General features: G+C 74.4%; 48 protein-coding genes and 1 pseudogene. 25 read left to right on the forward strand and 24 right to left on the reverse strand.

The genetic code is table 11. From position 1 onward, the window contains the following. Positions 1-476 precede the first annotated feature (476 nt). From ACFVXH_RS37695 to ACFVXH_RS37705, 3 genes are all read left to right on the forward strand, one after another. Entirely contained in the window at positions 477-926 is a 450-nt protein-coding gene (locus tag ACFVXH_RS37695) for a PTS glucose transporter subunit IIA (protein WP_387830664.1), read from the forward strand. Positions 927-1,023: 97 nt separating this feature from the next. After that, positions 1,024-2,694 carry a phosphoenolpyruvate--protein phosphotransferase gene (ptsP, locus tag ACFVXH_RS37700; protein WP_049657698.1) on the forward strand — a complete coding sequence of 557 codons (1,671 nt, stop codon included), beginning with the start codon at positions 1,024-1,026 and terminating at the stop codon, positions 2,692-2,694. A 188-nt stretch (positions 2,695-2,882) separates the two neighbouring features. Beyond that, complete coding sequence (locus ACFVXH_RS37705) at positions 2,883-4,004, forward strand: IS30 family transposase (RefSeq protein WP_387830666.1); 1,122 nt, start codon at positions 2,883-2,885, stop codon at positions 4,002-4,004. An 88-nt stretch (positions 4,005-4,092) separates the two neighbouring features. Here the strand turns inward: ACFVXH_RS37705 and ACFVXH_RS37710 are convergent, their stop codons facing one another. The 3 genes from ACFVXH_RS37710 to ACFVXH_RS37720 form a co-directional block, all read right to left on the reverse strand. Next, on the reverse strand, positions 4,093-6,111 hold the full coding sequence (locus ACFVXH_RS37710; RefSeq protein WP_387830668.1) for an acetoacetate--CoA ligase: 2,019 nt from the start codon (positions 6,109-6,111) through the stop codon (positions 4,093-4,095). Positions 6,112-6,229: 118 nt separating this feature from the next. Further along, on the reverse strand, positions 6,230-6,796 hold the full coding sequence (locus ACFVXH_RS37715) for an NUDIX domain-containing protein (RefSeq protein WP_049657694.1): 567 nt from the start codon (positions 6,794-6,796) through the stop codon (positions 6,230-6,232). Positions 6,797-6,847: 51 nt separating this feature from the next. Next, positions 6,848-7,780, reverse strand: coding sequence for an NUDIX domain-containing protein (locus ACFVXH_RS37720; protein WP_387830670.1), 933 nt, complete (start codon positions 7,778-7,780; stop codon positions 6,848-6,850). Between the two features lie 215 nt (positions 7,781-7,995). On the opposite strand from ACFVXH_RS37720, the gene mmuM reads away from it, so the two are divergent. The 5 genes from mmuM (at position 7,996) to ACFVXH_RS37745 (ending at position 14,351) form a co-directional block, all read left to right on the forward strand. Further along, the gene (gene mmuM, locus ACFVXH_RS37725) at positions 7,996-8,940 is read left to right on the forward strand and encodes a homocysteine S-methyltransferase (RefSeq protein ID WP_387830672.1); all 945 of its coding nucleotides are present in this window, start codon (positions 7,996-7,998) and stop codon (positions 8,938-8,940) included. 216 nt (positions 8,941-9,156) lie between these two features. Then, complete coding sequence (locus ACFVXH_RS37730; protein ID WP_049657378.1) at positions 9,157-9,921, forward strand: IclR family transcriptional regulator; 765 nt, start codon at positions 9,157-9,159, stop codon at positions 9,919-9,921. Positions 9,922-10,244: 323 nt separating this feature from the next. Continuing rightward, complete coding sequence (locus ACFVXH_RS37735) at positions 10,245-10,964, forward strand: MIP/aquaporin family protein (RefSeq protein WP_234348595.1); 720 nt, start codon at positions 10,245-10,247, stop codon at positions 10,962-10,964. 97 nt (positions 10,965-11,061) lie between these two features. Further along, positions 11,062-12,582, forward strand: coding sequence for a glycerol kinase GlpK (gene glpK / locus ACFVXH_RS37740; RefSeq protein WP_049657375.1), 1,521 nt, complete (start codon positions 11,062-11,064; stop codon positions 12,580-12,582). 173 nt (positions 12,583-12,755) lie between these two features. Then, positions 12,756-14,351: a glycerol-3-phosphate dehydrogenase/oxidase gene (locus tag ACFVXH_RS37745; RefSeq protein ID WP_117492420.1), complete on the forward strand. Its 1,596-nt coding sequence runs from the start codon at positions 12,756-12,758 to the stop codon at positions 14,349-14,351. Positions 14,352-14,487: 136 nt separating this feature from the next. Here the strand turns inward: ACFVXH_RS37745 and ACFVXH_RS37750 are convergent, their stop codons facing one another. Next, positions 14,488-15,708 carry an amidohydrolase family protein gene (locus ACFVXH_RS37750; RefSeq protein ID WP_049657372.1) on the reverse strand — a complete coding sequence of 407 codons (1,221 nt, stop codon included), beginning with the start codon at positions 15,706-15,708 and terminating at the stop codon, positions 14,488-14,490. A gap of 72 nt (positions 15,709-15,780) precedes the next feature. Here ACFVXH_RS37750 and ACFVXH_RS37755 point away from each other — a divergent pair, with 72 nt between their 5' ends. Next, positions 15,781-16,401, forward strand: coding sequence for a TetR/AcrR family transcriptional regulator (locus ACFVXH_RS37755; protein WP_387830676.1), 621 nt, complete (start codon positions 15,781-15,783; stop codon positions 16,399-16,401). A 93-nt stretch (positions 16,402-16,494) separates the two neighbouring features. Here ACFVXH_RS37755 and ACFVXH_RS37760 read toward each other — a convergent pair whose 3' ends face one another. Continuing rightward, positions 16,495-17,883 (reverse strand): gluconate:H+ symporter, encoded by a 1,389-nt coding sequence (locus ACFVXH_RS37760; RefSeq protein ID WP_387830734.1) that lies wholly within the window; start codon positions 17,881-17,883, stop codon positions 16,495-16,497. Positions 17,884-17,885: 2 nt separating this feature from the next. Then, positions 17,886-18,440, reverse strand: coding sequence for a gluconokinase (locus tag ACFVXH_RS37765; protein ID WP_049658540.1), 555 nt, complete (start codon positions 18,438-18,440; stop codon positions 17,886-17,888). A 239-nt stretch (positions 18,441-18,679) separates the two neighbouring features. Here ACFVXH_RS37765 and ACFVXH_RS37770 point away from each other — a divergent pair, with 239 nt between their 5' ends. After that, on the forward strand, positions 18,680-19,375 hold the full coding sequence (locus ACFVXH_RS37770) for a FadR/GntR family transcriptional regulator (protein ID WP_049658539.1): 696 nt from the start codon (positions 18,680-18,682) through the stop codon (positions 19,373-19,375). Between the two features lie 196 nt (positions 19,376-19,571). Then, positions 19,572-20,108: a hypothetical protein gene (locus ACFVXH_RS37775; protein ID WP_147409318.1), complete on the forward strand. Its 537-nt coding sequence runs from the start codon at positions 19,572-19,574 to the stop codon at positions 20,106-20,108. A gap of 15 nt (positions 20,109-20,123) precedes the next feature. Here ACFVXH_RS37775 and ACFVXH_RS37780 read toward each other — a convergent pair whose 3' ends face one another. The 4 genes from ACFVXH_RS37780 to ACFVXH_RS37795 form a co-directional block, all read right to left on the reverse strand. Next, the gene (locus ACFVXH_RS37780) at positions 20,124-20,891 is read right to left on the reverse strand and encodes a metallophosphoesterase (RefSeq protein WP_387830679.1); all 768 of its coding nucleotides are present in this window, start codon (positions 20,889-20,891) and stop codon (positions 20,124-20,126) included. 19 nt (positions 20,892-20,910) lie between these two features. Further along, on the reverse strand, positions 20,911-25,473 hold the full coding sequence (locus ACFVXH_RS37785) for a hypothetical protein (RefSeq protein WP_387830681.1): 4,563 nt from the start codon (positions 25,471-25,473) through the stop codon (positions 20,911-20,913). Positions 25,474-25,590: 117 nt separating this feature from the next. Further along, positions 25,591-26,466 carry a hypothetical protein gene (locus ACFVXH_RS37790; protein ID WP_049658421.1) on the reverse strand — a complete coding sequence of 292 codons (876 nt, stop codon included), beginning with the start codon at positions 26,464-26,466 and terminating at the stop codon, positions 25,591-25,593. Between the two features lie 91 nt (positions 26,467-26,557). After that, complete coding sequence (locus ACFVXH_RS37795) at positions 26,558-28,096, reverse strand: hypothetical protein (RefSeq protein ID WP_369808353.1); 1,539 nt, start codon at positions 28,094-28,096, stop codon at positions 26,558-26,560. A 185-nt stretch (positions 28,097-28,281) separates the two neighbouring features. On the opposite strand from ACFVXH_RS37795, the gene ACFVXH_RS37800 reads away from it, so the two are divergent. The 5 genes and pseudogenes from ACFVXH_RS37800 to ACFVXH_RS37820 all read left to right on the forward strand — a co-directional run bounded on the left by ACFVXH_RS37800 (position 28,282) and on the right by ACFVXH_RS37820 (position 32,601). Then, entirely contained in the window at positions 28,282-29,334 is a 1,053-nt protein-coding gene (locus tag ACFVXH_RS37800; protein WP_387830683.1) for an IPT/TIG domain-containing protein, read from the forward strand. Positions 29,335-29,619: 285 nt separating this feature from the next. Continuing rightward, a pseudogene (locus ACFVXH_RS37805) lies at positions 29,620-30,144 on the forward strand (hypothetical protein). 175 nt (positions 30,145-30,319) lie between these two features. Next, positions 30,320-31,096 carry a LamB/YcsF family protein gene (locus tag ACFVXH_RS37810; RefSeq protein WP_234348727.1) on the forward strand — a complete coding sequence of 259 codons (777 nt, stop codon included), beginning with the start codon at positions 30,320-30,322 and terminating at the stop codon, positions 31,094-31,096. Then, positions 31,093-31,725 (forward strand): 5-oxoprolinase subunit PxpB, encoded by a 633-nt coding sequence (gene pxpB, locus ACFVXH_RS37815; RefSeq protein ID WP_380777760.1) that lies wholly within the window; start codon positions 31,093-31,095, stop codon positions 31,723-31,725. The genes ACFVXH_RS37810 and pxpB overlap by 4 nt, the downstream gene beginning before the upstream one ends. A 12-nt stretch (positions 31,726-31,737) precedes the next feature. Continuing rightward, positions 31,738-32,601, forward strand: a complete 864-nt coding sequence (locus tag ACFVXH_RS37820) for a biotin-dependent carboxyltransferase family protein (RefSeq protein ID WP_387830686.1) — start codon at positions 31,738-31,740, stop codon at positions 32,599-32,601. A gap of 30 nt (positions 32,602-32,631) precedes the next feature. Here ACFVXH_RS37820 and ACFVXH_RS37825 read toward each other — a convergent pair whose 3' ends face one another. Beyond that, a complete protein-coding gene (locus ACFVXH_RS37825) occupies positions 32,632-33,402 on the reverse strand; it encodes an alpha/beta fold hydrolase (RefSeq protein ID WP_387830688.1) in 771 nt (256 codons plus the stop codon). A gap of 146 nt (positions 33,403-33,548) precedes the next feature. Between ACFVXH_RS37825 and ACFVXH_RS37830 the strand changes: the two genes are divergently transcribed. The 3 genes from ACFVXH_RS37830 (at position 33,549) to ACFVXH_RS37840 (ending at position 35,930) form a co-directional block, all read left to right on the forward strand. Beyond that, positions 33,549-34,082, forward strand: coding sequence for a PadR family transcriptional regulator (locus ACFVXH_RS37830; protein ID WP_387830690.1), 534 nt, complete (start codon positions 33,549-33,551; stop codon positions 34,080-34,082). Between the two features lie 83 nt (positions 34,083-34,165). Continuing rightward, entirely contained in the window at positions 34,166-34,861 is a 696-nt protein-coding gene (locus tag ACFVXH_RS37835) for a class I SAM-dependent methyltransferase (protein ID WP_387830692.1), read from the forward strand. Between the two features lie 226 nt (positions 34,862-35,087). Further along, a complete protein-coding gene (locus ACFVXH_RS37840) occupies positions 35,088-35,930 on the forward strand; it encodes an undecaprenyl-diphosphate phosphatase (RefSeq protein WP_375876712.1) in 843 nt (280 codons plus the stop codon). Between the two features lie 86 nt (positions 35,931-36,016). On the opposite strand, the gene ACFVXH_RS37845 is transcribed toward ACFVXH_RS37840, so the two are convergent. After that, positions 36,017-37,528 (reverse strand): HEAT repeat domain-containing protein, encoded by a 1,512-nt coding sequence (locus tag ACFVXH_RS37845; protein WP_387830694.1) that lies wholly within the window; start codon positions 37,526-37,528, stop codon positions 36,017-36,019. A gap of 290 nt (positions 37,529-37,818) precedes the next feature. Between ACFVXH_RS37845 and ACFVXH_RS37850 the strand changes: the two genes are divergently transcribed. After that, entirely contained in the window at positions 37,819-38,409 is a 591-nt protein-coding gene (locus tag ACFVXH_RS37850) for a hypothetical protein (RefSeq protein WP_387830696.1), read from the forward strand. A 91-nt stretch (positions 38,410-38,500) separates the two neighbouring features. Here the strand turns inward: ACFVXH_RS37850 and ACFVXH_RS37855 are convergent, their stop codons facing one another. Next, positions 38,501-39,982 carry a hypothetical protein gene (locus ACFVXH_RS37855; protein WP_049660292.1) on the reverse strand — a complete coding sequence of 494 codons (1,482 nt, stop codon included), beginning with the start codon at positions 39,980-39,982 and terminating at the stop codon, positions 38,501-38,503. Positions 39,983-40,506: 524 nt separating this feature from the next. Between ACFVXH_RS37855 and ACFVXH_RS37860 the strand changes: the two genes are divergently transcribed. Next, positions 40,507-41,751 (forward strand): phosphotransferase, encoded by a 1,245-nt coding sequence (locus ACFVXH_RS37860; RefSeq protein WP_338016391.1) that lies wholly within the window; start codon positions 40,507-40,509, stop codon positions 41,749-41,751. A 65-nt stretch (positions 41,752-41,816) separates the two neighbouring features. Here ACFVXH_RS37860 and ACFVXH_RS37865 read toward each other — a convergent pair whose 3' ends face one another. From ACFVXH_RS37865 to ACFVXH_RS37880, 4 genes are all read right to left on the reverse strand, one after another. Beyond that, the gene (locus ACFVXH_RS37865) at positions 41,817-43,199 is read right to left on the reverse strand and encodes an acyl-CoA dehydrogenase family protein (protein WP_082345991.1); all 1,383 of its coding nucleotides are present in this window, start codon (positions 43,197-43,199) and stop codon (positions 41,817-41,819) included. 168 nt (positions 43,200-43,367) lie between these two features. After that, a complete protein-coding gene (locus ACFVXH_RS37870) occupies positions 43,368-43,451 on the reverse strand; it encodes a putative leader peptide (RefSeq protein ID WP_350526312.1) in 84 nt (27 codons plus the stop codon). 80 nt (positions 43,452-43,531) lie between these two features. Next, on the reverse strand, positions 43,532-44,026 hold the full coding sequence (locus ACFVXH_RS37875) for a hypothetical protein (protein WP_049656052.1): 495 nt from the start codon (positions 44,024-44,026) through the stop codon (positions 43,532-43,534). Positions 44,027-44,785: 759 nt separating this feature from the next. Then, entirely contained in the window at positions 44,786-45,013 is a 228-nt protein-coding gene (locus tag ACFVXH_RS37880; protein WP_234348556.1) for a DUF397 domain-containing protein, read from the reverse strand. Positions 45,014-45,360: 347 nt separating this feature from the next. On the opposite strand from ACFVXH_RS37880, the gene ACFVXH_RS37885 reads away from it, so the two are divergent. Further along, positions 45,361-45,900 carry a PTS-dependent dihydroxyacetone kinase phosphotransferase subunit DhaM gene (locus ACFVXH_RS37885; protein WP_082345992.1) on the forward strand — a complete coding sequence of 180 codons (540 nt, stop codon included), beginning with the start codon at positions 45,361-45,363 and terminating at the stop codon, positions 45,898-45,900. 58 nt (positions 45,901-45,958) lie between these two features. Here the strand turns inward: ACFVXH_RS37885 and ACFVXH_RS37890 are convergent, their stop codons facing one another. From ACFVXH_RS37890 to ACFVXH_RS37900, 3 genes are all read right to left on the reverse strand, one after another. Beyond that, positions 45,959-46,447 carry an NUDIX domain-containing protein gene (locus ACFVXH_RS37890; RefSeq protein WP_049656056.1) on the reverse strand — a complete coding sequence of 163 codons (489 nt, stop codon included), beginning with the start codon at positions 46,445-46,447 and terminating at the stop codon, positions 45,959-45,961. Positions 46,448-46,457: 10 nt separating this feature from the next. Next, positions 46,458-47,009 (reverse strand): sugar transferase, encoded by a 552-nt coding sequence (locus ACFVXH_RS37895; RefSeq protein ID WP_049656058.1) that lies wholly within the window; start codon positions 47,007-47,009, stop codon positions 46,458-46,460. A 280-nt stretch (positions 47,010-47,289) separates the two neighbouring features. After that, complete coding sequence (locus ACFVXH_RS37900; protein WP_143204765.1) at positions 47,290-47,562, reverse strand: hypothetical protein; 273 nt, start codon at positions 47,560-47,562, stop codon at positions 47,290-47,292. A gap of 431 nt (positions 47,563-47,993) precedes the next feature. Here ACFVXH_RS37900 and ACFVXH_RS37905 point away from each other — a divergent pair, with 431 nt between their 5' ends. Continuing rightward, on the forward strand, positions 47,994-49,109 hold the full coding sequence (locus tag ACFVXH_RS37905) for a polysaccharide deacetylase family protein (RefSeq protein ID WP_387830700.1): 1,116 nt from the start codon (positions 47,994-47,996) through the stop codon (positions 49,107-49,109). Positions 49,110-50,117: 1,008 nt separating this feature from the next. Here the strand turns inward: ACFVXH_RS37905 and ACFVXH_RS37910 are convergent. Continuing rightward, positions 50,118-50,888 carry a glutamate racemase gene (locus ACFVXH_RS37910; protein ID WP_375876694.1) on the reverse strand — a complete coding sequence of 257 codons (771 nt, stop codon included), beginning with the start codon at positions 50,886-50,888 and terminating at the stop codon, positions 50,118-50,120. A 57-nt stretch (positions 50,889-50,945) separates the two neighbouring features. On the opposite strand from ACFVXH_RS37910, the gene ACFVXH_RS37915 reads away from it, so the two are divergent. Together ACFVXH_RS37915 and ACFVXH_RS37920 are read left to right on the forward strand one after the other, a co-directional pair. Next, complete coding sequence (locus tag ACFVXH_RS37915; protein ID WP_049658710.1) at positions 50,946-52,094, forward strand: glycosyltransferase; 1,149 nt, start codon at positions 50,946-50,948, stop codon at positions 52,092-52,094. A gap of 43 nt (positions 52,095-52,137) precedes the next feature. Continuing rightward, positions 52,138-52,884: an SAM-dependent methyltransferase gene (locus ACFVXH_RS37920; protein ID WP_387830703.1), complete on the forward strand. Its 747-nt coding sequence runs from the start codon at positions 52,138-52,140 to the stop codon at positions 52,882-52,884. Positions 52,885-52,956: 72 nt separating this feature from the next. Here ACFVXH_RS37920 and ACFVXH_RS37925 read toward each other — a convergent pair whose 3' ends face one another. The 3 genes from ACFVXH_RS37925 to ACFVXH_RS37935 all read right to left on the reverse strand — a co-directional run bounded on the left by ACFVXH_RS37925 (position 52,957) and on the right by ACFVXH_RS37935 (position 56,060). Further along, entirely contained in the window at positions 52,957-53,832 is an 876-nt protein-coding gene (locus ACFVXH_RS37925) for an alpha/beta fold hydrolase (RefSeq protein ID WP_387830705.1), read from the reverse strand. Between the two features lie 117 nt (positions 53,833-53,949). Beyond that, on the reverse strand, positions 53,950-54,624 hold the full coding sequence (locus ACFVXH_RS37930; protein WP_380739848.1) for a thiol:disulfide interchange protein DsbA/DsbL: 675 nt from the start codon (positions 54,622-54,624) through the stop codon (positions 53,950-53,952). 173 nt (positions 54,625-54,797) lie between these two features. Beyond that, a complete protein-coding gene (locus tag ACFVXH_RS37935; RefSeq protein ID WP_387830707.1) occupies positions 54,798-56,060 on the reverse strand; it encodes a glycosyltransferase family 4 protein in 1,263 nt (420 codons plus the stop codon). Positions 56,061-56,486: the final 426 nt, after the last annotated feature.

A 56,486-nucleotide genomic window follows, 5' to 3' on the forward strand; every position in this document is an offset into this window, starting at 1 on the left:
GAGTTCTCAAGGAACGGACGCTTCCTTCGGACCGCCTTCCAGCGGACCCTCCGGGCTTCGTTCTTTCGTGTTTCCAGCTTACCAGATGCTTTCCGTTCCGTTTACCGGGGGTTTTTGCATCTGAAATCTGGCGTTAACCGCCGAGTTGCGGCGACTCGCCCAACCATAGCGGGTCGGCAGCCGGAGCGCGAACCGGGGCGCACCCGGGGTCGCTCGGACGGCGGCATGATTTGTTGCTCTCGCGAGCATATACAGCAATGGTCTCGATTCGCCAAGATGCCTGTAGAGTGCGGCGCATCGGCCAGAGGACTAGACCACTAGCGGGCCGGTGAGTCGCCGGCCGGCTAGGTAGGCAAGGGCGGGGTCTTCGCCCGGGAATGTCAGCAGTTGTCCGAAGTTGACATGAATTAGGCTTCAGTTGATCGTCGCGCCGCTCCTCGCGGCCGCTCGCTGTACTGCACTTGGGAGGCACAACCATGACCACTGTGACGTCGCCGCTGACCGGCAAGATCGTGGGGCTCGCGGGCGTGCCCGACCCGGTGTTCTCGGGTGCGATGGTCGGCCCGGGCACCGCGGTCGACCCCGTTCGCGAGCAGACCACGGCGGTCGCTCCGGTGGACGGTGTCGTCGTCTCCATGCACCCGCACGCGTTCGTCGTCGTGGACGCCGAGGGCCACGGTGTGCTGACCCACCTCGGGATCGACACCGTTCAGCTCAACGGCGAGGGCTTCGAACTGCTCGTCAACAAGGGCGACACGGTGACCCGTGGTCAGGCCGTCATCAAGTGGGACCCGGCCGCCGTCGAGGCCGCCGGCAAGTCGCCGATCTCGCCGATCGTGGCGCTGGAGGCCACCGCCGACTCGCTCGGCGACCTGCGGGAGGACGGCGAGGCCAAGGCCGGCGAGCAGCTGTTCAACTGGAGCTGACCCCTTCCTTCCGACACCCGCCCCGGACGAGATGACGGGGCGGCCCCCACACACAGCGGTTCCCGGCGGGGCCGCTCATCTCAGCGGAGACAGTGACATGGAGAAGACGCTGCGCGGCGTGGGCGTGAGCCACGGGGTCGCGATCGGCCAGGTGCGGCACATGGGGACGGCGGTGCTGGAGCCCCCGGCCACCCAGATCCCGACCGAGGACGCCCCGCGCGAGCAGGCCCGCGCCCAGGCCGCCGTCGAGGCGGTCGCCGCCGACCTCGTCGCGCGCGGCAACCTCGCGGGCGGCGAGGCCCAGGCCGTACTGGAGGCCCAGGCGCTGATGGCGCAGGACCCCGAGCTGATGGCCGACGTGTCCCGCCGGATCGCCGTCGGCAGCAGCGCCGAGCGCGGCGTCTACGACGCGTTCGCGGCCTACCGGGCGCTGCTCGCCTCCGCCGGGGAGTACCTGGCCGGGCGGGTCGCCGACCTGGACGACGTGCGCAACCGGATCGTGGCCCGGCTGCTCGGCGTGCCGATGCCGGGCGTGCCGGACAGCGACGAGCCGTACGTGCTGTTCGCGCGGGACCTGGCGCCGGCCGACACCGCGCTGCTCGACCCGACGCTGGTGCTCGGCTTCGTGACCGAGGAGGGCGGGCCGACCAGCCACAGCGCCATCCTGGCCCGGGCGATGGGCGTGCCCGCCGTCGTGGCACTGCCCGGCGCGATCGAGGTCGCCGAGGGCACCGTCGTCGCGGTGGACGGCAGCTCCGGCGATGTCCTGCTGGAGCCGTCCCAGGAGAAGCAGGACGAGCTGCGGGCGGCCGCCGCCGCGCGCAAGGCCGCGCTGGCCGCCTCCTCCGGCCCGGGGCAGACCTCGGACGGTCACCGGGTGCCGCTGCTCGCCAACGTGGGCGGCCCGGCCGACGTGCCGGCCGCGCTGGAGAACGGCGCCGAGGGCGTCGGCCTGTTCCGCACCGAGTTCCTGTTCCTGGACGACTCGGCGAAGGCGCCCAGCGCCGAGAAGCAGGTCGAGGCGTACCGCAAGGTGCTGGAGGCCTTCCCCGAGGGCCGGGTCGTGGTCCGGGTGCTGGACGCCGGCGCGGACAAGCCGCTGGACTTCCTGACCCCGGCCGACGAGCCGAACCCGGCGCTGGGCGTGCGCGGTCTGCGCACCCTGCTCGAGCACCCCGAGGTGCTGCGGACCCAGCTCCGGTCGCTGGCCAAGGCGGCCGAGGGCCTGCCGGTGCACCTCGAGGTGATGGCCCCGATGGTGGCCGACCGCAAGGACGCCAAGGACTTCGCGGCCGCGTGCCGGGAGGCCGGGCTGGACGCCAAGTTCGGCGCGATGGTGGAGATCCCGTCGGCCGCGCTGCGCGCCAGGTCGATCCTCCAGGAGGTCGAGTTCCTGTCGCTGGGGACCAACGACCTCGCGCAGTACACCTTCGCGGCCGACCGTCAGGTCGGTGCGCTGGCCCGGCTCCAGGACCCGTGGCAGCCGGCCCTGCTGGACCTGGTCGCCGCGGCGGCCGACGCCGCGCGGGTGAGCGGCAAGAGCTGCGGGGTCTGCGGCGAGGCGGCCGCCGACCCGCTGCTGGCCGTGGTGCTGACCGGTCTGGGCGTCACCAGCCTCTCGATGGGCGCGGCCTCGATCCCCTACGTGCGGACCACGCTCGCCAAGTACACGCTGGCGCAGTGCCGCCGGGCGGCCGAGGCGGCCCGGGCCGCGGACAGCGCCGAGGAGGCGCGGGCCGCCGCGCAGCAGGTGCTCTCCGGCGAGTAGGACGGGCGGCCGACGTAGCGACATGAGAAGGGGCGCTCCCACCAGGACTTGGGTTCTAGGAGTCGTTGCAACACCCCAGCTCAGGGGATGCAATGGACTTCGAGATCCGTAAGGACCGGACGAAGCCTCAAGGGCGGAAGAAGCTCACCAGGGAGCGGGAGGCATACTCCCGGCTCGTGCAGCAGGGCGTGAGCAATCGGGAAGCGTGCCGGATCGTCGGGATCGACGAGCGGACCGGCCAGAAGTGGCGCAACGGGCGTCACGCATACGGAAACCGGAAGGCGTTGCCACCGATCAACGCGGTGGCAACGCCTTCCGGGCCCTCCCGGTACCTGCGCGAGGACGAGCGGATCCACATCGCCGACCGGTTGCGGGAGAAGGCCACTGTGCGGGCGATCGCCGCGGAGCTGGGCCGTAGCCCGTCCACGGTCAGCCGGGAGATCCGCCGCAACGGCCACCCCGGCAGCGGGGCCTACCGCCCACACGCCGCCCAGGCCCGGGCCGATGCCCGCCGGCCCCGCCCCAAGCCCCGCAAGATCACCTCGAACCCGGAACTGCGCGAAGCCGTGCAGGCGATGCTGGACGAAAAGTGGAGCCCGGAGCAGATCTGCCACGCTCTACGGGCACGGTTTCCCGACCGGCCGGAGATGCACGTGGTCCACGAGACCGTCTACCAGGCGCTCTACGTCCAGGGCAGAGGCGAGCCGCGACGCGAACTCGCCTCCGCCCTGCGCGGTGGCCGGGCCCGCCGCAGGCCCCAGCGGCAGGCCAACTGCCGCCAGCCACGCTTCACCACGCCGATGGTGATGATCAGCGAACGTCCCGCCGAGGCCGAGGACCGGGCCGTCCCCGGCCACTGGGAGGGCGATCTGATCATCGGCAAGGACGGCAAGTCGGCGATCGGAACCCTGGTCGAGCGTGCGCCCCGCTATGTGATGCTCCTGCACCTACCGGGCGACCACGGAGCCGAAGCCGTCCTCGACGCCCTGACGACCACCGCCCAGACCCTGCCCGGACACCTCAAACGGTCCCTGACCTGGGACCAGGGCAGCGAGATGGCCCGCCACGGCGAGTTCACCCTCGCCACCGACATCCCGGTCTACTTCTGCGACCCCGCCAGCCCCTGGCAGCGCGGCTCCAACGAGAACACCAACGGCCTGCTGCGGCAGTACTTCCCCAAAGGCACCGACCTGTCGGTCCACACCCCCGAGCACCTGGCCGCCGTCGCCGACCAGCTCAACCGCCGCCCACGCAAAACGCTCGGCTGGGAAACCCCAGCCGAGCGCCTGTCTAAACTGCTCGTGGCCTAACCAACCGACCACGTGTTGCACCGACCGCTAGAAACCGCCGGACGGTGGGGGCGCCCCTTTCGTGTGCCCTGGGGCCGGCCAGGGCCGGTCAGGCCTGGCGGTCGAGGCGGAGCCGCTCGAAGAAGCGCAGGTGCTCGATGCGGTCGACGGAGCCGGGGTTGACGGCCTGCTCCAGCGGGGTGCCGGAGAGGATGCGCTTGACCGGGACCTCGATCCGCTTGCCGGTGAGGGTGTGCGGGAGGCCGTCGACGGCGATGACCTCGTCGGGCACGTGGCGCGGGGAGAGCTCGGTGCGCAGCGAGGTGCGGATGCGGCCGATCAGGTCGTCGTTCAGCTCCGCACCGGGGGCGAGGACGACGAACAGCGGCATCCAGTAGCCGCCGTCGGGCTCCTCCAGGCCGATGACCAGGGACTCGGCGATCTCGGGGAGGCGCTCGACGACCTCGTAGATGTCCGAGGAGCCCATCCGGACGCCCTGGCGGTTGAGGGTGGAGTCGGAGCGGCCGTGGATCACGACGGTGCCCCGGGAGGTGACGGTGATCCAGTCGCCGTGGCGCCAGACGCCGGGGTACATGTCGAAGTAGCTGTCGTGGTACCGGGTGCCCTCGGGGTCGTTCCAGAAGCCGGTGGGCATCGAGGGGATGGGCTTGGTGACGACGAGTTCGCCGACGGTGTCGGTGTGCGGGCGGCCCTGGACGTCCCAGGACTCGACGGCCGCGCCGAGGCAGGGGGCCTGGATCTCGCCGAGGTGCACCGGGAGGGTGGGGACGCCGCCGACGAAGCAGGAGCAGACGTCGGTGCCGCCGCTGACGGAGGCGAGCCAGACGTCCTCCTTGACCTCCTGGTAGATCCAGCGGAAGCCGTCCGGCGGGAGCGGGGAGCCGGTGGTGCCGATGCAGCGCACGGCGGAGAGGTCGAGGTCGCGGCCGGGGTGGAGTTCGGCCTTGCGGCTGGCGATCACGTAGGCGGCGGAGGTGCCGAGGACGGTGGCGCCGGTGCGGGCGGCCACGGACCAGAGGGCGCCGGTGTCGGGGTGGCCCGGGCTGCCGTCGTAGGTGACGATCGTGGACCCGACGAGGAGGCCGGCCAGCAGGAAGTTCCACATCATCCAGCCGGTGGAGGTGTACCAGAGGAAGCGGTCCCGGGGGCCGAGGTCGAGGTGGAGGCCGGCCTGCTTGAGGTGTTCGAGCAGGATGCCGCCCTGGCTCTGGACGATGGCCTTGGGCAGGCCGGTGGTGCCGGAGGAGTAGAGGACCCAGAGCGGGTGGTCGAAGGGGACGGGCTCGAAGACCGGCTCCACGTCGTCGGCGACCAGGTCGTCCCAGTGCAGGGCGCCCTCGGGGGCGGGCGCGCCGAGCAGCGGGACGTGCACGACGGTGTGCAGGCTGGGGAGTTCGCGGCGCAGCTCGGCGACGACCTCGGTGCGGTCGTGGTCCTTGCCGCCGTAGTGGTAGCCGTCGATGGCGAAGAGGACGGCGGGCTCGATCTGCTGGAGGCGGTCGAGGACGCTGCGGGCGCCGAAGTCGGGGGCGCAGCTGGTCCAGACCGCGCCGACGGCGGCGGTGGCGAGCAGGGCGACGGCGGCCTGCGGGACGTTGGGCAGGTAGGCGCTGACCCGGTCGCCGGGGCCGATGCCGCGGGCGCGCAGGGCGGCGGCGAGCGAGCCGACCTGGCGGCGGAGCTCGGACCAGGTGAGGACGGCCGGCTGCTCGGTGGTCTCGTCGAGGTGGAGGATCGCGGGGCGGTCGGCGTTGGCCGGGTCGTCGGCGGCGCGCAGGGCGTGCTCGGCGTAGTTGAGGCGGGCGCCGGGGAACCAGCGGGCGCCGGGCATGGCGGCGTCGGCGAGGACGGCTTCGGGGGCCCGGGTGAAGCGGACGTCGAACCACTGGGTGATCGCGGTCCAGAACCGGTCGAGGTCCTCGGTGGACCAGGCGTGCAGGTCCGCGTAGCGCTCGGCGGCCTGCTGGTCGTCGGCGGCCGGGGCGAGCGGGGCGGCCGGGGCGCCGTGGTGTTCGGCGGCCCAGGCCTGGAAGGCCACCAGGGTGGTGGCGGCGGCGCGAGCGGGGTTGGGGCGCCAGAGCGGCTGGTCCTGCGGTGGGGTGCTCACGGTGGTGGTCTCCCGGCCGGTGGTGGGGACGGGAGCGCTCGTGGCAGACCCGTCCGGTTGGGCTGTCGGTGCAGACCATGCCATGTGATCGCCCGCCGCGCCAGGGTCGGCCGGTGGGTCAGCGGGGGGTGAACTCGCCGCTGAACCAGCGGCGCAGGACGCCGTTGTGGAAGTCCCAGACGAGCGGGGTTTCGGCGGTGGCGAGCAGCCAGCCGTCGGTCTCGTCGGTGGGGCGCGAGGGCGGGAGGTCGGCGAGCGGGCGGGCCGGGAGCAGTCCGCAGAGCATCACGAAGCGGCCGTCGGGGTCGGAGGCGGTGTGGATCAGGGTGACCTCCGCCGGGTCGGCGGTGATGCCGGTCTCCTCGTGCAGCTCGCGCACGCAGGCCTGCTGCCAGCTCTCGCCGTAGTCCATGTAGCCGCCGGGGAAGGCGAGTTCGCCGTAGCCGGGCTCGATGGTACGGCGGATGACGACCAGGGCCGGGTCGGCGTCGGGGCGGGTGACGGGGAGGACGGTGATCGCGACGGGCAGCGGGTTGCGGTAGCTGATCTCGGCGCAGCCGGGGCAGGTGCGCGGCCAGGCGCGGGTGTCGGCCGGGTAGGGCGTACCGCAGAAGTGGCAGTGCGAGAAGGGCCGGTGGGCGGTCTGCTGGGCCTCGTCGGCGGTCGTCGCCTCGTCAGTGGTCATGGCCGGATGGTAGCCCGGTCGGCCGAGGGTGCCGCCGGGGGCCGCGGACCCTCAGCGGGAGCCCGCGTCGTCGGCCGTACTGTCGGCCGCGTCGTCGTCGGCCGTGCCTTCGCGGGCGGGGCGGAGCAGCGCGGGGTGCAGCAGGCGGGCGTCGCCGGCGTGGTAGGTGCGGGCGCGGGGGCCGCCGCGGGCTCCGCCGCGCTCGGTCGTGGTGCCGGTGCTCTCGACGAAGCCGGGCACGGACAGCACCTTGCGGTGGAAGTTGCCGGGGTGGAGCTTCTCGTCCCAGACCGCCTCGTAGACGGCGCGGAGGTCGGGGATGGTGAAGTCGTACGGCAGGAAGGCGGTGGCCAGCGGGCTGTACTCGAGTTTGGCGCGCACCCGGTCGAGGCCGTCGGCGAGGATGCGGGCGTGGTCGAAGGCCAGCGTGAGCGGGCCGGGGCCGGTGCGCCCGTCGACGCCACCCCCGTGGGTGTCGGCGGGCACACCGGCGGTTCGGGACCGGCCGCAGGGCCGGAGGTCCAGGTCGGAGACGGGGTGCCAGGCGGCGGCCGCGGCGTCCGTTCCGGCCTGGGGGTCGGGCAGGTCTGGGGCGAAGGCGAGGTAGGCGACCGAGACGACGTGCATCCGCGGATCCCGCTCGGGGGTGCCGTAGGTGCCGAGCTGCTCCAGGTGGAGGCGGCAGAGCCTGGTCTCGGCCTCGGAGGCGCTCTGCAGGCCCGTCTCCTCGGCGAGCTCGCGGGCGGCTGCCTCGTCCAGGCCCTCCTCGCCAGCGCGCAGGAAGCCGCCGGGCAGCGCCCAGCAGCCCTGGTAGGGCGGGGCGCCGCGTTCGACGAGCAGGACGTGCAGGCCGCCGTGGCGCAAGGTCAGGGCGACCACGTCCACGGTGACGGCGACCGGGGTGTAGGCGCGCGGGTCGTACGCGGCGAGCCACTCCTCCTCCGCCCCGGGCCCGGTGGGGGGCGGCTGGTCGTCCGCTGCCATCGCCGGGCTCCTTTCCGTCGTCGCCGGTGCCACCGGGCCTGCCGTGCCGGTGCTGGATCGTCGTCCGAGGCCTGTTCCGGCCGTTGTGATCAGGCCGTTCTTCTCGGGCTGAGCACAACGTAGCGAGTGCGTTCCCCGGCGGCAAATGGTTTTCCTGCCCGGCGGGGGTCTCCGCCTCTAGGCTGTGACCAGGAACTCTGCCCGAGGAGGACGCCATGCCCACTGCTCCCCCGCCGGACTTCGCCGCCGCGCTGGCCGCCGGTCCGCTGGTGCTCGACGGAGGGATGTCGAACCAGTTGGCGGCGGCCGGGCACGACCTCTCGGACGGGCTCTGGTCGGCGCGGCTGCTGGCGGACGACCCGCAGGCGGTGGTGGCGGCGCACCGGGCGTACTTCGCGGCGGGCGCCGACGTCGCGATAACCGCGAGCTACCAGGCGAGTTTCGAGGGCTTCGCGCGCCGCGGGGTCGGCCGGGCGCAGGCCGCCCGGCTGCTGGCGAGCAGCGTGGAGCTGGCCCGGGAGGCGGCGCGCCCGGAGCCGGGCGGGCGGCGGCGCTGGGTGGCGGCCTCGGTGGGCCCGTACGGGGCGGTGCTGGCGGACGGCTCGGAGTACCGGGGCCGGTACGGGCTGGGCGTCGCGGAGCTGGCGGACTTCCACCGGCCGCGGCTGGAGGTGCTGGCGGCGGCCCGGCCGGACGTGCTGGCGCTGGAGACGGTGCCGGACGTGGACGAGGCGCGGGCGCTGCTGGGGCTGGTGCACGGGCTGGGAGTGCCGGCCTGGCTCTCGTACAGCATCGAGGGCGACCGGACCAGGGCCGGACAGCCGCTGGCGGAGGCGTTCGCGCTGGCCGCCGACGTGGACGAGGTGGTCGCGGTGGGCGTCAACTGCTGCACGCCGCAGGACGCGGACCGGGCGGTGGCGGTGGCCGCCGAGGTGACCGGGAAGCCGGTGGTGGTCTACCCGAACAGCGGGGAGAGCTGGGACGCTGGCCGCCGGGGCTGGCGCGGCGAGCCGACCTTCCGCTCGGCCCGGGTGGGCGGCTGGCTCGCGGACGGCGCGCGGCTGGTGGGCGGCTGCTGCCGGGTCGGGACGGACGGGATCGCGGCGCTGGCGGCGGAGGTGACGGTGCTGCGGGCGCAGTGCGCGGAGGCGGTGGGCTGACCTCGCGGGCGGGGTGAGGCCCGGCGCGGGGCGGTGAGGACCGGCGCGGGGGCGCGTGTGCACGCCCCGGCCCGGACCTGGGCGCACGGCAGGTGAACACGGGGTCGAGGGCGGGTTACCCGGGGGGAAGGTGCACGGAGTCGGGGCGGCCTGGCAGACTCGTCCCGTCACCACTGTGGTCGACAATGTCGACCGCCTGTCAGCGCGGAGGTTCCCATGCCCGGCCCGATCCAGTCGCTTTCCCGGGCCGCCGCGATCATGCGCCTGCTGGCCGGCGGCGAGCGCCGGCTCGGCCTGTCCGAGGTCTCGACGGCACTGGACCTGGCCAAGGGCACGGCGCACGGCATCCTGCGCACGCTGCAGCAGGAGGGGTTCGTCGAGCAGGACCCGGAGACCGGCAAGTACCAGCTGGGCGCCGAGCTGCTGCGGCTGGGCCAGAGCTACCTGGACGTGCACGAGCTGCGGGCGCGGGCGCTGGTGTGGGCGGACGACCTGGCCCGGGCGGCCGGGGAGACGGTCTACCTGGGCGTGCTGCACCAGCAGGGCGTGCTGATCGTGCACCACGTGTTCCGGCCGGACGACACCCGGCAAGTGCTGGAGGTGGGCTCCATGCAGCCGCTGCACAGCACCGCCCTGGGCAAGGTGCTGGTGTCCTACGACCCGGTCGCGCGCGGCGAGTTGGGCGACGGCCCGTACGAGTCGTACACCGTGCGCACGCTGACCGAGGCGGCCGACGTGGACGCCGAGTGCGCGCTGGTCCGGGAGCGCGGCTGGGCGGACTCGATCGAGGAGACCTGGGAGGGCGTGGCCTCGATCGGCGCGCTGATCCAGGACCGGCGGCGCAACCCGGTGGGCGCGGTCTGCATCAGCGGGGCGGTCGAGCGGGTCTGCGAGGACGGCTTCGTGAAGCCCTCGCTGGTGGCCTCGGTGCGCAGCGCGGCGCGGGCGATCTCCCGCGACCTGGGCGCCGGGCGGTTCTGAGCACATCCACGGGCGGCTCGCGGAGGGCCGTCGATTCGTCACGCTGAGGCGCGGACGGGCGTAGGCCTGTCCGCGCCTCTGGCGTTTTGTCCTGTTTCGGGGCGCTCCGCTCGGTAACGTCGACGGACCTGTCGGGGTCAGGGTCACAGCTCCGTAACCCTGCCTTGACGTGGGGGCGACCTGGGGAGGAAGCTTCCGCATGACGGTCGACATTGTCGAACGATGGCCGGAGAGATCACTCCCACAGTGCGCTCACCCGCACAACGATCGACCGGCCGCCTGCCCCCACCCACCCTCCGGGCCATATGGACAAGGGAGTCTTTGTGTCCGCGTTCTCCAACGGCGACGTCTTCGTCGGCGAAACCCTCGGCACCGCCGCCCTGATACTTCTCGGCGGTGGCGTCTGCGCCGCCGTGACCCTCAAGAAGTCGAAGGCCGTCAACGCCGGCTGGCTGGCGATCACCTTCGGCTGGGGATTCGCGGTCCTCATCGCCGCCTACATGTCGGCCCCGAAGTCCGGTGCCCACCTCAACCCGGCCGTCACCATCGCCCTCGCGGTCAAGAGCGGCGAGTGGAGCCAGGTGCCGCTCTACCTTGGCTCCCAGCTGCTCGGCGCGATCATCGGCGCCGTCCTGGTCTGGGCCACCTACCTGGGCCAGTTCAACGCGAACAAGGAGCCCACCCTCGGCATCTTCTCGACCGGCCCCGAGATCCGGAACCCGGTCCAGAACGTGATCACCGAGGTCATCGGCACCTTCGTGCTCTGCTTCGCGATCCTCACCATCGGCACCAACAGCGGCCTCTCCCAGTCCGGCACCGGCACCCTGATGGTCGCCTTCACCGTCGTCGGCATCGGCCTCTCGCTGGGCGGCCCGACCGGCTACGCGATCAACCCGGCCCGTGACCTCGGCCCGCGCATCGCGCACGCCCTGCTGCCGATCCCGAACAAGGGCGGCTCCGACTGGTCGTACGCCTGGATCCCGGTCGTCGGCCCGATCCTGGGCGGACTCGCGGCCGGCGGCCTCTACAACGCCATCTTCTAAAGGACGGGTTCGACCCCGCCGCACACGGGGACTGACCGACCGACGCGTCAGGCCCACCCACCCCGTAACCCCCGAACCCGAGCCGAGGACCCTCCCCATGACCTCCACCGGTAACTACATCGCCGCGATCGACCAGGGCACCACCTCCAGCCGCTGCATCATCTTCGGCGCCGACGGCCGGATCGTCGCCGTCGACCAGCAGGAGCACCGGCAGATCTTCCCCCAGCCCGGCTACGTCGAGCACGACGCCGCCGAGATCTGGACCCGGGTGCAGTCGGTCGTCCGCGGCGCGCTGGAGAAGGCCGGCCTGACCAAGGACGACATCCGCGCGATCGGCATCACCAACCAGCGCGAGACCACCGTCCTGTGGGACAAGAACACCGGCGAGCCCGTGCACAACGCGCTGGTGTGGCAGGACACCCGCACCGAGGGCCTCTGCCGCGAGCTGGGCCGCAACGTCGGCCAGGACCGCTTCCGCCGCGAGACCGGCCTCCCGCTGGCCAGCTACTTCGCCGGCCCGAAGATCCGCTGGCTGCTGGACAACGTCGAGGGCCTGCGCGAGCGCGCCGAGGCCGGCGACATCCTGTTCGGCACCATGGACACCTGGGTGATCTGGAACCTCACCGGCGGTGTCGACGGCGGCAAGCACGTCACGGACGTCACCAACGCCAGCCGCACCATGCTGATGAACCTGCACACCCTGCAGTGGGACGACAAGATCGCCGAGTCGATGGGCGTCCCGATGTCCGTCCTGCCGGAGATCCGCTCCTCCGCCGAGGTGTACGGCGAGGCCGTCGGCGACCTGGCCGGCGTCCCGGTCGCCTCCGCGCTCGGCGACCAGCAGGCCGCGCTGTTCGGCCAGACCTGCTTCGACGAGGGCGAGGCCAAGTCCACCTACGGCACTGGCACCTTCCTCCTGCTGAACACCGGCGAGAAGATCGTCAACTCGTACCACGGCCTGCTGACCACCGTCGGCTACCGGATCGGCGACCAGGCCCCGGTGTACGCCCTGGAAGGCTCGATCGCCGTCACCGGCTCGCTCGTCCAGTGGCTGCGCGACCAGCTCGGCATCATCTCGACCGCCGCCGAGATCGAGACCCTCGCCAACACCGTCGAGGACAACGGCGGCGCCTACTTCGTCCCGGCCTTCTCCGGCCTGTTCGCCCCGTACTGGCGCTCCGACGCCCGCGGTGTGATCGCCGGTCTGACCCGGTACGTCACCAAGGGCCACCTGGCCCGGGCCGTCCTGGAGGCCACCGCCTGGCAGACCCGCGAGGTCGTCGACGCCATGCAGAAGGACTCCGGGGTCGAGCTCACCGCCCTCAAGGTCGACGGCGGCATGACCAGCAACAACCTGCTCATGCAGAACATCGCCGACGTCCTGGACGCCCCGGTCGAGCGGCCCTACGTGGCCGAGACCACCGCCCTCGGCGCCGCCTACGCGGCCGGACTCGCCGTCGGCTTCTGGAACGACCTCGACACCCTGCGGGCCAACTGGCACCGCGCCGCCGAGTGGACCCCGCGCATGGACGAGGCCACCCGGGAGCGTGAGTACAAGAAGTGGCTCAAGGCCGTGGAGCGCACCATGGGCTGGGTGGAGGAAGAAGAGAACAACTGACCGACAGCCGGTCGGGGCCCCGTGCCCCGACCGGCCGCCCGCCGTTCCGGCAGCGGGTGTCACCGCGTTTCACCGGCCCGCCGCACCGGGCCGACCGGCCTCTCCCGCAGAGGCCGCACCGCACACGAGAGGAGTAACGGCGCCGCCCGACCCGCGCGCCGTACACAACCACCATGGCAACCATCCCGACCCTGGGCGCCGAGCGCACCGCCGGCCACACCGCCTCCCGCGCCGAGACCCGCGAACTGCTCGGCAAGGCCACCTACGACCTGCTGGTGATCGGGGGCGGCATCCTCGGCACGGCCGTCGCCTGGACCGCGTCCCAGGCCGGCCTGAAGGTCGCCATGGTCGACGCCGGCGACTTCGCCGGTGCCACCTCCAGCGCCTCCTCCAAGCTCGTCCACGGCGGTCTGCGCTACCTGCAGACCGGCGCGGTCAAGCTGGTCGCGGAGAACCACAAGGAGCGCCGCGCGCTCTCCACCGACGTGGCCCCGCACCTGGTCAACCCGCTGACCTTCTTCGTGCCGGTCTACAAGGGCGGCCCGCACGGCGCCGCCAAGCTCGGCGCCGGCGTCTTCCTGTACTCGGCGCTGTCCGCCTTCCGCGACGGCATGGGCCGGGTCTCCACCGCCGCGCACGCCGCCCAGCAGGTGCCCGCGCTGCGCACCGAGGGCCTGCGCTCGGTGGCCGTCTACGGCGACCACCAGATGAACGACTCGCGCGTCGCCGTGATGACCGTGCGCGCCGCCGTCGACGCCGGCGCCGTGGTGCTCAACCACGCCGAGGTCACCGGCCTGCGCTTCACCGGCGGCCGGGTCACCGGCGCCGAGCTGCGCGACCGCCTGGACGGCAGCGAGTTCGGCATCGACGCCCGCCTGGTGCTGAACGCCACCGGCCCGTGGGTGGACCACCTGCGCAAGATGGAGGACGCGGGCGCCGCGCCGTCGATCCGCCTCTCCAAGGGCGCCCACGTGGTCGTCAAGCGCCGGGCGCCGTGGCGCGCCGCGCTGACCATCCCGATCGACAAGTACCGCGTCTCCTTCGCCATCCCGTGGGAGGACCACGTCCTGCTCGGCACCACCGACGAGGAGTACACCGGAGACCCGAAGGACGTCCGGGCCACCGAGGCGGACATCGACCAGATCATGGGCGAGGCCGCGCACGCGATCCGCGACGAGCACCTCGACCGCGACCTGGTCACCTACTCCTTCGCCGGCCTGCGGGTGCTCCCGGGCGGCCCGGGCGACACCGCCGCCGCCAAGCGCGAGACGGTCGTCACCGAGGGCCGCGGCGGCATGCTGTCGGTCTCCGGCGGCAAGTGGACCACCTACCGGCACATCGGCCGCACCGTGCTGGAGAAGCTGGCCCACGTGCCCGGCACCAGCCTCGGCGAGGACATGTCCCCGATCGCCCCGACCGTCCCGCTGCCGGGCGTCGGCGCGCCGAACGCGGTGGCGCACCGCCTGCTGATCGACCGCGACCCGGGCTCGCGGATGGAGCCGCTGGTGGCCAAGCACCTGGCCAGCCACTACGGCACCCTGTCCTTCGACATCGCCCGCATGATCGACGAGAACCCGGAGCTCGGCCGGCCGATCCACGAGGACGGTCCGGACGTCTGGGCGCAGGTCGCGTACGCGGCGGACAACGAGTGGGCGTACACCACGGACGACGTGCTGCGCCGCCGCACCACCATGACGGTGCGCGGTCTGGACACGCCGGAGATCCGGGCCGAGGTCGAGGCCTTCCTCGCGAAGCGCGGCACCAAGTAGGCACGGCCGGGCGAAGCGCGGTAGCGCGCGGGTCCTCCGCGGCGGGCGGGCGTTCGGGGTCTTCCCCGGGCGCCCGCCCGCCGTTTCGCCGTACGGCCGTTTGGCTGTACGGCCGTACAGCCGTTCGGCCGGGCCGTCAGACCGGGACGCCGGCCTTGACCACCCGCTTCGGGTGGAGGTCGGACCGGGTGAGGACGGTGAGGTCGGCGAGCGGGTCGCCGTCGAGCACCAGCAGGTCCGCGTGGGCGCCCGGGGCGAGGGTGCCGATCTCCCCCGCCATGCCGAGCAGCCGGGCCGCCGTGGTGGTCGCCGAGCGCAGCACGTCCGCGACCGGCTGGACCCGGGCGCGCAGGGTGAACTCCTCCAGCTGGGCCGGGTGCAGTGGGCCGAGCAGGTCACTGCCGTAGACGAGGTCGACGCCCGCGCGGTGGGCGCGTTCCAAGGCCTCCAGGCCCCGGTCTCGGACCTCGGCGAGCTTGCCCAGCGAGGCGGCCGGCAGGCCGGAGGCGGCACCGAGCCTGGCGGTCTCCTCGTAGGCGACCAGGGTGGGCACCAGGAAGGCGTCCTTCTCCAGCAGCAGGGCGATCGTGCCGTCGTCCAGCAGGTTGCCGTGCTCGACGCAGCGCACGCCGGCCCGCAGGGCGCGGTCGATCGCGCGCGGGTGGTAGGCGTGCACGGTGACGTAGCGGTTGTGGTTCTCGGCCTCCTCGACGACCGCGCGGATCTCCTCCTCGCTGTACTGGACGGCACCGATCTCGTCGTGCGGGGAGGCGACGCCGCCGGAGAGCAGCACCTTGAGGTGGTGGGCGCCCTTGCGGAACTCGTCCCGGGCGGCGGTGCGCACCGCGTCCACGCCGTCGGCGATCCGGGCGAAGTTCGGGCGGGACTCGCAGCAGGGCAGCACGTCCTCGCCGAGCGGGCGCAGGTCGCCGTGGCCGCCGGTCTGGGACAGCGCCTTGCCGCCGTGCAGCAGCCGCGGGCCGGGTACCAGGCCCTCGTCCAGGGCCCGGGCCATCCCGTGGTCGGCGCCCCCGACGTCGCGGACGGTGGTGAAGCCGCGGCGCAGCATCCGCTCGGCCTCGGCGAGGGCGCGCACGGTGGCGTAGCCGGCAGTCCAGTTCGCGAAGTCGGGCAGGTCGAGCGAGGTGATCAGCAGGTGGACGTGGGCGTCGATCAGGCCCGGCAGCACGGTGCCGCCGGCCGCGTCGAGGACCCGGACGTCCTCGCCGGCGGCGGGCGGGCGGCCGGTGCCGGTGGCGGCGATCCGGCCGTCGGCGGCCTCCAGCCAGCCGAGGTCGGTGCGGGTGCCGTCCTCGGGGTGGAGCAGGTGGGCGTTGGTGATCAGCAGTCGACTCACGGAGCGGCTCCTCGTTCAGTACGGCTCGTATTGAATACGACTCGTACTGAATACACCATGTATCGTTCTCCCGTGAACCCGCCCCCCGCCGACACCGCCCCCCGACCACCCAGACGCCGCATCCACACCCGGGCCCGGCTGCTGGCCGCGGCGAGCGAGCTGTTCCTCTCCGTCGGCTTCGCCCGGACGAGCATCGAGGACGTCTGCGCCGCCGCCGGCTACACCCGCGGCGCCTTCTACTCGAACTTCGGCAGCAAGGAGGACCTGCTGCTGGCCCTCTTCGACGACCAGGCGGGGCAGCGGCTGGCCGAGCTCGCGGAGCTGGCCGCCGCCTGCGAGTCGCTGGCGCCGCGGGAGCGGGCCCGGCGGTTGGTGGAGGCGCTGCTGCGGGTCGAGCCGGCGGAGACCGGGTGGATCCTGCTGTTCCTGGAGTTCCGGCTGGTCGCGGCCCGGAGCCCGGCGCTGGCCGAGCAGGTCGCCGCGCACGACCGGGCGGTCGCGGCCGCGCTGGCCGGGGTCCTGGAGCGGAACCTGCCGGAGCTGGTGCCCCCGGGCGCGAGCGCCGGGCAGGCCGCGGCGGTGGTCCTGGCGGCGCGCGAGGGGGTGCTGGCCCGGACGGCGGCGGGCGGCGCGGCCGCGGAGGAGCTGCTGACGGCGACGGCGGCGGTGCTGTCGGGGCTGCCGGGGCGCTGACCCGACTCCTGGCACGGCCGGGAGGCCGGAAACGCCGAGGGGCGGCACCCGTACGGTCACGGGTGCCGCCCCTCGGCGGTGCTGCTTCGCGCGCTAGATGATCAGGCTGAGCGGCATGATCAGGGCGATGGCGACCACCGAGATCACCGTCTCCATCACCGACCAGGACTTCAGCGTCTGCCCGACGCTCATCCCGAAGTACTCCTTCACCAGCCAGAAGCCGGCGTCGTTGACGTGCGAGAGGAACAGCGAACCGGCGCCGATCGCGAGCACCAGCAGGGCCGCGTGGGTCGAGGACATGTTCGCGGCGAGCGGGGAGACGATGCCGGCCGCGGTGATCGTGGCGACCGTCGCCGAGCCGGTGGCCAGGCGGATCAGCACGGCGATCAGCCAGCCGAGCAGCAGCGCGGAGATGTGCCACTTGCCGGACCACTCGCTGACCGCGTTGCCGACGCCCACGTCGATCAGGGTCTGCTTGAAGCCGCCGCCCGCGCCGACGATGAACACGATGCCGGCGATCGGGCCGAGCGACTTGCCGACGGTGTCGGAGATCCGGGCCTTGTCGAAGCCGGCCGCCTTGCCGAGCGTCACCATGCCGAGCAGGGTCGCGGCGAGCAGCGCGATCAGCGGGGAGCCGATGAAGTCGAACACCCGCTGGCCCAGCGCCTTCGGGTTGTCGATCACCACGTCGGCCAGCGCCTTGCCGAGCATCAGCACGACCGGCAGCAGGATGGTGGCCAGCACCGCGGCGAAGGAGGGGGTGCGGTCGTGCTTGGCCGTCTCCTCGGGGGCGGTGGCCGCCGGGATCTCCAGCGGGCCGACCCAGCGCTCGGCCACCCGGGCGAACAGCGGACCGGCGATGATCAGGGTCGGGACGGCGATCAGCAGGCCGAGCGCCAGGGTGATGCCGAGGTCGGCCTTCAGCGCGTCGACGGCGACCAGCGGGCCCGGGTGCGGGGGCACCAGGCCGTGCAGCACCGACAGGCCGGCCAGGGCCGGGATGCCGACCCGCATCAGCGGCACGTTGCCGCGGCGGGCGACCAGCAGCACGATCGGGATCAGCAGGACGACGCCGACCTCGAAGAACAGCGGCAGGCCGAGCACGGCCGCGATCAGCGCCATCGCCCAGGGCAGCGCCTTGTTGCCGGTACGGGAGAGCACGGTGTCGGCGATGATGTTGGCGCCGCCGGAGTCGGCGAGCAGCTTGCCGAGCATCGCGCCGAGGCCGATCAGCAGGCCGACGCTGGCGACGGTGGAGCCGAAGCCCGTCGAGAAGCTGCTGAGCAGCTTGTCGAAGGGGGCGCCCGCGACGGCGGCCAGCAGACCGGAGCCGAGCGTGAGGGCGAGGAACGGGTGCAGCTTCAGCTTGGTGATCAGTACGACGATCGCACCGATGCTGAGCAGCACCGCGATCAGCAGCTGGGGGTCGCTGCTGGTGTGCGGCAGGGCCGGTGGGGCGGCCGCCAGCAGAGTGGGGGCAATGCTCACGCGAGGTCTCCATTGACGGGCCGCAGCAGCGCCACGGCCATCTCGACGAGTTCTTCGGGGGACGGGCCCACGTCCAGGGCGGCGCCGCGCTCGTCCGCACCCAGGGGCTCCAAGGTGGCGTACTGGGAGTCGAGCAGCGACGTCGGCATGAAGTGGCCGGTGCGGTGGGAGAGCCGGTCCTCGACCAGCTCGTGACCACCGCTGAGGTGCAGGAAGAAGGCTCCCGGGGCGTCCGCGCGCAGGATGTCGCGGTAGCGGTGCTTCAGCGCCGAGCAGGTCACCACGCCGCCGGTACCGGCCTCGGCCCGCTCCTTGAGCCAGGCGCCGATGGCGCGCAGCCAGGGCGCGCGGTCCTCGTCGTCCAGCGGGATGCCGGCCGACATCTTGGCGATGTTGGCCGGCGGGTGGAAGTCGTCCGCCTCGGCGAAGGGGAGGGCGAGGCGGTCTGCCAGCAGGCGGGCCAGGGTGGTCTTGCCGACGCCCGAGACGCCCATCACCACGATGGTGAGGGGGGACTGCGGGAAGTCGTGGTTCTCGACGCTGAGAGCCATGGGGTGGTGCTCCTTCGTTGCCTGGCCGCCACTATCGCCTCAAAGATATGACGTATTCAAGTGGCGGAAACCAAATCGTCATACTTTTGCGGTGTGGTCTGGGTCGCAGGACGCCACGACCCGGACCGCGGGGCGGCACGACCCGGACCGCGGGGCGGCACGACCCGGACCGCGGGGCGGCACGACCACCGCCACAGGGCGACGTGAACGCGCGCGGGGCGGGCGTCTACCCTGGGCGGATGGAGATCCAGGGGCTGCCCGGGCGGCTGCTTGACGAGCTCGGACCGGCGATCGCGTCGGGGGAGGTCCCCGAGGGGGCCGTGCTGCGCGGCGAGGAGCTGGAGCACCGGTTCGGGGTCTCCCGGACGGTGGTCCGGGAGGCGGTGCGGATCCTGGAGGGGATGCGCATGGTGGCGTCCCGGCGACGGGTCGGGATCACCGTGCAGCCGAAGTCGGTCTGGGACGTCTTCGACCCGATGGTGATCCGCTGGCGCCTGGCCGGCTCGGACCGGCCCGCCCAGCTGCGCTCGCTCGGCTCCCTGCGGGTGGCCGTCGAACCGGCCGCGGCCGCGCTCGCCGCCACCCACGCGAGCGACGACGACCGGCGCGAACTCAGTTCACTGGCCGTGGATCTGACGGTCACCGCACGGGCCGCCGACCTGGCCACCTTCCTCGAACACGACATCGCCTTCCACTCCCTGGTGCTGCGCGCCTCCGGCAACGAGATGTTCGCCCACCTCGGGGACACCGTCGCGGCGGTGCTCACCGGCCGGACCGAGTACCATCTGATGCCCGATCAGCCGGAGTCGTACGCGATCCGGCTGCACCGCGAGGTCGCGGAGGCGATCTGCGCCAAGGACGCCGGCCACGCCGAGCGGGCGATGCGGACGATCGTGAGCGGCGCGCTGGAGGAGCTCAACGCCCAGCTGGACTGAACCGGGGCGCCGGGGGCGCCTGCCAGGCCTGCCGGGACGGCAATGACGGCCCGGATGGCACGGTTTGGCGGCAGTTCGGCGGTTATGGAGGCATAGTCCTGGTTCGGCGGGGCAGAGTGAGCCGAGGGGGCGCGTTTCGTGTGCGCCCGTTCCGTATGCTTCACCGAACACGCGCCATGCGCCTGGGGGTCGCTCGATGTCCGTGCCACGCCGCCGCCGTCGCCGCCTACCCGACGAGGTACGCGCCGCCGCAGTCCGGGCGGTGCTCTGCCTGTCCTTCACCCTGGTCGGCGTCGTGGTGGCGACGCTGGCCTCGTACGCGGACAGTTGGCTGCTGACGCCCGCGCTGCTGGCGATGGGGCTGGGGGTGTTCGGCACCATGTGGTGCCTGGTGGAGATCCTGATCTCCCGCCAGGTCGCGGCCCAGCGGATGCAGTCGCCGGGCTCCGCGCACCCGATGGCGGGCAGCCGGGCGCCCTCCGAACCGCTGGCCGCGCGGCCGTTCCCCCGGCCCGGCTCGTCCTCGGTGTACCGGCAGCCGTACGAGTCGCCGCAACCGCAACCGCAGCCGTACGGGCCGGGGCGGCAGCAGCCGCAGCCGTACGGGCCGGGGCAGCCGCCGTACGGGAACCAGCAGCCGCCCCGACCGCCGTACCAGCAGCCCTACCAACCGCCGCGGCAGCCACCGCAGCAGCCGCCGCGCCAGGCCCGGGTGCAGCCCAACCACCCGTAGCACCAGGCGGATCGGTCAGTCCCGGAGCGGCAGCGCCCGGTAGTGGGTGGTGAGCCGGCGGTCCTCGTCCAGGACGTGGAAGGCCAGCATCGGCGGGTGGTCGAAGGAGATGCCGGGCCCGCCCTCGAAGGGCAGCGTGACGGTGGAGACCACGCCGGGCGCGATCAGCAGCGGCAGGCCGGCGAAGGTGGTGGCCGCGGAGGTGTGCGCGTGGCCGCAGAACAGGGCGGCCACCCGGGGGTGGCGGCGCAGCACCCGCTCCAGCCGCTCCTCGCCGAACTGGCGGATCGGGTCGACGTACGGCAGGTGCAGTTCCACGGGCGGGTGGTGGAAGGCCACCAGGGCGGGCAACTCGGTGCGGCCGGAGGCGAGTTCGGCGTCCAGCCAGTCCAGCGTCGGCTCGTCCAGCAGGCCGTCGTGCTGCCCGGGTATCGAGGAGTCGAGCATCAGCACGTCGGCGCCCGGCAGTCGGTGCAGCCGGTTGACCGGCCCCTCCCCCGGCGCCTCGCCGAGCAGCACCTCCCGGTACGGCGACCTGGAGTCGTGGTTGCCCGGACAGGTGAACACCGGGTGCCGGGAGACCAGGACCTCGGCGACCTGCCGGTACTCCTCCGGCAGGCCCTGGTCGGCGAGGTCGCCGGTGACCAGCACCGCGTCCAGCGGGCCGGGCAGGGCGTCGAGGTACGCCATCACCTGCTCGGCCCGCCGGCGGGCACGCTTGCCGTCGTCCCGGCCGTGGTCCTGGCCGAGGTGGATGTCACTGAGGTGCGCGATCGTCAGCATGGCGATCACGCTAGCCAGTTCACGGCTGGGCGGGAACCTCCGCGGGGCGCTTGAACATCCGGGTGGCGGTGATCTCGCCGTGGATGGTCGGGCCGTCCGGGTCCGGCGCGGCGGGCAGGCCCGGGCGCAGGTGCTCCTCGACCGAGATGTACTTGAGGCCGGCCCGCAGGTCGGCGTCGTTGCGCAGGCGGATCACCAGCGGGAACTCGGCGAGCGCGGTGGTGTCGAACAGGCCGGTGGTGTAGATCAGCTGGACGCCGAGCGCGTCGGCCACGGCCCGCTGGAGCTCCAGCAGGTAGGTGGCGTTGGCGCGGCCGATCGGGTTGTCCAGGAACAGCGTGCCGGCGTGCCGCAGTTGGGACTGGCCGCGGTCGTTGGCGCGCAGCGCGGCCATCGTGCAGTACAGCGCGATGGCGGCGGTGAGCAGCTGGCCGCCGGAGAAGACGTCGGACATCTGGCCGACGCTGACCCGCTCGGCGCGCAGCACCGCGTCGGGCTTGAGGATCTCGACGCTGACGCCCTTGGGGCCGATCGCGGCGGCGACCCCGCGCAGCAGCAGGGACATGCCGTCGCGGCGCAGGTCGCTGTTCTTCCTGACGGCGGCGCGGGTGGCCTCGTCGATGACCTCGCCCAGGCGCTCGACCAGGGTGGCGTGGTCCGGGTCCTCGAAGCGGATCCGGAGGAACTCCTGGCCGGACCACTCCCCCAGGCCCTCGGGCAGCCGGGAGAGCCGCTGGGCGGCGCGCAGGGTGGTGAGCGAGGACTCGACCAGGCCGCGCAGCCGGTCCACGATCGAGCCGCGGTTCTTCTCCAGCTGGGCGAGCTCGTCGGTGAGCACCCGCAGCCGGGGCGCGAAGGCGGTGGCCCAGGCGACGGCGTGCTCGGGCAGCGCGGAGGCGGGCAGTTCGCGGATCTGCTGGCGGGCGGGGGTGCGGACGGCCTCGTAGCGGGCCGCGTTGGCGTGCCGGACCAGGGCGTCGGCGGTGTCGCGGACGGCGAGTTCGGAGGACGACAGTTCGCCGGCGGCGGTGCGCAGGGCGCGGCGGGCCTCGGTGGCGCCGGTGCGGGCCTCGGCCAGCGAGCCCAGGTACGGCTCGACCGGGTCGTCCGGGTCCTCCTGGTGGTCGCGCAGGCCGTCGCGGAGCTGGCCGGCCAGCTCGTCGAAGTCGGCGGCGGACGCCTGGGCGGTGTCGAAGGTCCGCTGGAGGTCGGCGTGGGCGGTGCGGGCGGCGTCCAGGGCCTCGCGGCGCTCGGCCAGGCGGCTGGTGGCGGTGCGCAGCAGGGCCTGGGCGTGCTCCGGATCAGTGGGGACGAGGTCCTCGGGCAGCTCGGTGTGCGCCTCGCCGTCAGCGGGGGCGGAGCGCTCGGCCTCGCCGCGCAGCCGGCCAAGCTGCTCGCTGGCGGTGGCGGAGCGGGCCTCGATGGTGGCGACCAGTTCCTCGGCGCGGGCGGCGGCGGCCTGGCGGGCCGGGCCGTCGGCGCCGTCGGGGCTGCCGAGGAGTTCCTCGGCGCGGGTGCGCACCTTGTTGGTGAGGCGGTCGAGTTCGGTCGCGGCGGCGGCCTCGTCGCCCTCGGCGCGGGCCTGTTCGGCGCGCAGGTCGGCGCCGACGCCGACCTTCTCGTACAGCTGGGAGGCGGCGCGGTAGGCCTCGCGCAGGGCGGGCAGCGCGGCGGGGGCGGTCTCGGCGGGTTCGTCGGCCTGCTCGGCGGCGGGGATCTCGGCGCGTTCGGCGCGCAGCGCGCGGGCCGTCCGGCGGGCGTCGTCGGCGGCGCGCTGGGCGGCGCGGCGGTCCTCGTCGCAGGTGCGGGCGCGTTCGGCGCACAGCGCCTGGCGGCGGTCGCACTCGGCGGCGTCCTCGGCGAGTTCGCGCTGGCGGCGGGCCCAGTTGGCGCGCTCGCGCAGCCGGAAGGCGAGGCCGGAGAGGGCGTCGGCGCGGCGGCGGGCGCGCTGGGCGGCCTCGCGGTGCTCCTCGTGGGCGGAGGCGGCCGCGGTGTGGTCGGTCTCGGCCTCGTCGTGGTCGGCGCGCAGGGTGGCCAGGGCGGCGGCGGCCTGCTCGGCGTGCTCGCGGGCGGCCTCGGCGGCGGCGGCGAGTTCGGCGAGGGTGCCGGGCGGGCAGCTGGCGTGCCAGGAGGCGAGGCGGGCGGCGAGGGCGCGGTCGGCGCCGAGGCGGCCGGCCAGTTCGCGGATGTGCTCCTCGCGGGCGCTCGCCCGGGCGCGCAGTTCGCGGCGCTCGCCGTCGGCGGCGGACTCGTCGTGCATGGCCGGGTTCGGCGGCACGAGGAAGAAGGCGGGCTCGTCGGTGATCGGGGCGATCAGCGAGGCGGCGGCGCCGACGGCGACGGTGGAGCGCGGCAGCAGGGCGGCGGCCTGCAGGGCCTCGCGGGCGCGCTCCAGCGAGGACGGGTCGGTGACGACGACGCCGTCGACCAGTTCGGGGCGGGCGGCGAGGATCGACTCGTGGTCGGCCGGGTCGACGGACTGGGCGAGGTAGCGCCAGCCGGGCAGGGCCGGGATGCCGTGCTCGGCGAGGTACTCGACGGTGGCGAGCACGTCCGGGCCGGGCGGCAGCAGGCCGCCGTCGCCGAGGGCGGCGAGGATGCGGGAGTCGTCGGCGGCGGCCGTGCGGAGGTCGAACAGGGTGCGTTCGGCGGTGGCGATGGACTCGTCGAGGAGTTCGCGCAGGTACTCGGCGTTGCGGTCGAGCAGAGCGGGGGTGAGGAAGCCTGCGTCCTCCTCGGCACCCTCCTGGTAGGGGGTCAGGGAGAGCAGGTCGGCGAGGCGCTGTTCGGTGGCGAGCAGGGCGGCGGTGCGCTGCTCGGCGGCGAGGGACCGGGCGGCGTCCTTGCGCGCGTCGCCGGCCCGCTCGGCGGCGAGTTCGGCGCGCGAGGTGGCGGCGGCGGCCTCGCGCAGCCGGGCGGCGGCGGACTCGGCGGCGGTACGGGCCTGGGCGAGCGCGGCGGAGGCGGCCTTCTCGACGTCGGCGGCGTACAGGGCGGCGCGGGCCGGGTCCACGTCGCCGTCGGCGTCGATGAAGCCGGCCGCGACGGCGGCCTCGGTCTCCTGCTCGACCTCGGCGAGGCGCTGGCGCAGGTGGTCGGCCTCGCTTCGGGCCTTCTGGGCGGCGGTGGCGGCCTCGGTGGCGTCGGTCTGGGCCTTGCCGCCGTCCTGCTGGAGTTCGCCCGCGCGCTCCTCCTCGGTGTCGGCGCGGGACTCGGCGGCCGCGGCGGCGGCCTCCAGGGCGCGGGCCAGGGCGGTCGCGGCGCGGGCGCGGGCGGCGAGCGCGGGGGCGGCGTCCAGCTCGGCCTCGCGGATGGCGGCGGCGACCCGGGCGACCCGGTCGGCGGCGGCGCGCTGGCGCAGCACCGCCTCGGCAGCCTGCCAGGCGGAGTGCAGGGTGCGGGCGTCGATGAGTTCGCGGCGCAGCGCGGCGGCCTCGGCGGTGGCCGCGGTGAGGCTCAGGGTGGCATGCCGGTGGGTGAGTTCGTCGGTGATCAGGCTGTGCCGGGTGCGGTCGGCCTCGGCGGCGGTGACGGCGCTCGCGGCGGCGGCGACCTCGATGGCGAGGTCCTGGGCGCGGTCGCGTTCGGCGGTGGCGCGGGAGGCGAGGGCGTGGGCGAGGCGGCGGGTGCGGCGCTCGGCGGTGCGGTGGGCCTCGCGGACGGTCTCGCGGGCGGTGGTGGCCTCGGCGATGCGCTCCAGGAGGTCCAGCGAGCCGGCGGTGAAGTCGCGTTCGGCGGTGAGTTCGGCGCGGCGGCCGAGCTTGGCGGCGAAGCCGTGCACGAGGTCGGCGAGGCCGTCGGTGTCCCGGGTGTCGGTGACGGCGCGCAGCAGGAGGTCGGTGAAGTCGCTGTCGTGCTTGACCGCGAAGAGGCCGGCCGCCTCGCCCTCGTCGGCGTTCATCTCGCGCTGGTAGCGGAAGAGTTCGGGGTCGAGGCCGAGCTCTCCGAGGTGCTCGGTCCAGCGGTCGTGGCCGTCCTCGAAGACCAGGTCGAGGTGCGGGTGGGCCTTGCCGGCCTCGGTGAGGGCGTCGCGGAAGCCCTTCATGGTGCGGCGGCGGCCGCGGGCCTTCTGGTCGCCGGCCAGGCTGACCCGTTCGGCGACCGGCAGCGAGTCGAGGGTCAGACCGGGGCCGGGGCGGAAGGAGTACCAGGTCTCGGCGAACTTGCGCGGGTCGGAGGAGACCTGGCGGCCGCGCCACTCGCTGACCTTGCCGACGACGATCGGCTCGCCGGTGACGGTGTGCTGCCACTCCAGGGCGACGTGGCCGCAGTCGTCGGCGAGCAGGAACTTGCGCAGCACGCCGGAGCTGGCGCCGCCGAGGGTGTTGCGGTGGCCGGGGAGCATGACCGAGAAGATCAGCTTGAGCAGGACGGACTTGCCGCCGCCGTTCTCCAGGAAGAGCACGCCGGCCGGGGCGGGGCGGCGGACCGGGCCGTCGGGTTCCTCGCCGAACAGGCCGATCTGCTGCGGGGCCGGGTCGGCGACCGGCTCGCCGACGCCGCGCAGGTCGAGCACCGTGTCGGCGTAGCGGGCGCCGGCCGGTCCGATCGAGTAGAGGCGGACCCGGTTGAGCTCGTACATGTGCGGCTGTTCTCCGTGGCTTGCGTGGCGTGAGGGATGGGCGGCGGGCCGGATCGGGGCGGGTGGGCCGGGGCCGGCGCGGTGGGCCCGGAGCGGGTGGGCTCCGGGCGCCGGGGCTCAGAGGGAGTGGAACGGCAGCCCCGCGTCGGCGACCAGTTCGTCGCCGGTGTCCGGCGGCAGCAGGCTGGCGGTGCCGTCGGAGACCGGGACGATGCCGAGGTCGAGCAGTTCGGCCATGGCCGCGCTGCCCGCCAGGTCGCGCACCTGGAGCTGGTAGCGGGCGGTGGTGCGGTAGGTGCCGCCGGAGTCGTCCGAGACCTTCTGGAGGAAGCCGGAGTCGACCAGGAACAGCACGGCCTTGGCGACGATGCCGATGGTGGAGCCGGAGAGCCGGCGGGCGTCCTTGGTGGCGCCGGTGGCGGTGCGCCGGGCCCAGACCCGCCAGGCGGCCTCCAGGCCGGGGGCGTCGGAGGCCGGGTCGGTGTTGGCGCCGTCCGCGTCGGCCTGCTCCTCCAGGCGGCGGCAGGCCTGGCGGACGAAGGAGTCGACGCCGTTGACGGTGATCCGGCCGAGGTAGCCGTCGTCGGCGAGGTCCTCGGGGCGCGGGAAGGCCATCGCGGCGACGGCCAGGTGGGCGAGGCCGTGCAGGAAGCGGTCGGTGGACTCGGAGGCGGCGCGGCGCGAGTAGTCGCCCATCCGGACGGCGAACAGCGAGTCCTCGGCGGCGGCCACGGCCATGCCGGCCCGCGGGGAGACCTCCAGGACGACCAGGCCCATGCCGGTCGCGATGGCGTCGGCGAGCCGGGCGAACGGCGGGTCCTCGCGGTGGCGGCGCACCAGGTCGGCGTACTCGGCGTCGCGGGCGGGCAGCAGCTTGGCCTGGAGGCCGAAGGAGACCAGTCGGGCGGCGTCCGCGACGTCGGCCGGCGTGATCGGCGCGGGGGCCGCGGGTTCGGTCTCGGCCGCCCAGGACGTGTCGTGGTGGGTCGTCACGGGCGGTGCTCCTCGGGGGTGGCGCGGTGGTTACGGTTCGTCATGGTTGGTCCCGGCGGGGTTGGTCCCGGCAACGTGTGCTCCCGGCCGGTCAGCCGGCGTCCTTGCGGTCGGCGGCCATGCCGACCGCGTCGAGCAGGGCGCTGCCGACGATCAGGTCGGCGCCGCCGAACTCCCGGTCGCGCAGCGGGGTGCCGTCGTCCACGGCGAACAGCAGCCGCTCCTCGCCCTGGCGGTAGGCGGTGCCGACCGGCGGGCTGGCCGCGTGCACGGCGAGCAGGGCGACCAGGTACGGCAGGTCCGGGTCCTGCTTGCGGGCGTCGGCGAGCAGGCCGGAGAGCCGGCGGGGGGCGTCCGGGGGCAGGTCGAGCAGGAGCATCGCGGACTCCAGCTGGGCCTCGGAGAACCGGCTGTCGTCCGGGGTGGCGACGAGGTCCGGGTCGGGCAGTTCGGCGCCGAGGTGCTCGCGCTCGACCGGCGGGGTGAGCAGCAGGTCGACCAGGTCGGCGACCCGCACCGAGACCGGGGTGCGCAGACCGGCGCCGCGGGCGAAGAACGCGCCGGTGGGGCGGACGGCCTGCTCTATCGGCAGCCGCAGCACGGGGGCGAGCAGCTGCCCGTAGAGGTCGATGCCGCTGCGGGCGCCGGGGGCGGCGAAGGCCTGGCGGTCCTGCTCGGCGCGGAACAGCGGGCCGGCCTCCAGCAGGCGGGTCTGGAGCTGGGTGTGGCGGCGGATGCAGTCCTTGACGATGTCGACCAGCTCGGCGGCGCGGCGCTTGTGCTCGGGGTCCTCGGCCTCGTCGCGGGCCTTGCGGATGTTGGTGAGAATCGCGTTCTCGTGCCGGTAGCGGTCCGCGATGTGGTCCAGCGCCTCCTCGATGAGATCGGGGATGGCGCGCATCCAGTCCACCGCCCGGACGTTGCGGCGGGTGGCGTCCAGGGCGCGGCGCAGCGTCTCGGCGTACTGGACGGTGCGGTAGCGGGCCTGCTCGGCGGCGAGCTGGGCGTCGGCCAGGCGGCCGCGGCGGATCAGCACCTCCAGCTTGACCTCGGCGGCGATCTGGGCCGAGGTGACGTCGGTGTCGAGCGCGCCGACCAGGACGTTGACCGCCTCGTCGGTGGTGCGCAGGTAGACGCCGCCGTCGGGGCCGGGGACCTCCTCGATCAGCTTGAAGTCGTAGTCGCGGCGGACGTACTCGCCGTCCGCGCCGAAGGTGCCGTAGACGGCGCGGAAGCCGCGGTCCACGCTGCCGACGTTGATCAGCGACTCCAGCACCCAGCGGGCGACCCGCTCGTGCTCGACGGCGGGACGGCCGACGGCCTGGGCGGCGACCCGGGGCAGCAGCCGGGCGAGCACTATCTCGCGGTCGGCCCCGGTGTCGAAGTCCATGTGCAGGGTGACCAGGTCGATCGCGGCGAGGCCGACCTCGGCCATCGCGTAGCCGCCGTACTCGCCGGCCAGGTTGACCTTGCGGTTGTCCAGGTCGTGCAGCGGGGCGGTGCAGGCCAGCGCCTTGAGCCGGCGGGCCAGGCCCTCGTCGGCGGCGGGGCCGGGCGCGGGGCGCGCGGCGGCCGGGCCGGCCGGGGGTCGGAGGCCGGGCTCGATGGGCGGGTCTGCGATGGCGGTCACGGTGGACAAGATTAGAGGTTCGCACCGAGTTCGACCGAAACGGACCTTGCGGGCGGGCGGAGCGGCAGGTGGGCGGCGGTTCGGGTGACGGATTCGGAACGTGGTTTCGACGGGATTCCGCCATTCCCGAACCGGTATTCGAGAAAACCGTGAGGGTCGCGCACCGGTTCGGTGATGATCGACCCATGATCACCCGACTGGCCAAAGCGGGCCTCGCCGCCGCGCTGTCCGTGACCACCCTCACCACCGGCGCCGTCCTCGCCACCGGCGCCACCGCCGAGGCCGCGACCCCGGCGGTCCCGACCTCCGCCCAGCACGTGACCGTCTCGCAGAACGGGAACTACCCCGGCGGGTTCTTCACCACCGGCAACATGTCGGTGTCCTGGACCGTCGCCGGCACCACGGACCTGACCGGGCCGACCCACATCACCCTCGACCTGCCGCCCGGCGTCACCACCGACGGTGCGATGTTCTTCCCCGCACCGGCGGACTACACCTTCACCACCGCCCTCTCCCCCGACCACCGCCACCTGGAGGCCGTGTTCACCGGCACCCGGCCGGTCGGGAACTACAACTTCATGAAGCTCAACCTGGCCACCACGCCCGGCGTGCCGATCGTCGGCGCGATCACCGCGACGGTCGCCAACCCGAACGACACCGACCCGACCGGGCACGTCTCCGGCTACGACCTCGGCAGCAAGAGCTCCCTGCCGGCGACCGCCCAGGCCGCCCCCGCCGTCACCGGCCTCGACACGGCCACCGGCCCGGGCACCGGCGGCACCGCGGTGACCGTCAGCGGCAGCAACCTGGCCAACGGCATGGTGCTGGTCGGCGGCGTCCCGGCCCCCGGCCGCTGCACCGACACCGCCTGCGCGGTGACCACCCCGGGCGGCACGGGCAGCGCCCCGGTCAGCGTGGTGACGCCCGGCGGCACGGCCGCGGCTCCGGTCACCTTCGACTACACCGGCGCCCCGCCGCCGGCCCCGGCCGCGCCGGTGCTCAGCAGCGTCTCTCCCACCTCCGGCCCGGCCGCCGGCGGTACCCGGGTGTACCTGTTCGGCAGCAACCTGACGTACGGGTCGGTGGCCTTCGGCGGGGTGCCGGCCACCCACGTCTCCTGCGGCCCGGCCGCCTGCACCGCCACGGCCCCGGCGGGCGCCCAGCCCGGGCCGGTGGACGTCACGGTCACCACGGCGGGCGGGACCAGCGCGCCGGTGACGTACACCTACACGGCGTAACGGCCGTACGCGGCGCGCTCGCCGCCGTCGGTGCCCGGGTTCCGCGGAGCCCGGGCACCGCTGCGTTCGGGGCGGGGCAGTGCCGCCGCGTCCCCTCCACGACTCCGGCCCGGCCCGATGCGGCCCCGGCCACCCTTCCCGCCGACTCCGCCGGTCCCCGCCTGGGCCCCCACCCACCCCGAAGGCCAGTTGAACACGTTCAAAAGATAGGTCTAGAGTCGGTTCCGCGCAGGCGGGACAAGGCTCCGCCTGCACTTCGGCATGCTCGGCATGGAGGTGTGCGAGATGGACGGCGACTCGGCGGTCATCCTTCGCAAGGTCCGACGGTGGCTCTGGTTCTTCCTGGTCTGCCTGGTGCTCAGCGGTCTCACCGCGTTCCCGCTGGAGACCGAGACCCGCTGGCTGGCGGACTTCGCCGCCGGCCCGGCCGCGCCGCTGAGCGATCACCTCCCCGGCGCGACGGCCTGGATCGACCGGGTCCACACGGGCGTCGCCGAGACCAACGCGCGGTACCCCTTCCTCGCCTACGGCACCGACTGGCTGGCCTTCGCCCACCTGGTGATCGCCGCCGCCTTCTGGGGGCCGCTCAAGGACCCGGTCCGCAACATCTGGGTGATCCGCTGGGCCGTGCTGGCCTGCGGGGCCGTCATCCCGCTGGCGCTGATCTGCGGGCCGCTGCGCGGGATCCCGCTGGCATGACGATTCATCGACATGTCGTTCGGCGCCTTCGGCGTCATCCCGCTCCTGCTCGTGCTGCGGGCGCTGCGCCCGCTGGAGCGCGCGTTCCGGGGGCCGGCGACCGCCGGTTGAGCCCGGGCGGCCCGCGCGCCCGGCTCGCACCCCGGCGCGACCCCGCGCGGCGCCGCCCCGGGGCGTGCGGCCCCGGGCACACGCCGCGGCGCCCGCGGGGCTCCGGGTCACGGGCAACGGCCTTCATCCGCAGGCCCTACCATCTGGCTCAACAGCTGCTGGGAGGCGGACGGGCGTGGCCGATGCGGTGATCGATCTCAATGCGGACCTCGGAGAGGGGTTCGGACGCTGGACCCTGACCGACGACGAGGCCCTGCTGTCGGTGGTGACCAGCGCCAACGTCGCCTGCGGGTTCCACGCCGGGGATCCGTCGACGATGCGCCGGGTCTGCGCGCTGGCGGCCGAGCGCGGCGTCCGGATCGGCGCCCAGGTCTCCTACCGCGACCTGGCCGGCTTCGGCCGCCGCGCGATGGACGTGCCCCCGGAGGAGCTCGCCGACGAGATCGCCTACCAGATCGGCGCCCTCCAGGTGTTCGCCCGCGCGGCCGGCTCCAAGGTCTCCTACGTCAAGCCGCACGGCGCCCTCTACAACCGGGTGGTCGGCGACTCCGAGCAGGCCGAGGCCGTGGTGGCCGGCGTGCTGCGGGCGGGCGCGGTCTGCGACGGGCCGCTGCCCGTGCTCGGCCTGCCGGGCTCGCTGCTGCTGGAGGTGGCCGAGGGCGTCGGGCTCCCGGTGGTCGCCGAGGCCTTCGCCGACCGCGCGTACACCCGTACCGGCACCCTCGTGCCGCGCCGCGAGCCGGACGCCGTGGTGCACGACCCCGAGTCGGTGATCACCCGCGCCGTCGCCATCGCCCGGGACGGCACGGTGGAGGCCGCCGGCGGCGAGCGGATCGCCGTCGAGGCCCGCTCGCTCTGCGTCCACGGCGACACCCCCGGCGCCGCCCAGCTCGCCTGGCGGATCCGCGGCGCCCTGGCCTCCGCCGGGGTCCGGGTGGAGGCCTTCACGTGACACCGGGGACGGTGCGCCGGGTCGGCGAGCGGGCGCTGCTGGTCGAGCTGCCCGGGACGGCCGAGGTGGCCGCGCTGTACGGCTGGCTGAGCGAGCGCCGGGAGTCGGGGGCGCTCGGTGCGGTGGAGGAGCTGGTCCCGGCCGCGCGCACCCTGCTGCTGGACGGCGTCGCGGACGTCGACGCGGTCGCGGCCCTGCTGCGCACTGCCCGTCCGACGGCGGCGGCGGCCGGGGTGGCGCGCGGACCGCTGCTGGAGGTCCCGACCGTGTACGACGGCGCCGACCTGGCCGAGGTCGCCGCGCTGTGGGGGGTCTCCGTCGAGGCCGCCGTCCGGATCCACACCGGGCCCGAGTACGTCGTCGCGTTCTGCGGCTTCGCCCCCGGCTTCGGCTACCTCACCGGCCTCCCGGCGCCGTACGAGGTGCCGCGCCGGGCCACCCCGCGCAGTTCCGTCCCGGCCGGCTCGGTCGCCCTGGCCGGCCCGTACACCGGCGTCTACCCGCACCCCTCCCCCGGCGGCTGGCAGCTGATCGGCCGGACGGCGCTCGCCCTCTGGGACGCCGACCGCGAGCCCCCGGCCCTGCTGGCCCCGGGCACCCGGGTCCGCTTCACCGCGGAACGGGCCTGAGGGGGAGACGAGTTGAACGAGCTGGTGGTGGAGCGGCCGGGACCGCTGACCACGGTCCAGGACCTCGGGCGGCGCGGGGTCGCCCACCTCGGGGTGCCGAGGGCCGGGGCGCTGGACGAGCCGGCCCTGCGGGCGGCCAACCGGCTGGTGGGCAACGAACCCGGGGCCGCCGGGCTGGAGACCACGCTCGGCGGGGTCGCGCTGCGGGCCGTCGCGGCGGCCCTGGTCGCCGTCACCGGTGCGCCCTCGCCCGTCCGGGTGGACGGCCGGCCGGCCGCCTGGGGCGCACCGGTCCTGGTGCCGGCCGGAGCGCTGCTGGAGGTGGGGGCGGCGACGGCCGGGGTGCGCGGCTACCTGGCGGTGGCGGGCGGGATCGACGTCCCGCCGGTGCTCGGCAGCCGCTCGACGGACCTGCTCGCCGGGCTCGGGCCGGCCCCGTTGGCCGCCGGGGACCGCCTGCCGGTCGGCACCCCGCCGCCGTACCGGGCCCGGCCCGAGCTGGTGCCGCTGCCCGCTCCCCCGGCCGAACTGGTGCTGCGGCTGCGGCTCGGACCGCGCGCGGACTGGTTCACCCCGGAGGCGGTGGCCCGCCTCGGCCGCGACCGGTACCTGGTCTCCCCGACCGGCAACCGGGTCGGGCTGCGCACCGAGGGCCCGCCGGTCGCGCGCGCCCGGGACGGCGAACTGCCCAGCGAGGGAATGGTGTTGGGCGCGGTGCAGATTCCGCCGGACGGCCGGCCAGTGGTGTTCCTGGCCGACCATCCGACCACCGGCGGCTACCCGGTGATCGGCGTCGTGCCGACCACCGACCTCGCGGCCGCCGCCCAGGCCCGGCCGGGGACGCCGGTGCGCTTCGTGCCCCTGCGGGAGCGCTGAGCGGGAGCACCGGGCGACCCACGAACCCGCTCACCCCTGTTCGAGCGCCTCCGCCGCCGCGGCCGCGAAGCCGTCCGGGTTGTCGACCATGATGTTGTGCCCGCAGTCCGGCACCGCGACCACCCGGACGCCGGCCGCGCGGAGGGTGTCAACGCCGGTGGGCTCGCCGTCCGCCGCCGGGTGGAGGAAGGTGCGCGGGAGGTCGAGGTCGAGCAGCAGCTCGCGCATGGTCGGTTCGGTCGCCCGGACGAGGTGGCGGGCGCTGCGGTGGAGCGCCTCCGGGCCGGCCAGCCGCATGGTGGACCACCAGAACGGGCCGACCCGCTCGGCGACTTCGCCCAGGCCGCCGGCCAGGAACTCCTCCTCGTCGTAGGCCGCGATGCCGCTGCTGCCGGGGCGGCGCCGGTCGGGGGCGATCCGGTCCAGGTTGGCGTCCACCAGGAGCAGCCGCTCGACCAGGTGCGGGTGCCGCCGGGCGAGGACGATCGCGACCGCCCCGCCCATGCTGTGGCCGACCACCTCGACCCGGTCCGGCCCGGCGGCCGCGACCGCCGCCGCGACCGCGTCCGCGTGCTCCTCCAGCGTGTAGCCGAAGTCCGTCGGCCGGTCGCTGAGGCCGAAGCCGAGCAGGTCCAGCAGCAGCGAGCGCCGCCCGGCCAGCAGCGGGTGGGCGGCGGCGGCCGCGAAGTAGGCCGGCGAGCTGGAGCCGAGCCCGTGCAGGTAGAGCCGGACCGGCTCGGCGCCGGGCAGCTCGACCCAGCGGATCCGGTCGCCGTTCGGGGTGACGGGGGCCTCGCGCATGCTCACTCGCTCCTCATTCCTGGGGGGCCGGCCCGGGGTGCCGGCCCGGGGGTTTCCGGCAGACGAGCAGGACCATACATCGAACACGAGGTATCACGATAGCGAGATACCCATGCCCCGAGGGACGGATCTGAGAGAGTGGCCCCATGCTGAAGCTCGCCATCCTCGGATTCCTGTACGACCACCCCCTGCACGGCTACGAGCTGCGCCGCCACCTCGCCGCGCTCACCGGGCACGTCCGACCGATCAGCGACGGCACGCTCTACCCCGCGATCAAGCGTCTGGAGGCCGACGGCCTGCTGGTCCGCGAGACCGAGCCGGGCAGCGCCGCCGCGCCCCGGCACACCCTGCACCTCACCGGGGCCGGCCGCGCCGCGCTGCTCGACCGGCTGCGCGAGCCCGAACCGCTCGACGTCAGCGACGAGAACCGCTGGTTCACCCTGCTCGCCTTCCTGCGGCACCTCGCCGACCCCGCCGCCCAGGCCGCCGTGCTCCGCCGCCGACTGGCCTTCCTCGCCGAGCCGGCCAGCTTCTTCTACGAGGGCGACCGCCCGATCGGCGCCGAGGAGTTCGACGACCCCTTCCGGCGCGGCCTGCTGCTCGTCGCCCGCGCCACCACCGAGGCCGAACTCGCCTGGCTGCACGCGACCCTGGCCGACCTGGAGGTCGGCCCCCGGTAGACCGACCCCGAACGCGCCGCGGCCCACGCGGACCTGCCGACGCCCTCTTTCCCCGCCCACCCGTCCGTGTTCCGATGAACGGCATGGCAGACGAACGACGCGATGGCTACGACGGGACGGGCGAGGGTGCGATCACCCCGGACGGCTGCGCCGTCGAAGTGTGGACCCGCCTCCCCGCGGGCGACGCCCCGGACGTGATCGAGGCGGCGGTGCCGCCCGGCGCGCACATCCTCGAACTCGGCTGCGGCGTGGGCCGGATGACGCACCCGCTGACCGACCGCGGCTTCACCGTGACGGCCGTGGACGAGTCCGCCGACATGCTGGCCCGGGTCCGTCCGGACGTCCGCACGGTGCGCAGCCCGATCGAGGGACTGGACCTCGGCGAGCGCTTCGACGTCGTCATGCTCGCCTCCTTCCTGGTGCACGCCGGTGACGTGACGGTCCGCCGGGGCCTGCTGGAGACCTGCCGCCGGCACGTCTCCGAGGACGGCTGCGTGCTGGTGCAGCGCGAGGGCGAGGACTGGCACCGGAACGTGCCGAGGGAGAGCTCGATCGGCCCGGACGGGCGGGCCCGGCTGGTCTCCGCCACGCCGGTCGGCGACGGCGTCAACTCCGTGCGGTTCGAGTACGTCTTCCCGGACGGCACCTGGACCCAGACCTTCCTGTCCCGACCGCTCAGCACCGAGGCGTTCGAGCGGGCGCTCGCGGAGGCCGGTCTGGTGGTCGAGCGCTACCTGACGGCGGACCGCACCTGGGTCCGGGCGCGGCCGGTGCTGTAGCTCCCGGCTGTCGCCGGAGCGGCAAGGGCCCTGTGCGCAAAGCCGGAACAAAGGGTGAACAAAGAACTGTCACTTTCACCCCGTACCATCAGCCGCGCGCCGGGCTCGCGCGCGGCCCGCGGGCCGGGCGGGTCACGGTGGTCCCGCACGCCCATCCGACCCGCAAGGACCCGCCCATGCCGCCCCTGCCCCTCGCCCGACGGATACCCCCGGCGGGTGCCCGGTGATCGATTGGTTCCACGGGGCCGTCCTCGGCCTGATCCAGGGGCTCACCGAGTTCCTGCCGGTCTCCTCCAGCGCCCACCTGCGGGTCTTCTCGGCCCTGCTCGGCTGGGACGACCCGGGTGCGGCCTTCACGGCCGTCACCCAGCTCGGCACCGAGACGGCGGTGCTGATCTACTTCCGCCGGGACATCGCCTCGATCATCAAGACCTGGGCACTGTCCCTGTTCCGGCCGGCGCTGCGCTCGGACCCGGACGCGCGGATGGGCTGGTTCGTGATCATCGGCACCCTGCCGATCGGCATCCTGGGCAAGCTGTTCCAGGACACCATCGAGACCCACCTGCGCGACCTGCGGATCATCGGCACCACGCTGATCGTCTTCGGCCTGATCCTGGCCTTCGCCGACCGCACCCGGGCCGTCCGCCACGCCCGTCCGATCACCGACCTCACGCTGCCGCACGCGGGTGTCTACGGCTTCGCCCAGGCACTGGCGCTGATCCCGGGCGTCTCCCGTTCCGGCGGCACGATCAGCGCGGGTCTGCTGCTCGGCTACAGCCGGGAGGCGGCGGCCCGCTACTCGTTCCTGCTCGCCATCCCGGCGGTGCTCGCCTCCGGGGCGCTGGAGCTGTTCAAGATCGGCGAGGGACCGGCCCCGGCCTGGGGGCCGACCATCCTGGCCACCGCGATCGCCTTCCTGGTCGGCTACGCGGCGATCGCCTGGTTCCTGAAGTACATCTCGACGCACAGCTTCCTGCCGTTCGTCGTCTACCGGGTGCTGCTCGGCGTTCTGATCATCGGACTGGTTGTCGGCGGCGTCCTGACTCCGGACGCGGGCGCGGTGAAGTAGAACCGGGTTCCACAAAACCAGGACCCGCGGAAGCGAGTGGGCCGGGACACCGACACGGTGTCCCGGCCCACCGAACGTTGTGGACCCTAACGCCCGAACTCCCGGGCGGCGGTCAGCCGGCCGCGTACGGCGGCATGGACCTCGGCCTCCTCGGCCGGGTCGGCGGCGAGCCTGCGCAACCGCTCCAGCACACGCGCGTCGCCCGTGGTGGCGACATGGCGCGCGGCGAGCTCACGCGTGGACTCCTCGCAGTCCCAGAGGCACTCGACGGCGGGCCCCTCGGGAAAGTGCACGTCGGTCGCGGCCAGCGCCTGGGCGGCGCGTCCGCGCAGCTCGGAGGAGGCGGCCTCCCCGTAGACGTGGCGCAGGACCGGGACGGCGTCGGCGGCGGCCAGCCGCCCCGCACCGTCGACCAGCGACCCGAGCCCGGTACCGCTGACCCCGCGCACGGAGATCCAGCGGCGCAGCCCGGCCACCACCAGCGGCGCGTCGGCCGGCTCCCCGGCGTCGGCGAGCAGCTGGACGGCGGCCTCGCCGAGCGCGCTGTCGGCGCCGCCGCTGGCCGGGTCGGCCCAGCGGCGCGCCTGCGTCAGCACCTCGGGGCCGCGCATCCGGCCGAGCAGCTCCAGGGCGGCCCGGACGATCCGGTCGTCCACGTCCGCGGCGGCGGCCTCGATCAGTTCGACGGCGGCCGGGTCGCGCTGTTCGACCAGGTGCCGCAGGGCGGCCCGGCGGGCGCCGGGCAGGCCGTCGCGGGCCGCTTCCAGCAGCAGCGGGCGGTCCTCCGGCCGGACGACGGCCGTCAGGCAGCGTGCGGCCGCGGCGGCGCGGCGGTCCACCGCGTCGGGGCCGGACGGCGAGTCGGGGCCGCGCGCGGGCTCCGGGCGGGCGTCGGGCCGGCCGAGGAAGGCGCCGGCGCCGAGGCCGCCGAGCTCGCCCTGGTCGGCCCAGGCCAGCACGTCGGCGGTGGACCAGCCGGGGGTGACCCCGCTGCGGTTGATCTGGCGCTGCCACAGGTCGAAGGGTGACTGCTCGCTGGCCGCCGCCACTCTGGGGTGGTAGGCCGCCCAGAGCCGCCAGGGCCGGGGCTCGTACGCGTTGCGGATGAACTCGCGCAGCTCGGCGTCGCCCTCGGGGCCCGGCTCGAAGTGGTCCAGTACGGCGGTGCCGAGCAGCAGCAGGCCGCGGTCGTCGTCGCGCAGGGCCAGCTCGTCGAGGGCCCACGCCCAGTTGGCGCCGGTGGCGGCGTACTCGCGCAGCATCAGCAGCGCGTCGCGCCGGCCGTACGCGGCGAGGTGGCCCAGGACGGAAAGGGCGAGGCCGGTGCGGCTCTCGTCGTCGGTGACCAGGTCCTCGGCGGAGTGGAGGTGGTCCTCGATGCCCTCGAGGGGGGCTTCCAGGTCCATGTAGATGCGCGCGTAGTAGAGGGAGCGGCTCTCGACCTGCCAGTCGGCTCGCGGGTCCCTGGTGACGCACTCCTCCAGCGCGGCGATGGCCTCGGCACGGTCGGCGGCCAGCGCGTGGAGCTGCCCGTCACCACGGCCTCGCTGAAGGAGGCCTAGGAGGCTGGCACTGGGTGCTATCACTGGCTCGAACATGAGGTCAGCATCCGTTGCGGCGGTCGGAGTGGCAACGGGATTTCCGTCGCCGGGGTCTCTGGTCGGTACTGCGGTGGGCGCCCGGGCGCCGGAATCACCGAAGGTTACCGCCTCGGGCCCCCGTCCGCACACAGGGCGACGACGGCTCCGGTCACAGTGGCATATGCCAGCGGAAATTTTGCCCGCGTTCTGTCGAAATCACCCACAGGGGTGACAACGCTGTGCGACAGTCTTCTCACTGTCCGAACGGCCCGCACACCGCGGGCCGTGTACCGAGCGATAGGTCCGCCATGAACATGCCATTAGGCGCCACCCGCCCGCCGGGAGCCGCCCACGTGGACGGCGCCCCGGCGGGCGGGGGCGGCACGGCGAGCGCCGGGAGCGGCACGGCGAACGGCGTCACGGTCGGCGCCGGCGGCCCGGGCGGACACGGCACGGGCGACAGTGCGGGCGACGCCGACAGCGGAACGGACGGCAGAGTGGACGGCACGGCCCAGGAGCCGACCGGCCCGTACCTCGGCGCCGGCGGCGACCACGACGCGATCATCGACGACGGCCCGATCGGCTCCGCCGAGTGGGACCTGCTGACCGACGGGATCCAGTGGAGCCCGGAGGCCTATCTCCTCCTCGGCTGCGAGCCGGGCCACGGCCCGCTCAGCCTCGACCGGCTGCCCGACCGCCTCCCCGAGGCGGACCGGCCGCTGCTGCGGCGGATGATGACCGACGCCCTGGTGCACGGCCGCTGCGCCGCCGGCACCCTGCGGGTCCGCCGGTCCGACGGGCGCTACGACGGCGTCGAGTGCGCGGGCGAGCCCGTCCTCGGCACCGACGGCACGGTCGTCGCGCTGCGCATGCTGCTCCGCCCGGCCCCGCCGCACTGAGCGCACGGCCCCTCTCACCCCGAGCCCACAACCCCCGCCCCGCCGTACCGCGCCCGACGGCCCGGCCCGGGCCCGTACGTCCGCGGGCCCGTCAGGTCAGCCGGCGCCGGTTCTTGGCGTCCGCCGCCCGCAGCGCCCGGCCCAGCTCCTCCCGCAGCTCGTCCACCACCGGCAGCCCCCGGTACTGCGCGGTCAGCCGGTACATCTCGCGCAGCCGGTCCCAGGTCCGGTGCGAGGAGTTCTGGCCGATCAGGTTCATCACCATCTTGGCCTGGAACCGCGCCGCGTCCGGCTCGCCGGTGAGCAGGTGCACCGAGGCCAGGGTGATCCGGTCGAACAGCGCCGACCGCAGCTGCCCGGTCCCCTCCCGCAGGGTGATCACCCGCTCCGCGTGCCGGCGGGCCTCGGGGGCCGCCCCCGGGTCGTGCTCGGAGAGCGTGCGCAGCACCAGGGCCTGCATGCCGCGCAGTTCGGCCTCGTCGAACACCTGCATCCACGAGGGCGGTGGCTCCGGCGCCTCCTCGGTGAACAGGTCCTCGGCCTCCCCGAGCAGCCGGTAGGTGTCCTGGGAGTGCCCGATCGAGGCGTGCGCCCACGCCTCGACGGTGTTGAGCATGGCGCGCGTTCTGGGCAGCAGCCGTCCGCCGGCCGCCTTGGCCGCCGACATCAGGTCCAGCGCCTCGTCGGCCCGGCCCAGGTGCACCATCTGCCGCGCGGCCCGGGAGATCGCCTCGCCGGCCCGTGGCCGGTCGCCGGCCTCCTTGGCCGCGTCGGCCGCGATCATGAAGTACTTCTGGGCGGTGGGCTCCAGCCCCACGTCGTGCGACATCCAGCCCGCCAGCACCGCCAGGTTGGCCGCGACCAGCCACAGCCGCTGCTCCACCGCCGGTGCGTGCCGGTGCGTCAACAGGCCGCCGACCTCGTTCAGTTGACCGACCACCGCCTTGCGCTGCAACCCGCCGCCGCGGGCCGCGTCCCAGGCCCGGAACACCTGCACCGAGTGCTCCAGCGACTCCACCTCGTCGAGCCCGACCGGGCCCGCGTCGTACACGTCCGCCGCCGGGTGCGCTCCGCCCCCGGCGACCGCCTGTCGCGGCCCTGGGACGGAGGCCGCGTACGCGACCGCGTCCCCGCCCAGCCAGCCCTTCAGCGAGTCGGCGATGACCGCCCCGGCCGTGAGCGCGGCTCCGGCGCCCACCAATCCACGTCGGTTCAGCATGAGGTCCATTCCCGTGAACTCGGTGAGGACCGCGGCTGTTCGATCCGGCGACCATGGCACTGCTGCGGACGCGTCCGCTCCGGACCTGGTGGGCCGGTGTCGTTCCAGACCGAGGTCCTCAGTGGTGACGACACGGCCGAGCCGCTCCGTGAACACGGCCGCCAGCACCCTCGGCACCGGATCGCGCGGGATCTCCCCCTGCTCGATCCAACGCCGTACCCTCGACGTGTCGGTGGACAGCTGCAGCTGCCCCATCGCGGCACCCCGACGGTTGACCAGCCGCGCCAGCTCGCCCTTCGACCATCCGGTCAGGACGAACAGGTCGGCCAGTCGGGTGTTGGGTTCCCTGCTCAACGAAGCCCCCAGGTTCCTCGGCTGATCCGAGGCTAGAGGCTCGGGCAAGTGCCGGGCGAGCATTCGCCACCGTTCGCCAGGGCCCGCCAGACTACTAAGCCAGTGCCCGACGGGTGTGTTGTAGGGGTGCGCCACCTCGCCCCCCGGGTCGGGCGGTGTCCCACCAGCGTCGGGGCTGTCCCCCGACGGTGGCACGGGGCGCTCCCGGTCCTCACCCGAGGGGGTGGCGCGGCCGGGTGGCGCGGGAGCGCCGGGCACGGCCACGGCAGTCCGGCCGACCGCATTCCCCAGGGTGCGGACGGCCGGAGCACCGCCGACCAGGGGTTCCTGACCCCGCGTCCGTGCCCGGCGCCCGCGCACCACCGACCGCACCGCTACGGGGTACCGCGCGGAGCAGCGCACCGCACGACGTACCGCACCACCCGCAGGGCCGCCGTCACGCCAGGAAGCACACGGCACCGGCCCTCCCCCGCCCCCGCGGGGCAAGCACCCGCCGACGGACCGGAAGGGACCTCCCTCAGCCCATGTACTCCTCAGCGACGACCCCCACGCCCACCGCGACCCGCCCAGCGCTGCGCCCCCCCACCGCAGCCGCCGGCCGCACCGGCCCCAGGGCCGTGCCCCCGGCGAGCCGTCCCGCGGTCCCGCGCGGCGCCGAGGGCCGGGCCACGGACACCCGGGTCGTCCCGACCGGCCGTACGGCGCTGGGCCCCGCCGGCCGTACCGCGCTGGGCCTGCGGGCCCCCGAGACCGCCCTGCCGGGCGGCGGCCGGATGCCGCTGGCCCGGCAGGCCGACGGCCAGGTGCTGCGGGCCCGGCGGCCCGGCCTGCCCGTCGGCGGCGGCCCGGAGCGGATCGACCCGTCGGCGCTCCAGACCCCGGCGGTCCGGGCGGCGCTCGCGGGCGTCTCGCGGATATGTCCCGCGTTCACCCCGCGCCAGGTCCTGCGCGAGGGCAGCCGCCACATCCTGGTGGCGGGCACCATCGGGCGGGCCCCGGTGGTCGCCAAGTGCCTGGCGCCGCAGGCGGTGCGGAGTGAGTACTTCGAGCAGCTGGTGGCCGACTTCCACCACGAGGTGGCGGTCTACCGGGCGTTCGTCCGGCACCGTCCGCCGGTGCGGCTGCCCCGGCTGGTGGCGGCCGACCACGACCGGTGCGTGCTGGTCATGGAGCGCGTCCCGGGGCGCCCGGCGGCCCGCGAGCGCCACCCGGTCAACGCGCCGACCCCGGGCGAGGTGCGGGCGCTGCTCACCGCGGTCCGCACGCTGAACCTGTGGCGGCCGCCGACCGACGTCTTCCAGCCGCGCCTGGACTACCAGTTGGAGATCTCCCGCTACCACTCGGTGGGCCAGCTCACCGACCGGGACGCCGGCGACCTCCGCGGCCTGCTGCACGGCCTCGGCAGCACCCCGCTCCAGCTCTGCCACGGCGACGCCCTGCTCAGCAACATGCTGCTGGCGCCGTCCGGACCGGTGCTGGTCGACTGGGAGCAGGCCGGCTGGTACCTGCCCGGCTACGACCTGGCGGTGCTCTGGAGCGTCCTGTCCGGGGACACCGCGGCACGCCGCCAGATCAGCCAACTCGCCCAGAGCGGCGGCACGCTGGCCCGGGACGCGTTCCTGGTGAACCTGGTGCTGGTGCTGATGCGGGAGATCCGGCTGTACGACGTGCCGGGCGCCGGCGAGGAGCAGCGGATCATGATCCGCCGGCTCTACGACGACGCGGCGCTCGCCCGCCGGGCCGTCCGCGCCGCGGTCGGGACCCGCTGAGCCACCTCCGCGGCCCGTCGGACCACCGTCAGGACCCGCCGGGCCCGGGAGTTCGACCACGGGCCCTACGGCCGGGCGCCCCGCTCCAGGGCGGCCCGGCCGGCGGCCTCCAGGACGGTCTCGTCGGGGGCCAGGTGCACCCGGCTGCTGAGCACGTCCCGCAGGTAGCGCTCCAGCGGGTGACGTCGGCTCAGGCCGGGGTTGCCGGTGAGGGCGACGGCCTGCTGGACCACCGCCGTCGCGGCCCGGGTGGCCAGCAGGTGGGCCGGACCGGTCCGGGCGACGGCCTCCTGGTCGCCCCGGTCCACCCGGGAGGCCAGGCCCTCGACCAGTTCCTCGGCCCCGATCAGCTGGGCCTCGATCTCGCCGAGGGCGGTCCGGTAGCGGGGCAGGGTGCCGAGCGGCTCGGTCAGATTGGCCGGGGTGCGCTGGTTGAGGAAGCGGATCAGCCACGCCTCGGCGGCCCGGGCGACCCCGATCGCCACGGCGGAGAGGGCCAGGTCGTGCCAGGCCGACGAGAGCTCGGCGTCGGCGTCGGCACTCTGACGGGCCGTCCGGCGACCGTTCGTCAGGCCGAGCGCGAGGTCGCCCGGCACCCGGACCCCGTCCAGCACCACGTCGTGGCTGGCGCTGGCCCGCAGCCCGAGCTGGTCCCAGGTCGGGTCGATCTCCAGGCCCTCGCTCTCGCCGCGGACCAGGAAGGTGCCGATCCGCGGCTCCTCCTCGTCGGTCCGCGCGGTCACCGCCATCCAGGCGAGCGCCTCGGCTCCGGTGCAGTACGTCTTCCGGCCCGTCAGCAGCCAGCCGTCGCCGTCCCGTCGGGCGACCGTGCCGGGCAGCTCGCCCGCCCCGGCACCGGGCTCCGCCCGCAGCGTGTTGACCAGTGCCGGACCGCGCCGGGACTCGGTGAGCAGCCGCCGGTAGCCCGCCGTCGGCCAGTCGGCCCGGCGGGCCTGCTCGGCGTGCTGGAGCAGGGTGAAGGCGGTGACCACGGCCACCGAGGCGTCCCCGCGGCCGAGTCGGGACAGCACCCGGACGGTGTCGGCGAGCGTTCCGCCCGGACCGCCGTACCGCTCGGAGACGGTGAGGGTGAGCAGTCCGGCCTCGTGGACGGCCTCGATCCCCTGGTACGGGAAGGTCGCGTCGCGGTCGTGCTCCTCGGCGCGGGCGGCCAGCAGGTCGACCACCCGGGGCAGTCCGGCGAGGGCGGTCTCGACCGCGCTCCGGTCGGGTGCCGCGCCGCCGGGGGCGGAACTTGTGGGTGTGGAACCGGTGGATTCGAGATGGCCGGAACCCGTCGGTTCGGAACCCGCCGCCGGAGCGGCGGTCCGCGAACGGCGTCCGGCGGACGCGCTCCTGGGCGAACGGTTGTCGGCGGGGCGGTCGTCGGACGCGTGGTCCTCGGACGAACGCTCGGCGGTCGAACGGTTGGCGGCGCGAGTGGTCATGATGCTGTGCCTCCGGGCGGCAGCGTGGGCTCGGCAGGTGCGGGCGGCACGCCGTACGGGCGCGCGGTGGCGATCGGCGGCCCCGGAGGCCGGCTCACGGCCCGCCCCTGGTCCCGGCGCCGACCGGACACCCGGCCGATCGCCCGCCGCCGGGGGACGAATCCCCCCTCAGCGGCCCGGACACGCCGCGCTGGCGGTGCGCCGCAGGTCCAGATGCCTGCGACGGGTCAGCAGCGGAAGGCGGCACGGCATGTTCGCGACTGTACGAACCGTTGATCGATACCGTCAAGCAGCGTCCGACCCCCGGGCGGAGCCGGCCGGCCCCGGCGGGATCAGCCCTGCTGGAACATGTCCGCGGGGAGCGGCTTCAGCAGCTGATACAGGTCGTCCGAAATCGGTCGGTCCCAGGACGCGACGGTGACCAGGACGCCGTCGCTGCGGCCGAACTGGGCGCAGAACACGCGCTCCTCGCTGACCTTGACCTTCTTCACGATCAGCAGGTCGTCCCCGAGCATCACCGGGAAGTCCTCGGCCGAGACGAACTCGACCGGCTCGTCGTTCTCCAGCGCCGCGAGCAGCTGCCGCACCTCGAAGGGCACCTCGTCGCCGGTCTCCCGGGCGGGCGAACCCTCGGGGAGGTTGCCGATGAACATCGCCGGACCTCTGCCGCCGAACAGGTCGTAGCGCAGGAAAATCCCCTGGCAGGAGCCGTCCGGGCCGGTCATCATGGCCGCACCGAAGTCACCGGGCCAGTCGCCCGGGTCCATCGCGAGCACGTCGAAGTCCGGGCCGGCGGGCTGTCCGGAGCGACGGCGGAGAAAAGACATGGGAACATCGTACGTGTCCGGCACACCGCGTTCGCGAGGTGGGTGGGGCACCGCCGGGGGGTGGCCGGGAGATCGACGCTCAGAGACCAATGTTGACTCTGAGCAACCGTCCGGGCTACGTTCGGTTCAGCACGACAGCCGTTCTGGGTTTCACCCTCCGGGGGGACGGCATGTCGCAACGCGGCCCTACACGCGTTTCCCTCACTGTGCACTTGTCGTGCCGAACCGCCGAGCACCCAGCTTCGTCGTCGCACACAGCACGAACACACAAGCCAACAGTTCCAAGTTTCACAAGCCAGATCCGCGGGGCCCCGGCCCGTCGCTCCCGTGGATCTGCTCGGGACGCCGCCGCGTGGGGGCGTGCGGGTCCCGAGCACCGGTGCCGTCATCCGAGTCGCTCTCGGCTTCGGCGCCAACCTCCCGGCGACTGCCGGCCCCATCTCGGGGCCGGGACCGGCCGACGCACCCCGGTGCGCAGGGGATGACTGGGAGGATGGCCTGGCAGTACTGCCGGGCCGCACAGCAGGCGCCGTGTCTGGCCGCGTGGGGGCGGTGGGCACGGCGTCTGCCCGTGCTCTTACTCTGAGCTGCGTTTGTCTAACAGTCAACAGAAATTCTGACGGGGCACGCTCAATGGATCATCAGTTGTGATGTTTCGGACCCGAAAGATCGTCTACGGAGCGGACCCCCGTCGACCGGGGGTCCGCTCCCGTGGTGCCGGGCGCCGGCTCGGCGCCGACGGGCTCCGCGCGCCTCGGCTCAGGTGAGGTCGAACTCGCCGTCCCGGGCGCCGAGCACGAAGGCCCGCCACTCGCCCGGCGTGAAGACCAGGACCGGCCCGTCCTCCTGGCGGCCGTCCCGCATCCCGATGTAGCCGTCCACGAAGGCGATCTGCACGTCGCCGACGCCCTGGCTGCTGCACAGCCACTCCGCCCCGGTGAAGTCCACCCTGGGCTTCCCGTTCGGCGCCAGATCCGGCTGCACCACGCTGACCTCCGTGTCCGTCCCGCTGTTGGATCCCACTGACCGATCTCCTCCCGACGGCGTTCCTGGGCCAGCCTAGCCACACCGCCCGGCCCCGGTCAGCGGGTTGACGAGGACTCCTCCGGGCGGGGACGGGCGCGGCCGGAGGACCGGTCGAGGCGTGTCCCGACCGGCGGGGGCGGCGGGCAGCTGCCAGAGTGCTGCCAGGGCGCCGTACGACCGCCTCCCCGGCCCGGCCCGGGAGGTGCCGGGGCCCGGGCCGCTCCGCCCTGACCGACCGGGATGACCGGTTCGACCGAGCGTGCCTTGCCAGAACGATCCACCGACCGACCCGTTCGAGGGAGCAGCCGATGAGCCGCCGGGACGGCACCCGCGCCGACGTCATCCCCATCTCCGACGCCCCCTCGGCCCATCCCCCGGCACCCCGGACGCCTCCCTCACCCACCCAGTTGCCCCGGCCGACCCCCGCCCGGACCGCCACGCACGGGCGGGTCGGGATCGTCCTGGTCTCGCACAGCCAGGAACTGGCCACCGCCGTACGCTCCCTCGCGCTCGCGTTGACCGGATCCGACTCCCCCGCGCCGGTCGCGGCGACCGGCGGCGACCCGTCGGACGGACCGGGCATCAGCGCCGTCCTGGTGGCCGCCGCGACCCGGCGGGTGGACCAGGGCCACGGCGTGGTGGTGCTCGCCGACCTCGGCGGGGCGGTCACCACCGTCCGCGCGCTGCTGGCCGACGCGGACGAGCACGGGCTGCCCTTCCCGGTCCGGTTCGCCAACGCCCCGTTCGTCGAGGGCGCGGTGGCCGCGACCGCCACCGCCACGGCGGGCGGGGACCTGGCCGCGGTACTGGACGCGGCGGAGGAGGCCTACCGGCAGTACAAGGGCTGACCGGCGCGGGCGGGTGGTTGAGGACCTGCGGCGGGCCGTGATGGGCCCGCCCCCGGGCTCAGGGGCGCTCCTTACCCTCCCAGGTGAAGACCGCCGGGCCCTCGCACTCCAGCGCGTGGCGCAGCCGCTCGTGCTCGCTCTCGATCATCGGCGGCAGCTCGTCCAGCCCGAACCAGCCGACGTCCAGCGACTCGTCGTCGTTCACCCGCGCCTCGCCGCCGACCGCGCGGCAGCGGAAGGTCAGCACCAGGTACTGCGTCACATCGCCGTTCGGGTACGTGACCTGCGGCGAGACCGTGACGGAGGCGAGCAGCTCGGGCACGACCACCACCCCCGTCTCCTCCTCGCACTCGCGCACCACGCCGTCGGCGGGCTGCTCCCCGGGGTCGAGGATGCCGCCGACCGGCGCCCACCGGCCGTCGTCGGCCCGGCGGGCGAGCAGCACCCGGTCGCGGTCGTCCAGCACGACGGCGACGACGGCGCTCAGCCAGAGCGGGCGGGTTCCCACGATGGCGCGGAGCTCGGCGAGGAAGGGGGGAATGGCCATGGGCCGCAGCCTATCGGGGCGGCTCCGGGCCGACCCGGTGCGCCCGGCCGGTGTCGGGCCGCAGCAGGGCGAGCACGGTGAGGCCGAGGATGCGCAGGTCGAGCCCGAAGGAACGGTGCTCGACGTACCAGAGGTCGAGCTCCGCCCACTCGGGGCGGCTGAGCGGGCGGGGCGTCCGGCCGCGGCTCAGGGCCTGCAGCTGGGCCCAGCCGGTGAGGCCGGGCCGGACGGCGAGCCGGCCGCGCTCCCGGCGGGAGTAGTGCGCCGCCTGGTCCGGGCCGACCGGCAGGGGCCCGATCACCCCCATGTCGCCGCGCGCCACGTTCCACAGCCGCGGCAGCTCGTCCAGGCCGGATTGCCGCAGCAGGGCGGTGAGCCGGCCGTCCCCTCCGGTCCGGAAGCGCAGGAGCTGGAACTCGCGGCCGTGCCGGCCGGTCCGGATCTGCCGCTGGAGGACCGGGCCGCCGGTGCCGCAGCGGAGCAGGACGGCGATCAGCAGGGCCAGCGGCAGTGCGACGACCGCGGCCAGGGCGGCGACGGCGAGGTCGCCGGCGCGTCTCATGAGACGGCCGCGGCGCGATCCGGTCTACCGCTCATCGCTCCACCTCCACGGCGCTTCGAGCCGGAAGAACGCCTTCACAGTAGAGGCGGGATGAAGCTGTCGTCCGGGAATGGTGAAAGAAGAGGGCCTGAGATTGTCCGACTGGACGATATTCAGTCGGTCTGACCAATTTCGCTCGATCGGCCGTTTCGGAATTCCGAGAGCGATCGACGTTACGGGTGGGGGCAACGCCCGGACGGAACCCGCCGACCGTACGGCCGGTACGCCGGCCGGGGCTCCGTCAGAGCGCGGCGCGGCGCCGGTCGCGGAACACGCCGAAGGCGATCCGGCCGAGCAGCAGGACGCCCGCGGCCAGACAGCCGGCCACCGCCATCGCCCAGGCCGGCCCGTCACTGTCCGGCACGAACACGGCCACGACGATGCCGAGCGCCAGGCAGGCCAGGCCCACCACCGTCAGCGGGACCTGGTGGGTGACCAGGGCTCCGCCGCTGCACGCGCGAGCCATCCGGGAGGCCCCGTGGAGGTGGAAGGGGTCACGGTCCGCATCTGCCATGAGCCCAAGGTACCCCGGGGCGGCGCGGGTGGCAGCCCGCAGGGAGTGAAGGTCCGGACACGCTGCGCAACCGGTGGATCCGGGCTGGTCAGCGGCACGCCGGGCCCGCCCCGAAGTGTGTCCGAGGCGTCCGGGCGTGCATTCCGGCTCCACAATCAGTCCACGAAAAATCCTCGTCCCCCCGGTACAACCATCCGTCCGGTGCAGCGGTCTCAATGGCATTGAGTGATCCAGGAGCCGTTCGAGGGACGGGTGTGAACCCCCCACCGAGAACAGGAATATCCAGGAGCGGAGCCGCCGCCCCTGGAGTCGGAGGCCGGGCTCCGTCCTCCGGCGGTACCGCCACGCCGCTCGGCGAACGAGGGGGAACCGTGCCGCAGTCCCAGTCCAGTACATCGATCTCCATGGCCCGCGCCCGGCCGGCACCCCGCATGCGCGCGCTGCCCCTGACCGTCGGGTGGTCGGCGGACCGGCACGGCACCGGCCGGCCCACCGACCGTCCGCACGGCGATCACCTTCGCGGCGATCAGCTCGGCGGCGATCTCCTGCACGGCGACCGTCGGCACGAGGAGCACCGCCACGGCACGCACCTGGACGGCGGGGGCCGTCACCGGGCGGCCGTCGACACGGAACAGCAGGACGCTCGGGGCGAATGGCTGCGGTTCGCCCCCGTCCAGCCGCTGTTCCGGGCCCTGGCCGCCCAACGGCTCGCGGTGCTCGCGTACCACGGGGTGACCGACCACCGCTCGTTCGGCGCCCAGCTCGACCGGCTCCAGCGGCTCGCCACGCCGGTCTCGCTCGAAGCGGTCCTCCAGGCCGTGACCGAACGGCGGCCACTGCCGCCCCGGAGCGTCCTGGTCACCTTCGACGACGCCGACCGGAGCGTCCTCACCCACGCCCTACCGGCCCTCGACGCCCGGGGCATTCCGGCCACCGCGTTCGTCATCTCGGAGCTCATCGGCACCGAACGGCCGTTCTGGTGGCACGAGGCCGACTTCCTCGCCCGGCACGGGGGCCGGGCCCGCTCGCTCGACTGCGGCCACCCGTCCCAGCTGCTCCGGCGGCTCAAGGCCATGCCGGACCCGGACCGGCGGCGCAGTCTGCACGAACTGCGGGTCAGCGCCGATCGCCGACCGCCCCGCCAGGAGCAGCTGACCCCGGCCGACCTGCTCGCCCTGCGGGACGGCGGCGTCGCGATCGGCAACCACACCCAGGGGCACCCGTGCCTCGGGCGCTGCGACGACGACACCGTGCGCGCCGAGATCACCGGCGCCCACGAGGCCCTCACCCGCTGGCTGGGCGAACCGCCGATCGCCTTCGCCTACCCGGACGGCGGCCACGACGTCCGCGCCGAAACCGTCCTGCAGGAGCTCGGCTACCGACTCGGCTTCCTCTCCGACCACCGCCTGGGCCCCCGGCTCCCCTCCCATCCCCTCCAGATCAGCCGCCTCCAGGTCGACTCCACCACCAGCACCCGCCGCTTCGACACCATCCTCTCCGGCCTCGAACCCGCCTACCGCCGCTGGCGCCGCCAGGCCGTCGCCTAGCAACGGGCGCCATCACGCCGCACAGGAAGTCGGCCGGGTCGACTTCCTGTGCGGCGCGCACCCCGGCAGCCCATCCCCAAAGCAACCAATCACTCGAGCCAATCCCGCACCAAAAGTCGGCCCAGCCGACTTCTCGCGCGCCCAGCCAAGTCATTTCGGGCGCCCGGAATGCCACCCCCGCCCCCGCAAAAAGTCGACTCCACGCACTCGACTTCCGACACAAACCCACCCCAGAAGTCGGCCCGCCCGACTTCCGGCGTGCCCCAAGAGGCCACAGCAAGCGCACGCTCAACGGGCTTGGCGAGCGCGGCCGCCACACAGGAAGTCGGCCTGGCCGACTTCTCGCGCGCGCAGGCGGGACCTGGGCTCGCAATCAGCAGCCTCGGGGCCGCGAGCCGTCTAGCTGCAGCATCTCAGCGCGGCACCGACGCTCGACCGGACGAACCTCCCGTATGCCGCCGGGAAGCCCGGAACGCTCGCTGCACGAAAAGTCGGGCCGGCCGACTTTCTGCGCGATTCGAAGCGGCGACTCCGCGAAAAGTCGGCCGGGCCGACTTCCTGTGCACCAGCAAGCCCAGGGCTAGCGACCAACAGACTCCAGGAGCCGGGCTGCCCAGCCGTTGCATCCAGGCATGGCGCGGGAAGTCGACTGGGCCGACTTCCCATGCAAGCAAGCCCGGCACGAGCCCGCATCCGGGGACTCTATGCGCGTAGAGGTCAGGGCGATTGGCCGCTTGAGCCGAGGGTGGTGCCACTCGAAGCGGTCGTTGCGCGAGAAGTCGGCCAGATCGACTTCCCGTGCGCCGACTGTCGGCGGGCCGGATCCCATGCCCAGCGGCTCTATGCGCGTAGAGGCCATGGCGGCCGGACGCTCACCCTGGGGAGGCGGGGCGGTTCGGGGCAGTCGTTGCGCGAGAAGTCGGCCAGGTCGACTTCTCGTGCGACCGACCAGAAGGGCTTCAGGGAGCCGGCTGCGTGGGAAGTCGGCCGGGCCGACTTCTCGCGCGGTCAGCCGATGAGGGTGGCGAGGGCGTTGCCCTGGGGGTAGAGGGCGGCGGCCGGGGGGAGGTGGGCAGGGGTGCCGGCGTGGAGGACGGTGAGGGTGCCGGTGCCGGTGCGGGTGGGGTCGGCGACGCGGCGGATGGCCTGGGCGGCGACGGCGTCGGCCGACCCGTGCAGGGTGAGCCCCGGGGCGGCGGTCGGGGCGACGGCGGCGCGGATGCGGTCGTCGACGAGTTCGTAGTGGGTGCAGCCGAGCACGATGGCGTCGGTGCCGGCCGGCGTCCGGGCGGCGGCGTCGGCGATGGCGGCCGTGACGGCTTCGTCGTCGCCGTGCTCGACCGCGTCCGCGAGGCCCGGGCAGGCGACCTCGGTGATGTCCGCCGAACCGCCGAAGTCGCGGATCAGCCCGCGCTGGTACGCGCTGCCGGTGGTGGCCGGGGTGGCCCAGATGGCGACCCGGCCGCCCCGCACGGCGGCGGGCTTGATCGCCGGGACGGTGCCGACCACCGGCAGCCCGGGCTCCAGCTCGGCCCGCAGGGTGGCGAGCGCATGGACGGAGGCGGTGTTGCAGGCGATCACCAGCGCGTCGGGTTCGAGCGCGGCGGCGGCCCGGCAGCAGCCGAGGGCCAGCTCGGTGACCTCTTCCGGCGTACGGGGCCCCCACGGCATCGAGGCCGGGTTGGAAGAGAGCACCAGATCCACGTCCGGGCGCTGCTTCCGAAGGGCGGCGGCGGCGGCCAGCAGGCCGATTCCGGAGTCCATCAGTGCGATCTTCACGGCTCAAGACTTTAGTCGATCCGCCCGTCGGGCCCGGTTCTGCGGCAGACTGCCGGGGTGACCGTCCTGCTGTGGATCGCCGCGTTCTCCCTGCTGGTCTGGCTCTGGCTGGCGTGCTGCCACGGCTCGTTCTGGCGCACCGACGTTCGGTTGCCGCCGCGTCGCCCGCCGGTCCGCTGGCCGCAGGTGGCGGTCGTGGTGCCGGCCCGGGACGAGGCCTCGGTGGTCCCGGTGAGCCTGCCGACGCTGCTGGCGCAGAAGTACCCGGGGCGGGCCCGGGTGATCCTGGTGGACGACCACAGTTCGGACGACACCGGCGCGCTGGCGGCGGAGCTGCGGACGATCGACGGGCTGGAGCTCACCGTCACCACCCCTCCCCCGCTGCCGCCGGGCTGGACCGGCAAGCTGTGGGCGCTGCGGCACGGCGTGGAGCTGGCCGGTCCGGACGCCGAGTACCTGCTGCTGACGGACGCCGACATCGCGCACGGCCCGGATTCGCTGGCCGAGCTGGTGGCTGCCGCCGAGAGCAACGGCCTGGACCTGGTGTCCCAGATGGCCCGGCTGCGGGTGGAGACCGGCTGGGAGCGGCTGATCGTGCCGGCCTTCGTGTACTTCTTCGCCCAGCTGTACCCGTTCCGCCGGAGCAACCGTCCGGGTGCCCGGACCGCGGCCGCGGCCGGCGGCTGTTCGCTGGTGCGGCGGGAGGCGCTGGAGCGGGCGGGCGGGGTGGCGGCGATCCGCGGCGCGGTGATCGACGACGTGTCGCTGGCCCGGGCGGTGAAGTCGACCGGCGGCCGGACCTGGCTGGGTCTGGCCGACGACGTGGACAGCGTGCGTCCGTACCCGCGGCTGGAGCAGCTGTGGCGGATGGTGTCGCGCAGCGCGTACGCACAGCTCAGGCATTCGCCGGCGCTGCTGCTCGGGACGGTGCTGGGGCTGGCGCTGGTGTACCTGGTGCCGCCGGTGGCGACGGTGGCCGGGCTGGTGGCGGGCGCGCCGGCGGTGGCCGCGGCGGGTGGGGCGGCGTGGGCGCTGATGGCGGGCACGTACCTGCCGATGGTCCGGTACTACGGGCAGCCGGCCGCGGCCGTGCTGCTGCTGCCGTTCACCGCGGGGCTGTACCTGCTGATGACGGTGGACTCGGCCGTACAGCACTGGCGCGGCCGGGGCTCGGCGTGGAAGGGGCGGACGTACTCCCGGGCCTGAGAAACCCGCTGCGCGCCGCACCGCCCCGATCCATACTGCTCGGATGGACCGTCAGCAGATCTCCCGCCTCGCCCATGCCCACCACCCGATCGCGGCCCCGCTGGCGGACGGCTCGGTGGCCCGGTTGCTGGACCGTGCCATGGCCGGGACGGAGCAGGGCCGGGCCCTGGACCTGGGCTGCGGCGAGGGCGCCTGGCTGCTCCGGGCGCTGGGCGCCGGCCCGGGCTGGCGGGCAGTGGGCGTGGACCTGGACGCGGCGGCGCTGACCCGGGCCCGGGAGTCCGCGGCCGCGCTGGGCGTGGCCCGCCGGATCGGCCTGCACCACCTGGACGCACGGGAGTTCACCGCGGAGGAGCCCTTCGACCTGGTGCTGTGCGTCGGCGCCACCCACGCGTTCGGCGGCCTGCTGCCGACGCTCGCCGCGGCCCGCGAACTCCTGGCCCCGGGCGGCCGGTTGCTGGTCGGCGAGGGGTTCTGGCAGCGCGAGCCGTCCCGGGCGGCGCTGGACGGACTGGGCGCGGCACGGGAGGACTTCGCGGATCTCGCGACGACCACCGAGCGGGTCCTCGCGGAGGGCTGGACGCCGGTGTTCGGGCTTGTCAGCACCGAACAGGATTGGGACGAGTACGAGTTCGCCTGGACGGGCTCGCTGGCCGAGTGGGTGCTGGACCACCCGGAGCACCCGGACGCGGCGGCCGCCCGGGAGGCGGCGGACCGGCACCGCACCGGGTGGCTGCACGGCTACCGGGGGACGCTCGGCTTCGTCACCTACCTGCTGCGCCGCGACTGAAGCACGCCGAAGGGCTCTGAACACGCCCGAACCGCCTGAGCCTCCTGCCCCCGAACACCCCGCACCGGTCGGCTACTTCCCGATCCGCGCGAGGAAGTCGTCGATCAGCGGGGCGATTTCGGGCAGCTTATCCTCCAGCGCGAAGTGCCCGGTGTCGAACAGGTGCAGCTCGGCCCCGGGCAGGTCGCGCAGATAGGCGCGCGCACCGGCCTCGGTGAAGAACGGGTCGCCCACTCCCCAGAGCACCAGCGTGGGCGGCTGATCGGCGCGCAGCCAGGCCTGCCAGGCGGGGTAGAGCTCGACGTTGGAGAAGTAGTCGAGGGCGAGTTCGACCTGGATGTCCTTGCGGCCGGGCAGGTCGAGGAGGTGCTGGTCGAGCGTCCAGCCGTCGGGGGCGACCAGGCTCGGGTCGCCGGTGCCGCCCTCGTACTGGCCGCGGGTGACGTCCGGGGTGAGGATCGAGCGGGCGGCCCGCTCCGCGCCCGGCACGCCGCGCCTGTTCGCGATGAACTCCCTTGCCTGGTCGGAGAGTCCCTCCTCGTAGGCGTTGCCGTTCTGGACCACCAGGCCGGTGATCCACTCCGGGTGCCGGGTGGCCAGGCGCAGGCCGACGGGGGCGCCGAAGTCGAAGACGTACAGCGCGAAGCGGTCCAGGCCGAGGGCGAGGCAGAAGCCCTCGATCACGTCGGCGAGGGCGTCGAAGCGGTACGTGAAGGCGTCGGGCGCGGGGCTGTCGCTGTGGCCGAAGCCCGGGTAGTCGGGGGCTATCAGGCGGTAGCGGGTGCCGAGCGCGTCGAGCAGCCGGGCGTACTGGTGGGAGGAGGACGGGAAGCCGTGCAGCAGCAGGAGCACGGGGGCGTCGAGCGGGCCGGTTTCGCGGTAGAAGACGCGCAGGCCGTCGACGTCGACGTGGCGGTGGTGGACGTGAGGGATCATCAGCTCGCTCATGCTAACCATTAAACAGCATGTGAATGGTTAGGCAAGGTGCTGTTCGGACAAGACGCCTGCCGGGAAGGGCACATGAGCGAGCTGATCCGCTGTCACCGCGAGGGCCGGAGCACCGGCTCAGTGACCCCGCGCCTGCTCCTGCTGCACCAGGTGGTCGAGCACCTCGGGCATCGCCTCGACCCCGCCGGCCTGGGTCGGCGAGGTGCGGTACTCACCCTGGACGACGACCGTCGGCAGCTCGTTGACGCCGTAGCGGGTGAAGTCGGCGGCGGCCTCCTCGACCGACCGCGTCACCTCGGCGGAGCGGTACGTCTCACCGAACGCCTTGGCGTCGACGCCCTGCCGCGCGGCCCAGTCGGTGGCGGCGGCCTCGGTGGTGAGGTCGACCCGCTCGGTGTGCACGGCGCGGAAGACGCTGACCTGGAGGCGGTCGACCTGGCCGAGGCGCTCCAGCGTGTAGAAGATCCGGGCGTGGCTCCGTTGCGCGGCCTCGTCCGGACTGCCGGGCCAGACGGCCGGGATGCGGCGCAGCGCGACATCGGCGCGGTGCTTCTCCGCCCAGGCCCGCAGGGGCTGTTCGAGCGCCTGGGAGTGGCTGCAGTCGTACCAGAAGAACTCGACCGCCTCGGTCCGGACGCTCTCACGGACCGGCTGCGGATGGTCGAGCTTGACGAACTGGGTGCCCCCGAACGGGATTTGGTGGGTGATCGCGCCGGCCTGGACGGGGGACGCGGCAATCCCGACGGCGACGGCGAGCAGGACGGTGGACCGCAGCAGCGACTTCGATTTCACACCGGGCAGTGTGCTGGCGGCGGTTCGCTACCGGCCGGTTGCTGCGCACGGGCCGCGCCGGATTCGCCCGGACGGCGTAGCCGGGCCGGGCGCGCGGACGGGCCGGCCACCCGACGGGGTCGGCCCGGCCACCCCGGTCGGCATGGCACCCCTGGCCCACCTGGCCACCCCGGTCAGCGGGCGGCCTCCGGACCCGCCGTCCATACCTCGGCGACCAGTTGCTGCCAGGCGTCCACGACGGCGCCCAGCTCGAAGTGCTCCAGCGCGTGCGCCCGGGCCGCCGCGCCGAGGCCCGCCCGGTTGACCGCGAGCACCTTGCCCAGCGCCTCGGCGAGGGCGAGCGGGTCCCCGGGGGCGACCAGCGCGCCGGTGGCACCGTCCCGGACCACCTCGCGCACCCAGCCGACGTCGGTGGCCACGGCGGGCACCCCGGCCAGCGCCGCCTCGATCAGCGCGCCGGGCACGCCCTCGCTGTCGCTGGTCAGCAGCAGCGCGTCGGCGGCGCGGTAGAGCGGGGCCGGGTCGGGCAGCGGGCCGAGGAAGTGGGCGCGGGCGGCGGCCGGGTGGCGGGCCAGCGACTCGCGCAGCGGTCCGTCTCCGGCGACGGCGAGCCGGACGTCGGGCAGCCGGTCGAGCACGTCGAGGGCCAGGTCGAGCCGCTTCTCCGGGGCTATCGCCCCGATCCAGGCGACCAGCAGCACGTCGGCCGGAAGGCCCAGCGCGTGCCGCGCGGCACGCCGGTCGTCCCGGCCGTCGGCGGGCGGGTAGCTCTCGGCGGCACGGGAGTTGGGGATCACGTGCACCTTCCCGTCGGGCAGCCGGAACTGCTCCTCCAGGACGACGCGCGCCTCGTCGGTGAGCGTGGTGACGGCGGCCGCGCGGTGCATCAGCGCGCCGCCGCGCACCCGGCGCAACCGGTTGGCGGTCCAGTAGCGCGGGTGGCCGACCGAGACGTAGACGAAGGGCGTACGGGTCCCGGCCAGGGCGAGGGCGCAGGCGGCCAGGGTGTCCGAGCCGTGGGCGAGCACCACGTCGGCGGCGCGGGAGGCGGAGCGCAGCGCCCTCAGGGTGCTCGGGTGCAGCCGGCCGGGGCCCAGCACGGCGGCGGAGCGCAGCCCGGCGGCGGCGGAGCAGTCGACGGCGGCCCGGCCGGCGGCCTCGGGGTCCGGGCTCGCGGCCCCGGAGCCCGGACCTGCGGAATCGGGGCTCCGGCCCGCGGAACCGGGGCCGGTGGAGTCCCGGCCCGCCCCGGCGGGGCCGGAGGGGACGGCCGGGTGCGGGGCGAGGGCGCACAGCGCGGAGGACTGCCCCCGACGGCCCAGTTCCCGGTGGAGGTCACGGGCGAAGTTCTGCGCGCCGCCCCGGCGTGAGTCGCTGATCAGGTGCAGGACACGCGGACGGTTTCCGGCCGGATCGGCCGACAAATGGTCGGGCATGGACCGACCTTGGCACAGTGCTCCGCCCGGTACATCCCCTTCGCGCAACCTGATGGTGGCCCATCCGCCCGCGCTTGTACACCGGATGTGCGCCACGGGGCCGCCGTCGTGCGCCGTACGCGACCGCTGTGCGCCCCGTCTCGCCCCCTGCCGCGCTCCGGTCCACCCTGTCGCGCCGGGTCGGCGCCGCCCCGGACCGGCGCGTGCCGGTGTCACATGCGGCGCCACACGCGGTGCCACAGGGGCGAGTTGGAGCGGCCGACCAACCGGCTGGCTCGGCTGTTCGACCGGGGAAAGGCCGGTACGCGGAGCGTCCCCGCCCCGCAGGGCCCACGGACGCGGGGCGCCGCGGCGGTTACCCGATTCGGGTGAACGCGGTTGGACCTCGGCCCGGCCCGCTCGGCAGGATGTCCGGCCTGGGGCGGC

This window comes from Kitasatospora sp. NPDC058184 (genome assembly GCF_042883725.1).
GTDB lineage: Bacteria > Actinomycetota > Actinomycetes > Streptomycetales > Streptomycetaceae > Kitasatospora.

Bases quoted from the DNA above. Each gene is read 5' to 3' on its own strand.
- ACFVXH_RS37905 (WP_387830700.1), top strand. From the start codon at position 47,994: ATGCGCGCGCTGCCCCTGACCGTCGGGTGGTCGGCGGACCGGCACGGC.
- ACFVXH_RS37860 (WP_338016391.1), top strand. From the start codon at position 40,507: ATGTACTCCTCAGCGACGACCCCCACGCCCACCGCGACCCGCCCAGCG.
- ACFVXH_RS37875 (WP_049656052.1), bottom strand. From the start codon at position 44,026: ATGTCTTTTCTCCGCCGTCGCTCCGGACAGCCCGCCGGCCCGGACTTC.
- mmuM (WP_387830672.1), top strand. From the start codon at position 7,996: ATGCCCACTGCTCCCCCGCCGGACTTCGCCGCCGCGCTGGCCGCCGGT.
- ACFVXH_RS37830 (WP_387830690.1), top strand. From the start codon at position 33,549: ATGCTGAAGCTCGCCATCCTCGGATTCCTGTACGACCACCCCCTGCAC.
- ACFVXH_RS37825 (WP_387830688.1), bottom strand. From the start codon at position 33,402: ATGCGCGAGGCCCCCGTCACCCCGAACGGCGACCGGATCCGCTGGGTC.
- ACFVXH_RS37885 (WP_082345992.1), top strand. From the start codon at position 45,361: ATGAGCCGCCGGGACGGCACCCGCGCCGACGTCATCCCCATCTCCGAC.
- ACFVXH_RS37695 (WP_387830664.1), top strand. From the start codon at position 477: ATGACCACTGTGACGTCGCCGCTGACCGGCAAGATCGTGGGGCTCGCG.
- ACFVXH_RS37845 (WP_387830694.1), bottom strand. From the start codon at position 37,528: ATGTTCGAGCCAGTGATAGCACCCAGTGCCAGCCTCCTAGGCCTCCTT.
- ACFVXH_RS37835 (WP_387830692.1), top strand. From the start codon at position 34,166: ATGGCAGACGAACGACGCGATGGCTACGACGGGACGGGCGAGGGTGCG.
- ACFVXH_RS37935 (WP_387830707.1), bottom strand. From the start codon at position 56,060: ATGCCCGACCATTTGTCGGCCGATCCGGCCGGAAACCGTCCGCGTGTC.
- ACFVXH_RS37775 (WP_147409318.1), top strand. From the start codon at position 19,572: ATGTCCGTGCCACGCCGCCGCCGTCGCCGCCTACCCGACGAGGTACGC.
- ACFVXH_RS37850 (WP_387830696.1), top strand. From the start codon at position 37,819: ATGAACATGCCATTAGGCGCCACCCGCCCGCCGGGAGCCGCCCACGTG.
- ACFVXH_RS37770 (WP_049658539.1), top strand. From the start codon at position 18,680: ATGGAGATCCAGGGGCTGCCCGGGCGGCTGCTTGACGAGCTCGGACCG.
- ACFVXH_RS37730 (WP_049657378.1), top strand. From the start codon at position 9,157: ATGCCCGGCCCGATCCAGTCGCTTTCCCGGGCCGCCGCGATCATGCGC.
- ACFVXH_RS37870 (WP_350526312.1), bottom strand. From the start codon at position 43,451: ATGCCGTGCCGCCTTCCGCTGCTGACCCGTCGCAGGCATCTGGACCTG.
- ACFVXH_RS37895 (WP_049656058.1), bottom strand. From the start codon at position 47,009: ATGAGACGCGCCGGCGACCTCGCCGTCGCCGCCCTGGCCGCGGTCGTC.
- ACFVXH_RS37720 (WP_387830670.1), bottom strand. From the start codon at position 7,780: ATGGCAGCGGACGACCAGCCGCCCCCCACCGGGCCCGGGGCGGAGGAG.
- ACFVXH_RS37900 (WP_143204765.1), bottom strand. From the start codon at position 47,562: ATGGCAGATGCGGACCGTGACCCCTTCCACCTCCACGGGGCCTCCCGG.
- ACFVXH_RS37890 (WP_049656056.1), bottom strand. From the start codon at position 46,447: ATGGCCATTCCCCCCTTCCTCGCCGAGCTCCGCGCCATCGTGGGAACC.
- ACFVXH_RS37865 (WP_082345991.1), bottom strand. From the start codon at position 43,199: ATGACCACTCGCGCCGCCAACCGTTCGACCGCCGAGCGTTCGTCCGAG.
- ACFVXH_RS37920 (WP_387830703.1), top strand. From the start codon at position 52,138: ATGGACCGTCAGCAGATCTCCCGCCTCGCCCATGCCCACCACCCGATC.
- ACFVXH_RS37715 (WP_049657694.1), bottom strand. From the start codon at position 6,796: ATGACCACTGACGAGGCGACGACCGCCGACGAGGCCCAGCAGACCGCC.
- ACFVXH_RS37800 (WP_387830683.1), top strand. From the start codon at position 28,282: ATGATCACCCGACTGGCCAAAGCGGGCCTCGCCGCCGCGCTGTCCGTG.
- ptsP (WP_049657698.1), top strand. From the start codon at position 1,024: ATGGAGAAGACGCTGCGCGGCGTGGGCGTGAGCCACGGGGTCGCGATC.
- ACFVXH_RS37745 (WP_117492420.1), top strand. From the start codon at position 12,756: ATGGCAACCATCCCGACCCTGGGCGCCGAGCGCACCGCCGGCCACACC.
- glpK (WP_049657375.1), top strand. From the start codon at position 11,062: ATGACCTCCACCGGTAACTACATCGCCGCGATCGACCAGGGCACCACC.
- ACFVXH_RS37765 (WP_049658540.1), bottom strand. From the start codon at position 18,440: ATGGCTCTCAGCGTCGAGAACCACGACTTCCCGCAGTCCCCCCTCACC.
- ACFVXH_RS37925 (WP_387830705.1), bottom strand. From the start codon at position 53,832: ATGAGCGAGCTGATGATCCCTCACGTCCACCACCGCCACGTCGACGTC.
- ACFVXH_RS37780 (WP_387830679.1), bottom strand. From the start codon at position 20,891: ATGCTGACGATCGCGCACCTCAGTGACATCCACCTCGGCCAGGACCAC.
- ACFVXH_RS37785 (WP_387830681.1), bottom strand. From the start codon at position 25,473: ATGTACGAGCTCAACCGGGTCCGCCTCTACTCGATCGGACCGGCCGGC.